Genomic DNA, 46,829 nt, shown 5'->3' on the forward strand with positions numbered 1-46,829 from the left:
AAGTAAGGAACAAGCCTTGCCAATTGCCGCGCAAGCCGATGGCAACCTGAGCAAAGCTTTAGAGCTTTTAGATCAAAATTCTGATAACCAAGTATTTGAAAAGCTTTTTATAGCTTGGGTAAGAACCGCTTTTAGGGCCAAAGGAAATAAAAGTGTTGTGCAAGATTTATCGCAGTGGGCGCAAACCTTAGCCAAAGAAAACCGAGAAACACAAACGCGATTTATTAACTTTAGCATCCAATTTTTTAGACAAGCCTTGCTACAAAACTACAAAGCAAAGCCCTTGGTATTCATGAAAACTTACGATGAACAATTCAAGTTTGATAAGTTTGCCAGTTTTATTCACGGAGGAAATATTGAGCCTATTTTTAACGCTCTACAAGAAGCTCACTTTCACATTCAAAGAAATGCTAACGCTAAGATTGTCTTTACCGATTTATCTATGCAACTTACACGCTATATCCATAAAAAATAAGCCTTTAGGAACAAGTAAACTAAGTCAAATTCTCCTATATTTGCGCCCATGAGTAAAGCACAAATACAAGCTAAGTTTGCTGATTCGCAACAACTTAGACAATTCTTAAAAAAAGCTTCTACTAATGCAGAAGCGACCAAGTTTCACCTCCACAATATCTGGGGAAGTGCATTGAGTTTTTTCTTTGCAGAAGCTTACAAAAAAAGCGACAACACATTTTTACTTATTTGCAACGACAAAGAAGAAGCGGCTTATCACCTCAATGATTTAGAAAGTTTTTTAGAAGAAAAAAACGTGCTTTTTTATCCTGGAAGCTACCGAAGAGCTTATCATCCTGAAGCGATCTCTGGAGAGGAAACCGATAACGCAAATGTACTGCTTCGCTCAGAAGTGCTTAACCGAATCAATTCAAGAAAAAAACCTTCAGTTATAGTTACTTATCCCGAAGCCCTTTTTGAAAAAGTGGTGACTAAAAAAGAGCTTAACCAAAGTATTTTAAAACTGAAAATTGAAGATGAATTGTCTATCGACTTTGTGAATGAAGTGCTTTTTGAATACCATTTTAAACGGGTTGATTTTGTTACCGAACCAGGCGAATTTTCTGTGCGCGGTGGAATTATTGATGTTTTTTCTTATGCCAATGATGAACCTTACCGAATAGAATTTTTTGGCGATGAGGTAGAAAGCATCCGTACTTTTGATGTAGAAACGCAGCTTTCTAAAGAACAAAAGAAAAAAATTTCCATTATGCCTAATATGGAAAACAAACAACACACCGAGTTAAGGCAGTCTTTTTTAGATTACATTCCATCAGAAACCCTCGTTTTTGTAAAAAGCCTAGACTTGCTTTGTGGTCAACTTACGCGCTTATTTACAAAAGCTAACGAAACTTTTCAAACACTTTCTAAGGAGGTAAATCACGCCAATCCTGAGGCTTTGTTTTTAAATGAAGAAGAAATTAAAAAACAACTGCAAGGCATGCAAGTTGTTGAATTTGGAACAGGACATTTTTTTAAAGCCGAAGAAGTAATTCGCTTTGCCACAGAACCTCAACCTTCTTTCAACAAGCAATTTAATTTACTTATTGACCACCTTAACCAATATCATCAAAAGGGGTTTACTAATTATATTGCCTGCGTAAGTCAGCAACAAGCCAAGCGATTTAAAGATATTTTTGAAGACATGGAAACCCAAGTGGCCTATCAGCCCATTGTGCTTCCTATTCATCAAGGATTTATAGACCAAGAACTTAAAATTCTTGTCTATACCGATCATCAAATTTTTGATCGCTACCACAAATTTCAGCTAAAAAGTGGCTATGCTAAAAAAGAAGCCATTACTCTGAAAGAACTCACTAGCCTTGAGGTAGGCGACTATGTAACCCATATTGACCACGGAATAGGAAAGTTTGGCGGACTTCAAAAAATAGACGTAGAAGGCAAAAAACAAGAAGCTATTAAATTAGTTTATGGTGAACGCGATATTTTATACTTAAGCATTCATTCGCTTCATAAAATTTCTAAATATAATGGCAAAGATGGTAAACCACCAAAAATTTACAAACTTGGAAGCAAAGCCTGGAAATCGCTTAAGCAAAAAACAAAAACAAAAGTCAAAAAAATTGCCTTTGATTTAATTCAACTATATGCTAAAAGACGATTGGAAGAAGGTTTCCAATTTGCGCCCGATTCTTATTTGCAACACGAATTAGAAGCTTCCTTTATTTACGAAGACACCCCCGACCAAAGTTCGGCAACGGAAGCCGTGAAAAAAGACATGGAAAGTCCACAGCCTATGGACAGATTAGTCTGCGGAGACGTAGGCTTTGGAAAAACAGAAGTAGCTATTCGCGCAGCCTTTAAAGCAGTTGATAATGGAAAACAAGTAGCTGTTTTAGTACCCACAACCATCTTGGCTTTTCAACATCATCAATCCTTTACTGAACGCTTAAAAGATTTGCCGGTAAGTGTAGATTATTTAAATCGGTTTAGAACAGCAAAAGAACGCAGACAAGTTCTAGAAGAATTAGAAAATGGACGAATAGATATTGTTATTGGAACGCATCAATTGGTTAATAAAAACATTAAGTTTAAAGACTTGGGCTTACTCATTATAGACGAAGAACAAAAGTTTGGCGTAGCTGTAAAAGACAAGCTTAAAACCATCAAAGCCAATGTAGATACGTTAACCTTAACCGCTACGCCAATTCCTAGAACACTACAGTTTAGCTTAATGGCTGCCCGAGATTTATCTACCATAACTACCCCACCTCCCAATCGTTATCCCATAGAAACTCATGTAGTAAGGTTTAATGAGGAATTAATTAGAGATGCCGTTACTTATGAAATTCAACGAGGCGGACAGGTGTTTTTTATCAACAACCGAATTGAAAATATTAATGAAGTTGCAGGAATGATTCAGCGGCTTGTACCAGATGCTAAAGTTGGTATTGGCCACGGGCAAATGGAAGGAAAAAAACTTGAAAAACTAATGTTGAGCTTCATTAATAACGAATTTGATGTTTTAGTGGCTACAACTATTATTGAAAGTGGTTTGGACGTCACCAATGCCAACACCATTTTTATTAATAACGCCAATAATTTTGGGGTTTCAGATTTACACCAAATGCGCGGTAGAGTTGGCCGAAGTAATAAAAAAGCATTTTGCTACTTAATTACTCCACACCCAACACTTATGACTGTAGATGCAAGAAAACGCATCAATGCGCTTGAACAATTTTCTGAACTAGGCAGTGGTTTTAAAATCGCTATGAAAGATCTAGAAATTAGAGGGGCAGGCGATTTACTAGGTGGTGAACAATCAGGGTTTATTAATGATATAGGTTTTGATACTTATCAAAAAATTCTCAATGAGGCAATTGATGAATTAAAAGAAAATGAATTTAAAGAACTTTATCAGGAAGAAAATCAAAATGAAGAAAAGGTCTTTGTAAAAGATGCACAAATTGACACCGACTTTGAAATTCTTTTCCCAGATGATTACATTAATAATATTACCGAGCGACTTAACCTTTACACCAAATTAAATCAATTAAAAAACGAAGAAGAATTACAGGCTTTTGAAAACGAATTGAAAGATCGTTTTGGCGATTTACCCATTCAGGTTATTGATTTACTTAATAGCTTGCGGATTAAATGGATAGCTGCATCAATTGGTTTGGAAAAAATTGTGATGAAGCAAGCTAAAATGATAGGTTATTTCATAGCTGATCAACATTCAGGTTTTTATCAAAGTAAGCGTTTTAGCGAAGTACTTCAAACGGTACAGCAACATCCTCATGTTTGTAGAATGAAAGAAAAACAAACGAGAAATGGACTTCGGTTACTCCTTGTCTTTGATCAAGTGAAAAACCTAGCCACTGGCTTAGAACGTTTACAAATTTTTGAAGCCACAGAGGAGGCTAGGTAGCGGGTCACACAAAATATGTCCGAACTCAATTCCCTTAGCCAATTAATACCCCCAATCCGTATGGGCTACTGGTAATTTATTGAGTTCATCTCGATGAAAACGCCATTTAGGCATGTACGTATCCATGTGCTTGATGAACACATCATTGTGGTATCGTTCTAGTAAATGAACCAGCTCGTGGACGATAATATACTCTAGGCAAATCACAGGCTTTTTAGCTAATTCTAGATTTAATACAATGCACTTGTCTTCAATATTGCAGGCTCCCCATTTGGTTCGCATTAACCTTACCTGCCAATCTTTGGTTTGTACACCGATAATCTTTTCCCATTTTTGAATCAGTTCAGGCAAAATACTTTTAAGATGTGCTCTATACCATTCACGGACAATTTTTTCTCGCTTTTCAATGGGCTGGTTATTTTTTAAAAAGAGAATTAACTTCTTTCCGTCCAGCTCTATTTTGTTGCTTTTTGCTTGCTCCTTAATTTCCAAAAGATAACGTTTGCCTTTAAAATAATGGCTTTCACCAGATTTAAATATACGTTTGGACTCCCTAGGTTGTGCTTTAAAATTCTTGATATGCTTTTTTATCCAGCCTAATTTTGAAATAGCGAACAGGCGTATAACTTCCGGGTCAGTTTGTTGCGGTGCTGAAAGTCTAACCCTGCCTTTAGGTGGATATACGCCTAAATGCATATTCTTGATATCTTTCCTAACCACATCTACTTCGATGTTTGCAACTGAAATCACCTCTGTACTAGTACTCATTTTGGGCTTTTATAATTTCCATTATCTCGCTTGTCTTCTCCTTATCTTTTAATAAACCAAAAACAGCTAAACGTAATTTTTTCTCCCGAATACCACCATCTCGCCAAGCATCCAGTTTGTTGGCGTTTATCACATTGTCTAATGCCAAAGCAAGTACTTCATTTTGTTCCAAGTTATCGTACAAGGCTCTTTTAGCCTGACTATCCAGTGAATTTGGGTAATTTTTGACGCCTGTTGGTTCAGATACTTGCTGCGCCAATTCCTTTATCTTTTTGAGATACGCTTCATAGTCCAACATTTCATCTTTTCGCTGCTGGATTAAATCATCCAAAAGCTGAGACATCTTTTCGTAGTACTTTGGATTTGTGGGCTGTTCTTCAATGATCACTTTCCTCACATTATTCTCAATAGTTTCTGCTACTGCTTCTTTGTGTTTTTTGCTTTGATATTCTTCTTTTGGTTCAGAAACATTAACTACCAAATCGACTAAACTTTGGTTATCAAAATCTAATATTTTTTTACTGCTCTTGGCATCGATATACATATCCATAAGCATTCGCATACCTGGCTCGTAAGTTTTCAAATCAATTTGCTCACCACTGGCTATTTTAATGGTATCTCTTAAATCTGAATAGTATTTCACTTCATTCTTTATCTCTAATGACTCTTTTTCGCTGTACCCTAACTTATACATTTCGTTGGCAACTTCTGCATAAGCTCTAATTAAAGCTACTACTGCTTTATACAATTCAACCCGCTTAGGCTCTCTGGTTTTTAAGTCATTTTTATTTTCTGTATTCCCACAAAAGAATCTAATAAACTGATGTTCTTCTTTAGGAAAAACGGGTTCACACAAAGCCCTAAGCGTTTCTAGTGCGGTTTCCAGTCTTTCTTTTGATTTTTCAACCCTGTCCACCAATAACCCTTTGACGTCTTCAGAATCGTATTGGTCAAAGGCTTCAGAGGTATAATCACTAATTGACTTCTCCAAACTTTTAAATAAATCCTTGTAATCAATGATATAACCGTATTTTTTACTTTCGTCTGCTACACGATTCACACGACATACAGCTTGAAAAAGTCCATGATCTTGCATTTTTTTATCAATGTATAAATAGGTGGCTGATGGCGCATCAAAACCAGTCAAGAGCTTATCGACAACAATCAATAATTGCATTTTTTGTGGTTCATGAATAAACTTGTGCTTTGCGACTGCCTCAAATTCTTCAGTAGATTTTCCATTCAACATTTTAGTGTAAATGTCGTATTTCAATGCCTTTTCTGTAGGAGTTTCTACTCCAGTTGATTCACCTTTGATATCAGCATGATGGGGTTGGTATGAGGTGATTATTGCACATTTCTTTAATCCAGCATTTTGAAATAATTCATAATAACGGCAAGCCTGATAGACTGAACCTGAGACGAGCATAGCGTTTCCTTCTCCACTGGCTAATCTTGGTTTGAGTTTAAAATCCTTAACAATGTCAAATACAATATGTTCCAGTCTTGATTTTGAACCCAAAACCTTCTGCATGGTTCCCCATTTCTTTTTCAGTTCTATTTTGGCTACGTCCATCAAGCCTTTTGTTTCTGCTTCAAACCAGTCGTCTATAGATTGTTGATCGGTGACAAACTGTTCTACATCTCTTGCTTCGTATAGTAAATCTAGCACTACGCCATCTTCTACGGCCTCATCAAATTTGTAAGGATTGCCAATAAAAGGACCAAATACTTCAATACTTTTCTGCTTGTCTTTTTTGAACAAAGGCGTGCCTGTAAAACCAATAAATAAGGCATCAGGCAATATGGTTTTCATGGCGTCGTGCAACTTTCCAGATTGTGTTCTGTGACATTCATCTACAAAAACGGTGATATTTCCTTTGGCTACAAAATCACTGGGCAGTTCTTTTTTGAGTTCCTTGATGTAGCTTTCAAAGTCACCTTCTTCGCTATTGCGCCCAAATTTGTGAACCAAGCTGGCGATAAGCATTTCTTTTTTTTCATTTAAAACGCTTAATAAATCTCTGCCGCTTTTTGTTCTGTAAATAGATTCACCTACGCCATCGTATAATTTTTCAATCTGATCGTCCAGCTCTTCCCGGTCGGTGATGATGAGGACTCGACTATCTTCTATATGTTCTCTAATCCATTTGGTCAGCCAGACCATAGTCAAACTTTTGCCTGAACCCTGCGTATGCCAGATGATTCCACCTTTGTTATCCCGAACATTATCATGAGCAGCTTTTACACCAAAATACTGATTGGGGCGACAAAGTTTTTTTGTGCCTTTATCAAATACCACAAAATCATGTATAAGTTCCAGAAAACGCTCTTTTTTACAAAGCTGACAAATGTGTTTGTCTAATACATAATCATAATTTTCTGAGGTTTCTTCTTTCCAGGTCAGGTAATATTTCTCTGGAGTTTCTATGGTTCCATAAACCAAACCTTGCGTATCATTCCCAGCCATAACCAACTGTTGAGTCGTGAAAAAACTCTGAATAAATTTAGCGTTTTGATTATCTAGATTTTGGCGAATGCCTTCAGACACATCAACACGGCTATTTTTTAATTCAATAACCCCGAGTGCAATACCATTGATATATAAAACAACATCGGGACGTTTATCGTGATTTCCTCCTAAAACGCTGACTTCTTCTGCAATAGCGAAATTATTGTTGGTAGGATTTTCCCAATCTATAAGCTGAATGTTCTCTTTGGCTTCCCCTTGTTCTTTACGAATGTTGACGCCGTAACGCAACAAGGAATATACCTTTTTATTGGCATCATACAGACCATCTGCCAGTTTAACTACAGCCTTCATAAATTTACTGACTGCTTTCTTGGCTTCAGTTTCTGAATAGCCTTGCGCAGTTAAATAGTTTTTAAGTAAACCTTCTTCTACAGGTTGGTTTCTTACTTCTTGTTCCCAATTCCCTAGATAGGTATAACCCAGCTTATCCTGAAATAGCTGAACTATCCGGTTTTGGGTGCTGCGTTCTGATTTGCCGATTGTGTTCATTTAGTCAATTTTAAAAAGGTTTATGTATTCGTTGAAAACATAGAGTTTATTTCGCTGTGCTCCGGAAACTTCCTTTAGTATTTCTTTTTCTTCTAAGGTATTTAGCAATTTGTATGCGGTTACATTTGACTTTTGAATAATTTTCTCCACACGTGCTACTTCTATAACCGGTTGGGTATATAAATAATCGATTACCTTTTTGGCATCGCCACTCCTACTTCCCATACTTTCAATTTTAAGTTCCAGTGTTTTTTGAAGCTGCATTATTCCGTCAAATGTAGTTACTCCTTTTTTGGCTGTTTCAATAATCCCTGTAAGGAAAAACTTAAGCCATTGATTGATGTCGTTGTTGGTTCTTACACGCATCAAGTTATCATAATACAATAATCTGTTTCGCTCGAAAAAATCCGAGAGGTAAAGTATAGGTTGTTTAAGAATCCCCTTATCCACCAGATAAAGTGTGATTAAAAGTCGTCCTACTCTTCCGTTACCATCCAGAAAAGGATGAATGGTTTCAAATTGATAATGAATGACTGCTATTTTAATCAAGTCGGGTAAATGATTCAGTTCATTGTTCGCAAAATGTTCAAGATCTGACATTAACTCACCAATAGAAGTATGTACCGGAGGAATAAACGATGCATCATTAATCGACGCTCCGCCTATCCAGTTTTGAGATTTTCGAAACTCTCCAGGAAGTTTGTTTGTACCACGAACGCCTTGTAATAAGGTCTGATGTGTTTTTTTAATTAAACGTGAAGAAAACGGCAAGGTATGTAATGATTTCACCGCTTCGTTCATGGCTTGAATATAATTTTGTACCTCCTCCCAATCGTCTCGTTTTTCCAGCGCCACTTCATCCTTAGTGAGAAAAGCCTCTTCCATGTTGGTTTGAGTGCCTTCTATTTTTGAAGACTGCGTGGCTTCTTTGGCGATGTGCATGCGGATAAATAAATCAATATTTACATATTCAGAATACATATCCAACCGACCTAACTGCCGATCTGCCTTACTCAATAAGCCAATGATTTCCATATCAGACAGCTCCCAATCTCTGTTGATGCGATGAGGCTGAAAGCTTTTATAGTAGCCTTGATTAATATATTGCCCTGCTGTAAATTTATCCATGTTGTATATTTACTTAAACAAATATAGTCTTATTTAAGGAAATCACCTAAAAACTTAAATAATGAATTAGTTAATTAAGTGATTCTTTGTTTTGGTTAATTAGTTTTACATTTTGCTTTCTCATACCAACCTAATTTTCCCCGTTAATAACTCCTGAATCATGCCTTGTTTGATTTGCTGGTATTTGGCTTTTTTAATCGCTAAAAATTTAATATCATTTTCCATATCTGATAAAACTTCTGCAATTGCATTTTGCTCTTTTATAGGAGGAAGTGTAAATACTCCATTTTTAATATCTGTCGTACCAATATTAGCTTGCACTCCGAGTGAGGCAATAGCTTTTGAATACATCCTCCATTCTCTCATGTTTGACAATTGCTTCAAAATAATTGGATTGACTAAATCTTTATTTATACGAAGATGACCTACTCGTTGATTAAGAAAAAAAGGTCCATTTCTTTCAATTATAGTCATTCTTCCAATTAAATTTTTATCGGGTGTTACGTCCGTCATGGACATTATTAAATCTCCTTTTTCTAAGACGAAATCTTTTAAGTTTTTCAATTCATTTTTGTCCCAATAATTAATTTTATTCTCATTAAATTGAAATTGACCTTGCAAACCAATCTGAGCCATAGTTAATATTGGCACACCATTATCTTGGTAGCCTTGAGCAGAAAAACCATATCCATTTTGAAAATCATGAATCAGTTCCCCCAATCTCTTCTCCTCCCACTCCCCATCAAACCCTGGCAAACGCTTACCGCCTTCAACAGGCGGCGTCAACAACTCCTGCATGGCGCCTTGTTTGTTGGCTTTCTTTTTGGTGATGAGCTGGTCTAAACTACTAATCAACGCATCAACATCACTTAAGGCCGTGGCTATGGCTTTTTGTTCTTCTTTAGATGATGGTAATTGAATGAATATATTTTTAACTTTTCTAGGACTTATTTCCAAAAATGTACTACCACTAGCGTTTTCAATTAACTCTTTATGTTTAGTCTGCATTAAATAGTACAAGTAATTTTTTTCAATACTTATTGGAACTAAAGACTGGAAACCTTGATTTGTTGTTGCTGGTAATGTAGTAATTGCAAGGTCCCCAATTGTAGCTCTTGTTGTCATTAATATACTTCCAATTGGTAAAATTTGAGCGGAGGAGTTTTTGAGTCCTTCCTCTGATATTTTTCTTCTGCTCTTACTTACATATTTCAATCCTCCTATTTCAGTTGGCGTAAACCAATTTACTGCACCATTCCAATACTTCGGAATTGTCGTACTCGGTGTTCCTCCGCCAACCACTTTACAAACTGACTCAATTTTTTCGACGTTCCAATCTTCAGGAATCAAACCAGCTTCAGTTTGTTTATAGCCCTTTGGTAAGCTCTGGGCATCGCCTATGTTATTATTTGCTACCTTCATGCTATCTCTAATTTTTCTAGTAGTGCGGCACAAAGGCTATCCATACGTGAAAAGGCAAACCATTTCTTTCCCAAGTCTTTAATAGAAGCTCCCAAATGATAGAGTTCCTTTTGGTCGATAATCAGAAAACGGTCGTGGCTTGTTTTGTGTTCGTGCAGTTCAAAAGTGTTGTTGTATTGTTGGTTGGCTTTTTTAATGATGTTTGAGGTAAAGGTGTAGGCATCAAAAATTTGCCCATCGAAGAAAATGCCTTGTGTGGGTAGTTCTTGCGTTTTGAGTTGCAGGGAGATTTGCTTTACTTCTTTGCTCAGGTCTTCGTAATTGTTTTCTATTCTGTTCATTCGTTGGTTAAGTGCATAACCTTTCAGCAAATAATCCCTAAGTACATTTGTTGCCCAAATACGGAATTGGGTACCTTGTTTTGATTTTACGCGATAGCCAACTGAGATGATGACATCGAGGTTGTAAAATGCTACAGGCTTATCAGAATTTGGAATATGCATTTTTTGCATATTGCTTTTTTCATCCAGTTCACCTTCTTTAAAAACATTTCTAATGTGTCGCGAGATAACTGATTGGTCTCTATGAAAAAGTTGAGACAACTGTTCTTGGCTTAACCAGACCGTATCCTCTTTGAGTCTAACTTCAATATGCTCAGCGAGTTCATCTGGACGATATAATACTATTTCGTTATTCATCGCAGTGGATAGGTAAAGTGTGAATAATTATTTTTCAGTAAGGAAAAGGCTTTAAAAATTTGTTCTAGCTTTTCATCTGTTTTATGTTGTTTGAGTTCCATTTGGTCGAGGTGCTGAAATACAGAGGCGACGTTCAATAGAAAATTGCGCATGGCAACGAAAGCTCTAGCTATAGCCACACTAACTTCATCTGCTTTTTCGTTTTTAATCACCCCTGAAACTGCTGCCACAGCTTGCTCTGTCAATACAAACACAAAATCATCAGGAAAACGGTTGGGGTTTCTTTTTACTTGCTCACGAAGTCCAATTGGTTTAACACCATAGAATGACACTAAGGCCTTGTCTAGCATTACTTGAAAACTTCTTATGGTGAATATTTTTTCTTGTCTATGGTCTTGTTGTATTAACTCCATACCAATCCCATTTTTTTCAGGTGTTTAGAAACTTTGTCTTCTAGTGTTTTGTTTTCCTGGTCCAGTTCATCTAAGGTATGTGCATAACGCTCGGCTAGTTCTTTAATTCTGCCTGTTAGGCGTTGGGAAATAGCATCAATTTCAGACTGGATGTCAGTTTGTAATCTGCTCATCCATTTATCTTCAATCACTAATTGCCTAACCTCATCTTCGGTTAGCTTAGCATAGTGTTCAAAGGTTTTATGATCTAAGGTTTTTTCCTGTACCTTGATGTCTTTTTTGAGTTGAAGTTTTTTGGTGTAAAGTTTTATCCATTTTTCAGCAATAGCTAAAGGATTGGCGTTTTCTGTGTCGTACTCTTCGCTTGGCTCTGCCGCTAGGGGCATTTGCTTTTCTTCTTTTTTAAGTGTTTTGATGAGGTTATTAACTTCAGTTTTATTGATTTTATCCAATTCCCCAAAAGCGGCTTCTTCAGCAGAATGTTCTTCTTCCAAACTGGATAAGTCGGCTTCAACCTGTTCAAGTTCAGTTTCTAAACTGGTTAACTTATCTTTTTCGTCCTTTACATACCGATTAATTACTAATGCTTTCGGAATTAAATCACAGGTCCAGCCTTTGTCTTTTTCTTTTCCAGTTTTTCCTTTCTCTATAATACGTCTGGTTTTAGCTACCCAACCGTCTTCAATAAGAATATAAACATCATCTTTTAAGGTTTCTGCCCAGTAATTCATGATGTGCTGATAAACTTCATAGCGGTTAATCAAGGGCTTTTCAGCATATTTAAGCAATAAATCTTCAGACAACTCGTGTATAAATTGCTTAGGCTTGGTTTGCTTGTTAATGCTGTGAAGTCGTTTTAAATTATCAGATTTAAATTCATTAAAAATCAGATTGATTTTCTCGTTGTAGCTCACGAAATCGGAGTGGTTCAAAATATGTGCTTTTACCTCTTCTTTTGGCACGGATAGTTTCATGTAGCCTTCCCGAAGCGGCTGGAATAATTCCTTCCGCATAGTTGGGTAAACCGTCCAGTATTCAGATAATTCGTCAATATCTGCTTTGGGGATACCGCCGCTGAGGTGCGCATTCAGGTCCTGAATATCTTCCTTTTCCTGGGTGTCTATATATCTGGGGATATTGAGATTAAATTCATTTTTCTCTATTTCTTCAAAAGACACAAAGCGTGAAAATTTATCAATTTCCCACTGTCGGTTAAAGGCATCTACAATTTTATGGATATCCTGTTCACGCAGACGGTTTTTGTTGCCGTCCTTGATAAACCCTTTGCTAGCATCAATCATAAATACACCTTTGCGCTCTTCAGCGTTTTCCTTATCAATGACGATAATACAGGCGGGAATCCCGGTGCCATAAAACAAGTTTGCTGGCAAACCAATAATGCCTTTGATCCACTTACGCTCTAGTATATTTTGTCTGATTTCAGCTTCTGCATTTCCTCTAAACAAGACACCATGCGGTAGAATAACCGCCGCTTTTCCTGTGCTTTTTAGTGAAGCTATGATGTGCAGCAAGAAGGCATAATCTCCATTTTTATCCGGTGGCACACCAAAGCCCTGAAAACGGCGATACTGGTCGTCCATAGGAACAATACCATTAGACCAGCTCTTTACAGAAAACGGGGGATTGGCGACGACAAAATCAAAACGCTTAAGTTTGTCATTTTCTTTGAATTGCGGATCAGAAATACTGTTTTTACCGGCAATTTTCGCTTCAGCTGCATAACCATGCAGCCACATATTCATAATGGCTAAACCTTTGGTGGCGATGTCTTTTTCCTGTCCGTATAGCGAAAGTCCGTTTGGGGCTTCATCGGCCACTTTCAACAACAGGGAACCCGACCCACAAGTGGGATCATACGCTGTATAAGAAGGTTTGTCTGCTTTGTCAACATCTATCACTTTGGAAAGAATACGAGATACTTCTGAAGGCGTATAAAACTGTCCTTTGCTTTTTCCAGATTCGGTAGCAAAGTGACGCATTAAAAATTCGTAGGCATCGCCTAAAATATCATCATCTTCAGCACGATTATCTTTAAAGTTTAATGCAGGCGTTTCAAAAATGGCGATGAGTTTTGATAGTCGATCTACTTTTTCTTTGCCTTCACCCAGTTTATCATCATCATTGAAATCAGCAATCTCCATCGAGCCTTCCAGCTCATTGGCTGCAAATAAGGGCCTAAGAATTTCTTTGTTGATGCGGTCGCCAATATCAGTTTGTCCTTTCAGCTTGACCATGTCTTCAAAAGAAGCGCCTTCAGGTACTTCAATCAAACTATAAGGATCACCAGCGTACTTATCACTCACGTATTTCACAAATAGCATGGTGAGCACATAATCTTTGTATTGTGAGGCATCCATACCGCCTCTTAGTTCATTACAGCTTTCCCATAAGGAAGAATATAATTCTGATTTTTTTATGGCCATTTTATTTTTCTTCGTTATTATCGTCTTCTATTTCTAGTGTTTCTCCCAGCAAATCAACACTTTCAGCCGTTGGTAGTTCTTCAATTTTTTTCAATTTAGAGAACATCATTCGGGTCCGCGTACCTACCAATGCATCTAATTCTTTATTGGCTTCGTTTAGTTTCTTTTGTGCTTTTTCCAACACCCCACCAAACTTACCAAATTCTGTTTTAACCGCACCTAAAATTTGCCACACTTCACTGCTTCGTTTTTGAATAGCTAAAGTTTTAAAGCCCATTTGTAGGCTATTTAGCATAGCAGCCAAAGTAGTTGGCCCAGTTACTATGATTTTATACTCACGTTGAAGCATAGCCACAACTTCAGGTTGGCGAACGACTTCGGCAAACAAGCCCTCAATTGGCAAAAACATAATACCAAAATCGGTAGTATTTGGTGGGTCAATGTATTTATCTCGAATATCTTTTGCGAATTTTTTAATGCTTTGTACCAAGGCACGGTTGGCAGCATCAACACCCGCAACATCACCTTCATCGTAAGCCGTTTGTAATCGTACATAAGCTTCTTGTGGAAATTTGGCATCCACAGGCAGATAGACCTCTTTACCATGCTCGTCTTTGCCGGGAAGTTTTATTGCAAACTCCACATGGTCGTTAGAGCCTTTTTTGGTTTTTACGTTAGCCTCATATTGCTCAGGCGCCATAATTTGCTCCAAGATGTTACCCAATTGGATTTCACCCAATACGCCACGTGTTTTCACATTGCTCAATACCTTTTTAAGGTCGCCCACACCATTAGCTAGGTTTTGCATTTCACCCAGTCCTTTTTGCACCGCTTCTAAACGTTCACTTACTAGTTTAAAGGATTGTCCAAGGCGTTCCTCCAGTGTTTTATGCAGTTTTTCATCTACCGTTTCACGCATTTTCTCCAGCTTTAATTCGGTAGATGTTACCAACTCATCTTGTTTGATCGCCATAGCATCAAACTTCTGCTTTTGCAGGTCGTTGAAGTCCTTAACGTTTTTGGTGAAAATAGTACTAAAATCTTTGAGTGAATTGGTGAGTTCCTCACGGTTTGCTTTGGCGTTTGTATTGAGTCCTTCGCTAATTTGGGTGAGCTTTTCATCAAGCTTTAGCGTGAGTTTATCTAATCCGTCTGATAGTTCTTGACGATTTTCTTTTAAGGCAGCAGAAAGCTCGGTTCTGTTTTCTTTCAATTCGTTTTGTAACAGACTACGCATTGCTTCAATGATAGGGGAAGTATCGGTTTTACTACTTTTGAGGAGTAAAATGACTAAGAGAATAAGCGATAAAGCTGATAAAATGATAGCAATAATTTCCATTGTTGTTTATTTTTTTCCAAATGTCTGTAAACGATTTGTCAAATAATGTCAAGATTAGAAAATGTTAATTACACCTATTTTAATACAAGAGGTTAATTAGTAATAGATGAGTAATGAGTTATTTAATCATTAAAATCTTTCAAAATCTACTTCGCATATTCACTAATTTTACTTCCAATTCTCTGATCTAAATAAGCATTTCTGCCCTTTAATTCAGTAGCTATTAGTTTTGCTGCTTCTTTATACTTTTCTATCTTTTCTATATTCCATGTATGGGGTGGAGGCTGTAGGTTTGTTATACGGTCAGCTAATTTTACAATGCCTACTTCTTTATAGCTGCCCTTTATACGTTCTAAGCTATCCTTCATTTTAGCCAATTTATCGGAGATGCTTTTATCTTTGGTTAAAGCAGCAACGCCTTCAGCAATTTGAGGCGAAAAGTTTTCTTCAATTTCTTTAGGAGATGTTTCTGTATCTTCAATGGTATCGTGTAATAAGGCTAGTTGTATGGCTAGGTTGAGGTCGAAATCAGGTTCATGCATATAAGCTGTAATCACCTCCATGGCCACATTAGATAAGTGTAACAAGTAATTTGCTTGGCTGCCCGGTACTCTTTGCTGATGGTGCTTTTCTCCGGCAAACTTGATGGCTTTTTGATAAATAGATTGATCTAACATAAGTTTTATTGTTTATCTATGGTAGCCAAAGTTATGATTTTATTTTTAGTTAAGAAGTATTCCATCTTAGTTTTTAAATAGTAGAGTCATGATTTATTTATCAGTCAATTTAGTAAGAATAGATTTTAAACGCTATACTTTACTTCAATACACCAAGTGCTGTTTGGATTTAGTTTTCCAACCAACATAATTCTCAAGATGATTTTAATGTAGTCTTTTGCAGTCTCTACGATCCCATTCAACACGAACACTATCCAGTCGTTATAGCTTTTAAAGTCTATTACCGTTTAAATCTTTTTACAATAGTCACTTTTATTTGATATATAGGTGATTATGTATAAAAAAACAGATTTTCTTTACAAAAGAAAATGCTTATGATAAGGAAACAGGTGAATTCTTATCAAAAGCCTTTGACTCCAAACAAATTCTTGATGAGGTAAATTGAAACAGAATCAATACAGCAACTGAAGTAATTACATCATTTACTTATAGAATGTTTTTCATGTTTTGCTTTATCTTACAAATAAATAAGGCTTCACTTGAGTCATTACAATTACTCTCCTTATTTTAATTTATAAAATTTAGGCAAAAAAAATTTAAAACCTTAAATTTGAACTTCACAATTACCCGCCGAGATATGCAAAGCTTTATTGATTATTACATTGAAAAACACGCTCCAAAACTTGATGATTTACAGCACTATACTTTTGTTTTGCCAAGTAGAAGGGCTATTGGTTTTTTTAAACGTAGATTACTCACGCATTTTAACGCGCCTTTTTTAATGCCTAATATCTTCAGTATTGAAGATTTTATTGAAGAAATTGCCGAAGTACAAATTATCGATTCGCTGAAAACTAGTTTTGCTTTTTTTGAAGTTTACCAAGATTTAACCCCCCCTAATAAACAAGAAACTTTTGATGTAGTTTATAATTGGAGTCAATCACTTTTAGGCGATTTCAATGAGATAGACCGATTTAACATTGATGCTTCTCAGTTTTTTGGCAATCTAAAAGCCATTAAAGAAATTGAACGTTTTGGCGGAAACAATGCTACTGAATTAGTTAAAAACTACTACGAATTCTGGAATCAACTTCCCACATATTACCACAGTTTACGAAAGAACCTCAGCGAAAAAAATCAGGCTTATCAAGGTATGGCTTATCAGTTAGCGCTGCAAAAACTTCCTGATTATTTAAAACAACGTACAGAAAAAATTCATTTTATTGGTTTCAACGCGTTAAATCAGTGTGAGGAGGAAATTTTTAAAACGGCTATGCAAGACCAAAAAGCAGAAGTATTTTGGGATATTGATCAGTATTTTTGGGAAAATAAAAACTTTCCCGTGCATTATTTTATGCAGCAGCATCAAGAACGATGGCTCTCTAAGCTTGGTCGTAATATCCAGGCTTCAAGCAATTTGTTTGTTCAAAAAAAAGCAATTAGTATTGTTGGAACTCCACGTAAAGTTGGGCAAGTAAAATTTGTAGGGCAAATTTTAAACGAATTAAATCAAGAAGAACTTGGTAAAACAGCTATTGTATTGGCTGATGAAAACTTACTCCAACCGCTACTCAACGCTATACCAGATCACATCAAAGAGGTGAATATTACTATGGGGCAAGCTTTAGGTCAAACTCCGTTAGCTAGTTTTTTTGAAATTCTACTTAAGATTCATCAACAAGACCAAACACAACTTTTTTATAAAGATGTACTTCAATTATTGGCACATCCTATTTTAAAACAAGCATTCTCCAAAGATTTTCAAATTGTTGAGACTCATTTTAAAAATGAAAATGTGTTGGTCATTTCAAGCAAGGAACTACTTCAGCTTTCAGCAAAAACTTCAGCCGCTTATCAAAAGTTAATAAGATTACTCTTTAATCAATTAGCAACTTCGCCAGCTTCTTTTTTAAAAATGACTACCGATGTGTGTTTGTTTTTAAAAGCATTTCAGCAAGAAAACAAGCTTCAATTAGCGTATTTATTTTCCTTTTATAGTTTGTTTCAGAAGCTAATAAATGTTACCGAAGAGCATGATTATATTGATAATTTAGGAAGTTTAAAGCAAATTTATCAGGATGCACTTCAGTCAGAAACCCTAGATTTTAAAGGCTATCCTGATCGTGGTTTGCAAATTATGGGGGTTTTAGAAACACGGGTTTTAGATTTTGAAAACCTTATTTTTATAGGCGTAAATGAAGGCGTGCTGCCCGCAGGAAAATCGCAAAATTCCTTTATTCCATTCGATTTAAAAATCAGCTACAAGCTTCCTACTTACAAAGAAAAAGATGCTATTTATGCCTACCACTTTTTTAGGTTATTGCAGCGCGCTAAAAAAGTATATCTCACTTATAATAATGATAATGCTGGAATGGAAAAATCGGAAGCCAGTAGATTTATTAAGCAATTAGAAATTTACTCCCAAGAAATTCATGCTATTTCGCATCAAGTTGAGGGCATGAAAGCGCAGGTGTTTCCAAAAAAACTTCAGCAAGTAGAAAAAAGTCCAGCAATAATCAGTCAACTAAAAGATTTATTTGCTCACGGAATTTCGCCTTCAGCACTAACCACCTACATCAGAAATCCCATTGATTTTTATCAAAAATACGTACTTAAAATTCGCGAATCCGAAGAAATTGAAGAAGAAGTTTCTTATCGTGTTTACGGTAATGTGGTTCATCAAACTTTAGAAAATCTTTACAAGAACTACATCGGGAAGCATATTACTGCAGAAATGGTACAACGCATTCAGAAAAACCTGGACCAAGAATTATTGCTTCAGTTTCAAAAGCAATTTAATGAAGAGGCCATTTTTAGAGGGAAAAATTTACTGGTTTTTGAAATGGCTAAAAATCAATGTCAGCGGTTTTTAAAAAACGAACTAAAGTTGGTTGAAAAATCGGAAGTCAAGTTGGTGAGTTTAGAAGAAAAAGCGCAAATCAATTTCCAAATAAAAGGCTTGAATACGCAACTACAACTTCGAGGAACAGCCGATAGAATTGACCAAGTAGATGGCGTTTTTAGAATTATTGACTATAAAACGGGAAATGTACAAGCCGCCGATTTACGTATTTCGGATTTCGATTTATTAATTGAAGACTTCAGTAAAAGTAAAGTTTTTCAGGTGTTATTTTACAGTTTAATTATGGAAAATAAACTTCAAGGTGAAATTAAAAGCGGCATTATTTCGTTTAAAAACCTTAAGGAAGGTTTTATGAATTACCAACTGAAGTCAGGAAGAAAAACTCTTTCCGATAGTTTTGATGAACATACCAAAACAACGTTCACCACTCTTTTAAAGAGTTTAATTTGCGAAATCTTAAATCCTGAAATTCCATTCACTGAAAAAGAACTATAATTATGCGTTGGACTTCCCAAACTAAAGCTCATCCAGAAACAGTTCAGCACTTGCAAAAAGTGTTGAACGTAGATCAAAACATTGCTCAACTTTTAGCTCAACGAGGCATTTCAACTTTTGAAGAAGCCAAAAGTTTCTTTCGGCCTGACTTAGATGAATTGCATTCACCTTGGCTAATGAAAGACATGCAACTAGCGGTAAATCGTATTCTCAAAGCGATTCAAAATCACGAAAAAATCATGATTTATGGCGATTATGACGTGGATGGAACCACCAGTGTTGCCTTAATGGATCGCTTTTTTACGCAATTTTACCAAAATTTGGTACTTTATATTCCCGATCGTTATGCAGAAGGTTACGGGGTTTCTTTTCAAGGCATTGATTTTGCTTCAGAAAATGAAGTAAGCCTCATCATTGCCTTAGATTGTGGTATTAAAGCCATTGATAAAATAGCTTATGCCAAAGAAAAAAACATCGATTTCATTATTTGTGATCATCACCGTCCAGGCAACGAAATTCCAGATGCCGTGGCCGTTTTAGACCCTAAACAAAGTGATTGTGAATACCCTTACAAAGAACTTTGTGGTTGTGGTGTAGGCTTTAAATTAGCACAAGCCATTCAAGAAAAACGAGGAGAAAAATTTGAAGATTTACTTCCTTTATTAGACTTAGTAGCTACGGCTATTGGTTCGGATATTGTACCCATTACTGGAGAAAATAGAATTTTAGCTAGTTACGGACTTCAGCTTTTGAATACGCGACCCAGAGCGGGTTTCAAAGCCATTATTGCCCAATCTAAAAAGAAAGAATTTAGCATTACCGATGTGGTGTTTATTATTGGCCCAAGAATTAACGCCGCAGGGCGAATGAAACATGCCTTGCACGCAGTTGAATTACTCATTGAAAAAGACGAAGAAAAAGCGCTAAAAATGGCTAAAGACATTGAGCTTTTTAACAATGAACGAAGAACAGCCGATAAAAGCATCACGCAAGAAGCCTTGCTTCAAATTGAAGAAAACAACGAACAAAAACGCTTTACAAGCGTAGTTTATCAAGAAGATTGGCACAAAGGTGTAATTGGTATTGTGGCTAGTAGATTAACAGAAACTTACTATCGTCCAACTTTGGTTTTTACGAAGTCGGGTGAGAAGTTAGCCGCTTCGGCACGTTCGGTTAAAGGCTTTGATGTCTATAATGCCTTAGAAGAAAGTGCTGAATTTATTGAACAATTTGGAGGTCATAAATACGCTGCAGGATTAACCCTGAAAGAAGAAAATTACGTTGCTTTTAAAAATAAATTTGAAGAAGTTGTTAAAGACCAAATTGACCCGAAGCTTTTAGAACCTGAACTGAATTACGATTTATGCATTAATTTAGAAGACATTACGCCTAAATTCTTCCGAATCTTGAAGCAATTTGGCCCCTTTGGCCCAGGAAATTTAAGTCCTAATTTTTTGATTAAAGGCCTTAAAGATACGGGTTACGCTAAAGCTGTAGGAAAGGAAATGGAACATTTGAAATGCAACTTATTTCAAAGCCAAACAGGCCCCAGAATGGGTGGAATAGGATTTGGTTTAGGTGACCAGCTCAAGTATCTGAGTAATTACCAACCGGTTGATATCATCTGTTGTTTAGATGAAAATGAATGGAATGGGAATACTAGTATTCAGTTACGAATTAAAGATTTGAGGCCCAATTTAGATTAGTGTATGGGAAATTTTTTACTTATTGTATTGTGTTTGGTAGGCGGGATTTTATTGAGCAAAACCAAAAACTTTCCTGCCAAAGCACACCTAGGAATAAACGCTTTTATTTTTTATGTTTCACTACCTGCATTATCTTTACGCTACATTCCTAATATTGACTACAACTTTGAAATTCTTTATCCCGCTTTAATGCCGTGGATGGTTTTCTTATTAGCCGCTGTTTTGTTTATTAGTCTCGGTAAACTATTGGGTTGGCATAAACACTTGGTAGGTTGTTTGATTTTATGTTGTGGATTGGGAAACACTTCCTTTTTAGGCTTCCCACTTCTTACCTTTTTTTATGGCGAAGAATCACTTAAATACGGGATTTTAGCCGATCAAGCTGGCTCGTTTATGGTGATGTCCACCTTAGGAATTTTTACGGCCTTATATTTTCAATATGGAAAAGGAAATTCAAAAGAAATTGGTGCTAAAATACTTCGGTTTCCGCCATTTATTGCATTTATAATTGCATTGGGATTGACCTTTATAGAGGTTCCCGATGGCTTAAATATTGCTTTTGAAAAACTTGGCTCTACCTTGAGTCCACTGGCTCTGTTTTCCATTGGCACACAACTGACTTGGAAAACCAAAAACTTTGAATTTTTACCTTTTAGTATTGGTTTGACGTATAAACTATTAATCGCACCATTACTGATTTACTTACTGTATTTACAATTAATTGGTGAAATCAATTTGGTGCTACAAGTTTCTGTTGTAGAAGCCGCTATGGCACCCATGATTACAGGAGTTTTATTAGCCACTGAATACAAATTACGACCCAATTTAGCCAGTATGTTTGCTGCTATTGGCATACCGCTTTCTCTGCTTACCACCTACTTATGGTTTTTTTATTTAGGGGGGTAATACCATTTATCAATTAAAATTACCGTAATAAAACGCCCTTTTGTTTCCAGTAACTTCAAATAATAACTGGTATAATCCATTGTATTTGAGGAAATATAATTTTGATTATCATACGGTTAATAAGAACTACAAACCATTCATCAGGAGTTTATTTTGTAGAACTCAACAGCAGAGAAGGAGAGGTTTGACGAAAGAAGTTAATTAAGAAGTAAAAAAAATCTGTAAGCTGAAGTTTGCAATTATTTACTTAATACATTATAACTTCCCCTTAACGCAAGTTTATTTATTATCTATTAACTTTAAACAAAAAAGTTTCTATGAAAAATACAGCTATGTTTTTGGTAGTTTTAACTACACTTGTTTTGATTACAGTGACCATAATGGCAGTTATGAATTTACCTTTTAACTGGGTTTTTTACTTGAGCATTCTTGGTCAAGGACTGGTTTTATTGATGGTTTATAAAGTATTAACAGACGATTATAAAACTCAAAAAACATTTGATGATTGGTATGAAGATGCGCCTAATCAAGCTGAAATTAACTAAACACTACTAAAACTTTTATACACTTAATCGTTATTATCTTCAACTAAGTCGTTAGCCAAAAGATTAAAAATTCTAGCTTTGGATTTAAGCAGTCTTGCAGTAGCCTTAATTAGTTTAAGTTGGGCATCGATAAGTTTTTGTTCTCTCGCGTTTATCAAGAAAACTGAGCTTTCACCCAGTTGAAATTTTCGTTCTTCTGCGCTTAGTAAACCTGAAAAATTGTTGCTAATGTCTTCAATTTGATTTCTTTGTTTGCCAAACGAGATTATTTCTTGCTGTGCTGCTTCCAATTTATTTTTCAACTGCAAAGTTTGGAAGTCTAGCTCCATTTCTGCATCTTGTTTTCTAATTTTTGCTAGCTTAAGTTCTCCCCTTTCTTTTCTTAAAAAAATAGGAATACTAAAACTTATTCCTGCTTGGTAATTACTTGTAGTAAACGTATCATATTGATCGGGTTGTGCGCTTAAAAACTGGTACTGTACATCCAAAACAGGTTTTAAATTTTCTGCTGCTAACCGGCGTTCAATAGCTAAAGACTCTACATTGGTAGAAAGAAACTCTAACAAAGGGTGCCCATCTAAATTCACATCATCAATTTGAATCAGGTTAGTTCCTAAAATTTCATCAACTTCTACTTGTGTAAGTGGTTCAGGAAGAACGTCTTTATTAACTTCTAAAGGAGTGTTGTTCTCAAACCAAAGAAAATTTGAAAGTTCAAGACGCGACTGGTTTCGTTTCAGGTTAGCCTGTTCAAGACTTAACGCTCTATTTTGTACTATTATTTTAGCCTCTAAGGTATCTATGCTAGGCAAATCACCTTGTAAGGCGCGTTCTTTAATTCCGTTGAATCTAATTTTAGCATTAGCTACAAATTCAGAAAAAATTTCAACCTCCTGACTAGCCATGTACCAATCTACGTAAGCCTGTGTAGCTAGGTAAAGGATATCATTTATTTGTAAGTCGCGCTCTGCCTTATTTAACTTTTGAATCAATTTAGCTTGCTTCACAGCTGCCATTCTATCATTAATAAACAGGCCTTGCCCCAGAGGTAATGAAACACCTGCTTTATATAAACCATCTGCAGGAACGTTTCTTTCTGGGTTTAAAAAGACTCCTTCGTTTCTTTCAAAACCAGCATTAATGTCTAAACCAAACCACACAGGAATAGAGAGGCCTGCATTAAAGATACTGTAATATTCACTATCTTTAAATTCTTTTTCTTTGTAATCGGCTTTTAATTTTGGATCAAAAAAACCTTTTGCTTTTAAGCGTTCTGCTTGGGCTTCAGAAAGGCGTAATTCTGCTTGTCTAGCCACTGGGTGATAGAGTTTTACATAAGCTAGGTATTCATCTAATGACAAACTAAGGCCTACTTGTTCGTTTTGTGATAAACCTAGTTGACAACTCAATACTAAAAACAAAAAAACGTACTTTTTCATAAGGGTATTATTGCAGGTCTGGTTTCATATCTCTAGGTTGTTCTTTCATTCTTTGTTCAGGGCCATAATAATCTTGCGGGAAGCCGTTAATTTGACGCCATAACTCATACCAAACAGGAACATTATTTAATAAGGCAAAGGTTCTTGCTCCGGTTCCGGCACGAAGAGGTTCTGGCCATACTTCCCCCGTTTCAGGGGCAATCAATACTCGGTATTTTCCATTTTTAGAAATAAACTGTTCTACGGCAACAACTTCACCGCCAAAGGTACCGTAAGAAAGGTTAGGCCATCCAGAGAAAAAGATATAAGGCCAGCCATCAAATATAATTCTAACGCTTTCACCAACGTGAACTAAGGGTAAATCAATAGGATCTACAAACATCTCTACGGCTAAATCAACATTGGAGGGCATAATACTAACAATTTGTGCACCTTCTTTAAAGGTTTCTCCTACACCACGTTGAATAGCTCGGTTGATAAATCCACTTTGTGGAGCGGTAATCCAATTTAAGTTGCTCCTCACTTGAATATTGGATCTTTTATTTTCTAAATTAGCTAACTTAGATTCAGCAGAAAACTGATTTGATAAGGTAGAAAAACGTTCGCTTTGTGCTTTTGAAATTTTATCTTGATATTCTGCTTTTAATCTAGACAATTCAATTCTTGCGTTCAAAACTTGGTTTCTACTAGCTAATAATTGGTTTTCTTGAGAAATTAAATTAGCTAAATTTCGCTGGTAATTTACTTGTTTAGTTTCTAAATCAGACAATGCTTTTAATCCTTCGCTTTCTAGACTTTCAAAACGTCTAAGTTGACGTTTTGCTATTCGCACATCTGTTCTAGCAGCTTCCAGGTCTATGCTGTCGCTTTCTACAGCTAAAAAGGCTTGCAATAATTTGTTATTGGCTTGTTCTAATTTAAGGTCACGTTCTTCATTAAGTGCTTCAATTTGGAACTCTAATGCGGTTACTTTTTCTTGATAAGATTGATACGACATTTCATGAGCTTGCACTTGGATGTCTGTTCGTTCTAAAAGCAAGGGATCAAAAAATGCATCTTTAATTTCTGAAATATAGACAATCGTATCGCCTTTATTTACAAAATCTCCTTCTTGAATAAACCACTGTTCTACTCTACCTGCAATAGGCGATTGAATAGTTTGTGGGCGTTGATCGGGGCGCAAGGTGGTTATTGTACCATTTCCTCTCACAAACTGGGTCCAAGGCAGAAACATCATGACTAAAATGATGATGAGTAAGGCTACAATGAAGTGATTAAACTTAAAAAAACGTTTCTTAACATCGGTAAATTGGTAGGACTTAAACGAATTAAGGTCTTCTTTTATCTTTATTTTATCTTTAGAAATGTGTAACATAGCCCTTAATTTTTGTTGATGATTTCACCATTTTCTAAATAAATAATTCGCTTACACTTTTGTTTCCAGAGCTTATTTCTGCTTACCACAATGAGTGTCCAAGGGTGAGATTCTTCAAAAAGATAATCAATAATACCTTCTACTTCATCTTCTTGAAACTCAACCAAAGGGTCTTTTAATAATAAGAGTTTTGGTTTAGTAATAATCGCTCTTGCCAGCATTATTTTCTTAGCAACGGTGTAAGGAATATTTCTTCCAGCTGTAGCAATTGGCGTATCAACGCCAAGTTCTTGAGTATTCACAAAGGATTTAAGCTTTAGTTTTTCAATTATTACTGCTAGTTCTTTATCAGTAACATCAGGATTATTGAAACAGATATTTTCTCTAATGCTTGCTTCAAAAGGCAAGTTTCCTATTAAAGAGTGACCTATAAAGCTTCTATAGTGGTCAATTTGAATAGTTTTTAAAGAGTAATTATTAACGTATAAGTTACCTTCCGTATATTTTTCTAATCCTCCAATAACCTTTAGAAGCGTTGTTTTTCCAGAACCAGAGCTACCATCAATAAAGATCGATTCGTTAGATTTTACATTTAATTGAATGTTTCTAAGCGCTTTATGTTCTGCATTGGGATAAGTAATACCAATGTCTTTAAGTTCCCAAACAAAATCGTCTTCAATGTTAAGCGGAGAAGTACCTTCTGAATTTTCCAATTTTTTATCGGTTACATAACCTATCTTTTCTAGGCCAGCTAAAACATCATATACATTTTCAAGCCCTTTAATAAGTTTTTCAACAGAGCTAGTCATTAACAAAACCACCACCTCTGCTGCTACAAATTGGCCTATATTCATTTGTTGATTAATAACCAAAAAGCCCCCTATAATAAGTAAAGCACCAACTACAAGCACTTTAAATCCTATCATTTTAAAGTATTGAAGTCGCAATATTTTAAAATGATCTTCTCTGGCGTGCAGGTAATCATGTACAATTTTATCTTGCTTAGAAGAGGCTAATTTAGAGCTTCCTGAAACTTTAAAGCTGTCAGTGTTTCTAGCAACTTCTTGAATCCAATGGGCGGTATCATACTTGTATTTTGAAACCACTAGATTGGTGGATAAACCTACCGGTGCACTAAACTGAAAAACAATGTAAAACAAGACAATAAGCAGAATACCAAATAAAATAAAGAAAGGATGATAAAACGAAAGCAGCGTTAAACCAAATAGAATTTGGAGTGTACTGGTTGAAAAATCAATAATCATCTTAGGAATTCCTTTTTGAATGGTCATTGTATCAAAAAATCGGTTGGCTAATTCGGGGGGGTATTTTCTTCCAAATTGTGATGTAATAATTCTGGGGAAACGATAGATAAACTCAAAAGAAGATTTCGTAAATAAGCGCTGTTGAATATCTTCCGCTATTCGCATTTGCATGTAGTTTAACAATCCTGCAAAAACCACCCCTATCAAAACCAAAGTAATTAAAACAATCATTGTTACACGTAGCTGCCCTGCCTGAACAAAATTAATAATGGCTTGAATACCAAGTGGAAGTGATAGTGATACTATTCCAGCAAATGCAGCATAGCCTAAAATTAAATAGATAGCTTTGGTTTCTCCGCCAAGTACTTTCCAAAGCCTTTTTAGTGGGCTTATCTTGCTATTTAGTTCTTCCATTGGTGTCTATTTTTAATTGATTAATTACCATATCCTTAAAAAACAAAGAAGGAGTAGAATTGTCTCCATCGGTAATCTTTTTAAAATGTTCTTTTAAATAATGTTGATGTAAAGCTCCATCTATGATAGTGGAGGCTAAACTATTAGGATATGCGTAATTAGGGTTTACTTGCTTAATCATTTCTACAACTCGTAAAATTAAACGTTTGTAAATTTGAAAAAAACCTGATTTATTTTCATCATCTACCATTTTATTGTGGTAAGCTTTTGTAAACTCTGAAACAACAATATTTCTCAACAACAGCTGGTTTACTTTTGTTAAGGTGTTTATGTTTTCTGGTGGGCCTGTAATTAAATCTACGGCTTTTAGCAATCTTTTGGTATCAGATTCTATAGAATTTGTAGCTAAAACTAGCCTATATTCTAGCATTCCCCAATACAAGGCACATAAATATAAAAGCAACTTATGTTTGTTTTCGAAATAGCGATATATAGAACTCTCTGTCGATTTAATTTTTTGAGCAAGCTTTTTAAAGGTAAACTGCTCAAATCCAAGCTCATCTAATAGAACTACCGAGTTGAAGAGAATTTCAATACCTAGCTCTGAAGATTCAGGGTCTTTTAAAAAAAGACCTTCATTAATATTTATTTTAATCTCAGACAGAAGTGTATCTAACATTACTTTTATTTTAGCGTGTAAAACTATCGCTTTTGGGTTGAAAATAAACATCAATTAACTTAAAATTAATTAAGTTTTAGGTTTCATGAAATAAAATCAAAGATTTTCTAAGTATTTTAAATGATGTACAAAGTTAAAACCAAAATGTTTATATTTTAGTAATCGTCAAAAAACATGAAAAAGCAAAGCCAACTACACTTAAATTGAGCATCGATTTTCTTTAAGTAGCCGAGTTGTTTTTTTCTGGAATCCACTTAACTTCTTCGGCATTTAAATCTTTGCTTAGTTTTCGGGCTAACACAAATAAGTAGTCAGATAGCCGGTTAAGGTATTGTAGAACTTCTTGGTCAAACTTCTCTAAATTGTAAAGCGCCGTAGCTAAGCGCTCTGCTCTCCTGCAAACGCATCTTGCAATATGGCAATAAGAGACCGTAGGATGGCCGCCAGGTAGCACAAAATGGGTCATTGGTGGCAAATTCTCATTCATGGCGTCAATATTAACTTCTAAAGCGGAAATATTTTCTTGGCTAATTCGCGGTATATCTAGTCGGTCTTTTCCATTTTTCATCCTTGCTTTTTCTGGGTCAGTAGCTAAAATGGCTCCTACGGTAAAAAGTCGATCTTGAATATGGTTCATAAACTTAGTTACTTCTGCGTTTTGACAAGTATCTTTGACTAAACCTAAATGAGAATTAAGCTCATCTACTGTACCATAAGCATCAATTCTAATATGAGATTTAGGAACACGTGTACCACCAAATAAAGCGGTAGTGCCTTTATCTCCTGTTTTGGTATATATTTTCATAGCAAGTTTTGTGTTAAATTAGTGTTTTTATGCGTTTATAAAAGCTTTGTTATTTTTTCTTTTTTTCTAAATAATTTTTTCTGAAATTGCGTTTTTCTCTATTGTATTGCTTTTTTGTATTTCTTCTGTGATTAAAAACGACCAACAGAAACATAAGCGCTAAAAAGATAACAATAGCAATAATTTGATTTTCAGCTGAAATACTTTCTAACATAAGAATAAACAATTTTTTAAGTGGTCAAATTTCAGTAAAAAAATACGCATTCAAAAAGAAATTGGCTAAATTTGAAGAAAAAACATGAGTAATAGTTCGTCGCAGTTGCATTGGGAGAATGTTTATACCACTAAAGACTTAAGCAAGGTTAGTTGGGTACAAGAAAAACCGACAAGTTCATTGGAGTTAATTGACTATTTGAACTTAAGTAAGTCGGCACCAATTATTGATATTGCCGGAGGGAATGCTAATTTGGTGGACTATCTGTTAAGTGCCTCTTTCACTAATTTGAGTGTTTTAGATATTTCAGCCAAAGCTCTTGAGGTTTCTAAGGAAAGATTAGGCAATAAAGCAGAGCAAATAAATTGGATAGTGAGTAATGTTTTAAATTTTTCCTCTGAAAAAACATATGAAGTATGGCATGATCGAGCTGGTTTTCATTTTTTAACCCAAGAAAAAGAGATTAAACAATACCTAGAAGTTTTGGATAAAATTAAGCCAAGCTATCTTATTATTGGCACTTTCTCTGAAAATGGCCCTGAAAAATGCAGTGGTTTACCCATCAAAAAGTACAGTATTAAAGATTTAACAGAGACCTATGCTTCTAGCTATCAGCTTCTAAAAAGCAGTAATATAAATCATCGCACGCCAACAGGAGGGGAGCAGAATTTTAATTTTTGTTGCTTCAAGCGAAAAGATTAAATGTAGTTGAAGTAAATTATTAAATGTTTATTCGGTTATACGGCCTTAGCAACTAGAAACCTAAACAATAAAAGCACAAAAAGAACCTATTCTTTCAATGAAGAATGGTTCTTTTAAATGAATTAGTAAAGTAGAATTTAATCTTCTACTTCAATCTCTTCTTCAGATTTGTCAATTACAACTTCACCTCTGTAGAATAATTTACCTTCGCTCCAGTGAGCTCTGTGGTAAACGTGCGCTTCTCCAGTAGTAGGGTCTGTAGCAATTTGAGGAGCTTTTGCTTTGTAGTGCGTTCTCCTTTTATCTCTTCTTGTCTTAGATATTTTTCTCTTTGGATGTGCCATTGCTCAATTATTATTTATCTTTTAGTAAATCCTTTAATTTGTCCCATCGTGGGTCAATTTTTTCTTTTTCTTCCTCAGTTTGTTCTTTCTTATCACTAAGCGAAGTGGGCTGTAATTCGTCTAATTTATCTAAAATAGGCGAATTTAAAGAGCCATCTTCAACTCCTGGATGTACGCGTTTTGCAGGTAAAGAGAGAACAATTGCTTCATAAATGTACTGCTGCACTTCAATTTGATGTTCTCCATGAGGAAGTATAATTAATTCTTCATTAACTTCTTCGTAGTCTTGACCAAATTTAACAACTAATCTGATTTGATTTGCTATGGGCATATTAAACGACTCCATAGTTACATCACAATCAACATTTACTTCGCCTTTTACCTCAAAGTCTAATTCTAACAAGTTTGCTTTTTTGGTTAAAACCAAATTTACCTTAACTTGAACTTCATTAAACTCCGTATAATCAAAATGCGAAAAGAACGTATTATCTATAATAAACTCAAATTCGTGCTTTCCTAACTTTAACCCCACAAAAGGGATAGCGTATATTTTAAATTCCTTCTTCACAACATCAAATTCGAGCCTGCAAATATACAAATTAAAATCAAACTACAAACATTATCAACAAAATTAGAACATTAATCTAAAGTCTTAATATAGCAAGAATTGTAAAGGGTAAACTAAACGGTGTTTATTGTTAAATAAAATGCTTTATTAACTCTCGCCATGTTTATCTGCTTCTTAACAGCGCTGAGTTAATTTGGCTTCCATCAATTATTTAGTAACATTGCATCAACCTTTCAACGAATAAACCTAAAAACCCTTTCGGCCTGAGTTTGATTATAATCACAAAGTCAATCGATGTTTTTACGATGTTCTTATAGAACGAAATAGATGGTTCAGTTTTAACTTTCAATCTACTTACTTTTTTACTCCACACTATCCAACTATTAGTTCATAAAATAGCTTGTAGCCTACTATTTAAAACAGTTTTGACAAAGTGACAACAAGCGAACTCAGGTTAATTAATAACAAACGAAAAATTTTCGTTTAATATAATTCAATAGGTTTAATCCATAAATCAACGAAAATTTACTTAAGTTTGTACATTATTTAAAATTATTTTTATGAAATATCAACATTACTTAGCCTCATTTTTGATTTTGCTTGTCTTTAATACAGGCTTCAGTCAATTAAATGAAGACAGAAGATGGTCTATAACAGTAGGTACTAATGTGGTTGATTTTTTTCCTACGGGAAATGGCTCCAACCCAGCTTTTATATCTCCTCAACAATCTAGCGAAAACTTGTTTCAAGATTTTCTACAAACCGATAACTGGAACTTTTACTCGGCTATGAGTACATTAAAAGTTGGTTATTATGTGGGAGACAACCTAAGCTTTAGAGGAGGTTTTTCCATGAATAAAATTGAGCGTATTGGGCAAGATGTCCTTCCCGACGATTTATCTTTTTACGCGTTTGATGGAGAGTTAATTTACAGTTTAAATTCCTTAATGAAAGAAGAGACTTGGTTTGACCCTTATTTTGGTGCCGGACTTGGTCATCATTGGTTAGATTCTTCAAATACTACTACATGGAATGCTCTAGTAGGTTTTAATTTTTGGATTAAAGAAAATATTGCCCTTACTGTAGAGTCAGGTTACAGAAATACTTTTGAAGAAACAAATTTCGACTATTTTCAACATACCGCTGGAGTAACTTTTGGTTTTGGAGGAAATACTGACCGCGATGATGATGGCGTTCCTAATCGTGAAGATGATTGCCCAGATGAAGCAGGTTTACCTGAGTTTAATGGATGCCCCGATACCGACGGCGATGGCATTCCAGACCATTTAGATGAATGTCCTGAAGAAGAAGGACCTGAAGAAAATAAGGGCTGCCCTTGGCCAGACACTGATGGAGACGGAGTTCCAGACCACTTAGATGAATGCCCTGATGAGGCTGGTTTAGCTGAGTTTGATGGTTGTCCAGATGCAGATGCAGATGGCATTCCAGATTATTTAGACCAATGCCCTGAAGAAGAAGGACCAAAAGAAAACGATGGTTGTCCTTGGCCTGATTCTGATGCAGATGGCGTGCCTGATAAAGATGACTTATGTCCAGATGAACCGGGTACAGTTGAAAATCAAGGTTGTCCTGATATTACTGAGGAAGAGCAGAAGCAACTCAATGAGTTCGCAAAAACATTAAACTTTGAAAGTGGTAAGTCTAGAATTACAGACTACTCCAAAAATATTATAAACACAAAGGTATTACCAAAACTTAAGGAGTTCCCTAATGCTAAGTTTATTGTTGAAGGTCATACAGATAGCACAGGAAGTAATGCTATAAACCTGAGACTCTCTAAAGAACGAGCGGCCGCAGTAAAAGATTATTTAATTGAAAATGGTATAGCGAAGTCTAGACTTAGCTCTGAAGGTTATGGTTCTGCTAAACCAATAGCAAGCAATAAAACTAACGATGGAAGGAAAAAGAACAGAAGGGTTGAAATTAACCTTGTAAAGTAATTCCATTTCCCATTTTATTCAATAACCTAGTTAATGTGTCGGTTCAATTTTAAGCAATCGTCACATTAACTTTTTTTTTGCTTATACCTTTCATAAAAAAAAGACTTCACGTCCGTTTTATCCACCATAAACCTTGTCTAAAAATCGAGAATAATTAGGTCTGTTTCTCCTTCTGCTCACGATTTTCTTTTTAAGCTTGTGCTATTCTAAAAATTTCCCTTAAGATAATTTTAAAAATACAATTGCTTAGTATAACGAATGGACTGAATAGATGTCTAAATTTAGATTTTATGCCCTAATTTTGTAATCTAAATGAAACTAATGAGTACAAAAAAATGGTTGTCTTTTTTTACGCAAGTACAATGGCTAAAAGACAAGTACTTGACGCAGCAACAATTTGTTGTGGCCTTGAGTGTTGTTATTGGTTTTTTGGCTGGTTTGGTAGCCTTAGTTTTAAAAAACCTTAGCTATTTCATTCAGTGGTTAATTAATGAATCCTCTATTAGCTTTTACACTAACAAGTATTTTTTTGTTTTTCCTCTAATTGGTTTATTATTGGTGTATTTCATTGTAAAATACCTATTTAAAAAAGAAGTAGAACAAGGAATTGTAGGGACTCTCCAATCCATTTCTAAGAAAAAGAGTTTAGTAAATCAATTTCATCGGTATGCATCTTTAGTTACCGCTCCAATTACGGTAGGTTTTGGTGGTTCTGTAGGTTTGGAAGCACCTTCGGTAATTTCTGGAGCCTCTTATGCTTCATTTTTATCTAAAACTTTCAGGCTTAATCAGGCTACTCGAACTTTATTAGTGGGCTGTGCCGCTGCAGGAGCAATGGCAAGTATTTTTAAAGCTCCTATTGCTGGTATTATCTTCGCTATTGAAATTTTCAGCTTAGACTTAACGTTAGCTTCTATGATTCCTTTACTTACGGCTTCTGTAACCGCTATCTTAACCTCGTATTTCTTCTTAGGAAATGAAACTATATTACAAAGTGTTATTACAGAAGACTTTGATATAAAAGATGCTCCATTCTATATATTATTAGGAGTTTTCGCTGCATTTATTTCAATTTACTTTACCAAATTATATTTTTTTGCAGTAAAGCAATTTAAAAGAATAAACCATAAAATTAATCGAATCATTCTAGGAGGAATAAGCATTAGCCTCATGCTAGCACTATTGCCTGCCCTTTACGGAGAAGGTTATGAAGTAATTAATCAATTAATGAGAAACGATTTTTCAGAAGCCATTTCAGGACCTCTAAACAATTGGGCTAAAGAAAGTGTTTGGCTTGTAATAGCAACACTGTTGCTTCTTTTACTACTAAAAACATTAGCTACATCACTTACTGTTGCTGCCGGCGGTGTGGGGGGTATTTTTGCACCTGTATTGTTTATTGGAAGCTTGATGGGGCACACCTTCGGACTTTTCTTATCGCAATTAGGTTTAATCACAAAAGAAACGTCAATAACTAACTTTACCTTAGTTGGAATGGCCGGACTTATGGCTGGTGTAATGCACGCTCCATTAACCGCTATTTTTTTAATTGCAGAAATAACCAGTGGTTACGTGCTTTTTATACCACTAATGATAACTTCAGCTATTTCATTTTTTGTAACTTCACAATTTCAAAAACACTCTGTTTACACCTTAGAACTCGCAGAAAATGACGAGTTAGTTACTCATAATAAAGACCAAGCAATACTTACCCTAATGGATATTAATAAAGTTGTTGAGCGTAGTTTTATACCAATAAATGTACATAGCAAACTTAGAGATGTTGTTGAAAAAGGAGTAACCAAATCATCTAGAAATATTTTTCCCGTTGTAGATAACAATAGCAAGTTTCTAGGAATAATACTGCTAGACGATATTCGAGGAATTATGTTTGAGCAATCTATGTATGATCAAGTTTTAGTTAGCGATTTAATGCAGCAAGCTCCAGAAATAATAGATATTGAAAAAAGTAGAATGAAAGAGATTATGAATAAGTTTCAGCAAAGTGATGCATGGAATTTACCCGTTGTAAAAAACGGGGTGTACGAAGGCTTTATTTCAAAGTCGAAATTACTTACTGCATATCGCCAAAAGTTAATTGAAGTTACTGTATAATGAATTTAAATCAACTACTTAGTCCACCTCTAACAGCCAACGAAAAAATGGGAAAGTTGAATGCGGACTGGATTTTGCAATTGCAAGCCCATAAATATTTCAAGCTATTTGTTCCAAAAGCACTAGGCGGTTTAGAGCTTCAACTAAATGAAGCACAAAGTTTTTTAGTAGCTACTGCACGATTTAATGGAAGTTTAGGTTGGGTTCATAATTTAGCTGCTGGTGCAAACTTTTTTTGCTCCTACTTTGAAGAAGAGGTGGCTAAAGAGATTTTTGAAGATCAAAAGGTGATGTGTAGCGGTAGCGGAACTCCAAACGGACAAGTGAAGTTGAACGACCAACAAATGCTTGTTCAAGGTTGTTGGGATAAATGTACCGGCGCAGAATGGGCTACTCATTTCACTGGAGTTGGCAAAACACAAGATCAAAAACTCGTAACATTTATTTGCCCAGCTAAGTTTGTGCAACTAGAAAAAGCCTGGCATGGGTTTGGAATGAAAGCAACAAGTACAAATCAAATTCAAATTAATAAGGCCAGTTTACCTATAAACTATAAATTTCAAATAGGTCATCAAAAAAGTTTTCCTTATTACTCAATTGCACAAATAGATTTTGAAGTGTTTGCTAGAATATGCATGTCTTTTACCTGGCTTGGTTTGGCCCACGGTATTTTAGATCATTTTGAAGAAAGCACAGACAAAAATCAAGGTACACAGCTAAAAAAAATACATATAAAGCTAACTAATTTAAGTAAACTACAAAATTACTTTGCAGAGAAATTTGATAAAAAACCAAGCTTATCTCATCAAAAATCTTCTCAGCATCTTCTTAAAAAAGAGCTGAGCAAAACTCACAAAGCAATTAACCTTCACCTAGAAGAATTAATCTGGAGTGCTGGTCTAAAAGCTATAGACGAAAGAAATCATTTAAATTGGGCCTACCGCAACTTAAAAGTAGCAAATCAGCATTATTTTATTTAAAAATGTAGAATAATGGTTACAAAACACTGATTAACAAGCATTTCGTTATAAAACAACAAGAAAATCTTGTATTTTTTTCTAATTTTGTTAATGCATTTAGAAAACTTGTAACGATGAATGAAATAAGGGAACTGTATTATAAGAAAGAGCTTTCAACACGTTCGCTTAATGTTTGTCATATTAATCAACTAGATAGCTTAAAAAAAATAAAGAAGCATTACTCAATACACGGTAATTTTATTGAGTTAAAAAATTGTGGAAGTAAGACAAATCTTGAGCTCATTGTTTTATGTAAGAAGTATAAAGACATAAAAAGCCTAGCCAACTTACCCGAATTTAAAGAAGATAACTTAACTTTCTTCTTAACTGAGTTAAGTGAGGCAGAAAAACTCAAATTTTCAAATTATACAAAGCAAAAACTTGCACAATTAGACAATCGGACCAAAAATGCAATTAACCAGTATTTAAGTTATAATTTTAGCCTGGAGCACCTAATTGAAAAACAAGTTTTAAAGCAGCATTTTCCTACAGAAAACATCAAAGGTCTTGGTAAAAAAGGAGTTGTTGTTGCAAAAAAAGTATTTGCTGAGCTAAGAGATGATTTACAAAATCACAATTTCAAAGAGTTTCCAATTGAGAAAAATGCAAGCTTAAAAATACTTAAACATATCCCTAAAGATGCTTTTTCTACTGGAGTTTTAGATCCATTAAAATATTTTAAAACTGTTGCATATATGCTTACTAATAAGCAACTTTTTACCCCCAACGAAGGTTTAGTAATTCAGCATCACTTAATATTAACAAAAAATAGTTTCTTTTTAAATCCTTCGTTATTTTTAGAAAAACATCATTTAACAAATAAAGAAGTAAATTCAATTACAGCATCAGTATTAAAAAAATTTAAGTTGTATTTTTCCTTTTTAAAAGAATTCAAAACAGATTTTGAAGTAAAAAATAAAATTTCCAGTAAAGAAGACTATATCTCCTATGCTGATTATTTATATGATGAAATTAGAGATTTACACGAAGTCAATTTTACTAATGCATTTATCAGTTACCTTATCGGTGAAATGTTTAGCGAAACTCATAAAAACATAGGCTATCACAAAACTTGCCTCAGTAAACTTTTAAAAAAACAAATTAAACCAAATTCGAGTTATCACTTCAAAACCTACCATCAAGTAAGCAAAAAAATTGTTAAAAAATGTAACTTTAGCGCATTAATTTCATTTATCAACACAGAAAAAATCAACTTGTCTCAACTCAAGGATAATGAAAAAATTGAATTAGTAAGTATGTATTCTAACAGTTATCTTGATAAAAATAAATTACAACTTGCGAACTGTGTTGAGCAAATTATAGCTAAAGAGAAAAAAAGCTAAACATTTAGGTAAAATAGTTGTACTTCCAAATAGAAAAACAAGTCTGCTTCGTATATTTGTTCCATGTTTCAAATAGGAAAAACCTTAGTATCGGAAGAATTAATTCAAGAAGAATTTACCTGTAACTTATCAGCTTGTAAAGGAGAATGTTGTGTGAGCGGAGACGCCGGTGCTCCATTAAGTAAAGAAGAAGCTAAAAAACTTGAAGCGATTTACGAAAAAGTAAAACCTTTTATGCGAAAAGAAGGAATTGAAGCCATCCAACAACAAGGAAAATTTGTTCGTTCAGAATTTGATGAAGGCGAACTAGAAACCACACTTGTCAACGGAAAAGAATGTGCCTATGTTAGCTTTTCTGAAAACGGTACAGCTCTATGCAGTATAGAGTCTGCTTACAGAGCAGGAAAAATTGACTGGAAAAAACCAATTTCATGCGAGCTTTATCCTGTTAGAGTTCAGAAATATTCTTCATTTGAAGCGGTAAATTACGACCGTTGGAGTATTTGCAGCGATGCTTGTAGCCTTGGAAAGGAACTGCAACAACCAATTTATAAATTTACCAAAGCGGCTTTGATCAAAAAATTTGGCAACGAGTGGTACGAAGAGCTCTGCAGGATTGCGGCTAACTATACAACAGAAAAATAATCGAACTCAGGTTAGTTGGTTTTTCCCAAAATAAAAACATACCCTTGTACCCATAGCTGTACCTTCTTTTGTTTTCAAGTCTTTAATCAAAAACGAGTAACTTTTATTTTCTCGCTCATTAAAAAATTCTAAGCGCTCTTTAGTTATTTGAAGACCTAATGATTTCTTTTTAAATAGGCGTTCAGTTTTTAATTCTTCAGACATTTTCCTCCCTACTCCATTGCTTTATAAAATTCATTAAAGCAGATAGCCCACAAAAACGAGCTTAAAATAACTTAAATCTAAAACTGAAATTACATTGAAATCAATAATAAGAGGTTATTTTTGCAAAAAAATTGAAAGTCTAAAAAGATGAATTTTGATATTCTAGAAATATTTACTGCGGGCATGATCCTGTTTGCTGTTATTGACATCATTGGAAGTGTGCCTATTATTATTGATCTAAGGAAGAAAGTTGGTCATGTTCAAAGTGAAAAAGCAAGTATTGTTGCTGCAATTTTGATGATTGCTTTTTTGTATGTAGGTGAAAGTATTCTTACACTAATAGGAATTGATGTAAATTCATTTGCCGTTGCTGGAGCTTTTATTTTGTTTTTCCTGGCTATTGAAATGATTTTAGGAATTCAGCTTTACAAAGATGATGCACCAGAAACAGCCGCCATTGTCCCTATTGCTTTTCCACTAATTGCCGGAGCAGGAACCATGACCACTATCCTCTCTTTAAAATCTGAATTTGCTTCAGAAAATATAATTGTTGCTATTTTAGGAAATGTAGTTGTGGTTTATATGGTCTTAAAATCTACTAAATTTATTGAACGCGTGTTAGGAAATCAAGGAATAGCTGTGATACGTAAAATTTTTGGCGTAATTTTGTTGGCCATAGCAGTTAAGCTGTTTACCACTAATATTCAAAATTTATTATAACAGAAAGGCATGAAATATTTTCTTTATTTTTTAATGATAGCTACCCTAGGAATGATGATTTTTTCGGTTACATTAATAGACATAAACAATTTGTTTGGCGCAGATCAAAGCCAATATGGACTAATTTCTTTTATGATCTCGCTTTGTGTACTTCTTTTTTTAGTAATTATTCAGCGATCCAACAAAGTCAAATCTAAATATGATCAGCTTAAGGATGACTAACAACTAAAAATTTTAGTTACCAACCTTGGCAATTCTTTTTATTTCCTTAATTTGACTTTTTTTCATGCTTCCAAAATTCATGGCAAAATCTAAAATAAATACCTTAAATTTAAACTAATATTTCTTCCTGGGCTAGTAACTTGATTGGCCCTTAACAGCGACATGTGATCTACAAAGGTTTCATTTAATAAATTGTTTCCAATTAAACTGGCTTGCAGCTGATTTTTTCCTAGTTCAAAATGATGTGAAACACCTAAATTAAACAAAGTGTAAGCTTCAGTAAGCGTTTCGTTAAATCCTGGCCTATCTTGCTCAGCAACCAAACGAACACCACCAAAAATACGTGTAGTAGTGGTAAAAGGCATCCAGTCTATTCCAAAATTAAGGTTGTCTGGGGGAATAAAGGTAAGTGGCTCATTAAAATCGAGATTGTCTCCTCTAACCACTGCTCCAGAAAAATTAAGTTTAAACTCCTTATCTTCAAAAGGGCGGTATTGTAAATTAAATTCTCCCCCATATAAACGCGCATCCACCTGTCGATAATCCCAAATATTTAAACCTGATTCAGGCTCAACTTCATCAGCTGAAGAGAAGAAAATATAATTGTTAATTAAGCTACCAAATACCGATGCTGCCGCAGAAAATTTTCGGCTTTTAAATTCATAGTTTAAATCGGCTTGATAACTTTGTTCGCGCTCAAAATTAACATTACCAATTTCAAATCTTGTGGTTCCAGGGTGAGGCCCATTAGAAAACAACTCGGCTAAATCTGGCGCTCTATAGCCCGTTGAAACATTAGCTTTAATCTTGTGTTTCTTTATGGTCTTACTCACTCCAAAAGATCCTGTTAAACCTCCAAAATCTGTATTTAATTTACGATTTTCGGGGTTGCCTGGAAGTATAAAACCATCATCAATTAGCTGTTGTGAATTTGCTTCTCCAGTTATACTTCTGTAATCATACCGCAAAGCAGCCTGAAGAAAATAATTATTTACCTCGTACTCACCTAAATAATAAGCCCCAGTTTCAAAAAAGTTAGCATCAGGCACTAAAAACTCCTGTGCTCCTTGCATATTTTTATTATTCAAAAAGCTTCCTTGAATTCCAAAACTATGCTTAATAGCTGTATTGGTTAAACTAATCCTTCCATTATAAAAAGTATGTTGTTGCCTAAAACCTAAATCAACTTCATCAAAAGCTTCCTCAATTTCTTTACGCTCATTAATGTGGTGAGATAAATGCAAAAAAGTCTCGTATTTTTCGTGCTGTGAATTTTGTTTATAGCTGAATAAATAATCTACTACCTCTTGAAATGGCAGTTGCATAGAACGATCATTTCTGGAGGTAGCTAAAGTTTCCTCCATTTCATTATCGTCAATTATACCCAAGCTTTGATCATTATAAGTGAAAGAAAATTTATTCTGAAAGCTCTCCTGGTCAAGACCTGCATGAAAGCGAATCGTGTTGGTGTTAAACCTTGAATTACCAATAATTCTACCTTCGCCGTCTTTATAGTCAGCGTGATTTTCATAAGCAAGATCAGCAGCAACGTAAAAGTCGTTTTCAAATTTTTTGGCTACTGAACCAAAAGTTCTATACCCATTAGAAATAGAATTAAAGCTAGTGCCAAAATTCCCTGTTATGGTATTACTTTTTAAATAAGTTTCATCATCTTTCACCAATAAAACACCGCCAAGAGCTCCCGAACCATAAAGTACAGAAGCAGGCCCTTTAATTACATCCACTCGTTTAACCCCTAAATCGTTAACCCCTAAACCATGATCGCCGCCCCATTGTTGATTCTCAAGCTTATTACCCTGAAAAACAGTGACCACCCTCGAGAATCCAAGCCCTCTAATAAAAGGTTTTACAATACCTTGACCAAACTCAGCACCATAAACTCCAGGAATATCTCGTAACGTGCCCATTAATCCGTTTGGCGAGCTTTTATCTTTAATAGCTTCTAAAGATACACTAGTAAAACTGTACGGAGTCTTACTATTAATACCAGTTTGCTCATCAATAATCATAATTTCGTCAAGTTGGTCAGAGATAAGCAAAAGCTCTACAAGCATGTTTTTTTGTTCGTCTTTTGAAAGGTAAAACTCCTCAAAAAATACTTCATAACCAGGAGCTCTTAAACTGATAGAATATTCACCTGAAGAAAGCTTAGTAAAGCTAAACTGATTTCCGGATACGCTCGCTTTTTGATTTGCACCTATTAATCGTACCTCAAAATCGGTATCAAAATTATCTTCTGTTTTTACTACACCCTTAATACTTGCGTTTTGTGAAAATGCAAATTGAACAATAAACAGAAAGTACAAAAGTGCACTTAGTTTCATAGGATTATATTTTTTAGGCAAATCTAAATATTTATTTAAACTAGAATAAATATGTTTTGTTAAAATTTAAATTTGAAAAATTAGCCTTGCTTTAAAAACAAGAGAAATCAATTATTAAGCAATAGATTGCTTTATAATTAAAAAATTTATTTAAATTTGTGCTTAAAATGGGGAATTAGCTCAGTTGGCTAGAGCACTACGCTGGCAGCGTAGGGGTCATCGGTTCGAATCCGATATTCTCCACTTTTCTTAAAAACCTCTAATTTTAGAGGTTTTTTTATTTTTAAAATCCTCACTTTATTTTACAACAGTCAATTACAATCAACAGAATCTGTTAAATTATCAGGTCCGTTTTTTAAATCATACAACACCCCTTTAGTTTCAATTAGTCTATTTGTTTTATTTTGGCTTAGAAAACAATTCTTGATGGTGTAAAATTCAATTGAGCAATGAGTCAACGTTTACCCTTAGCTAATTAATATTGTTTCTTTGGTTTGAATACTTATAGTCAAAAAATATATTTAGACAATCCTAAATATATTTTTTAAGTGTACCTTTGTAAAAAATGTAGTTTATGTACAGTCTTTCAGAAGAAAACTATTTAAAAGCTATCTTTCAACTAGAAAGAAATGCTAATGAAGGTGTAAGCACCAACGCCATTGCTGAAAAAATGGAAACTAAAGCTTCATCGGTAACCGATATGATTAAGCGTTTATCTGAAAAAAAATTAGTTTCTTACCGAAAATACAAAGGCGTTAAATTAAGTGCATTAGGAAAAGACACCGCTGTTCAGATTATTAGGAAGCATAGGCTTTGGGAGGTTTTTTTGGTAGATCAACTAAATTTCTCTTGGGATGAAGTGCATGAAGTTGCCGAACAATTAGAGCACATTAAGTCTAAAAAACTAATTAAGGAGTTAGATAAGTTTTTAGATTATCCAACAATGGATCCTCACGGCGATCCAATTCCTGATGAAAACGGAAACATTATAGTAGCTAATAAATTATTATTAAACGAAATTAATCCTGGTAAAACTACGGTTTGTGTGGGTGTTAAAGATACATCAACTGATTTTCTAAAATACTTAGATAAAAATAATATTGCTTTAGGAAAAACTATACATATTCAAGAAAAAGAAGCCTTTGATGAGTCTATGCTTATAAGCATTGATCAACAAGAGCTGAGGATTTCAAAACTTGTTTCTTCAAATATTTATGTGAAAGAACAAAACCAATGAAACAGCTAATTGATTTTTTTTCTACTTTATCGCCTGTTTACGGGGCTTTGATAATCAGCTTGTTTACTTGGCTTACAACGGCTATTGGAGCGAGCTCGGTATTTTTCTTTAACAGTTTAAACCGTAAACTTTTAGATGCTACACTGGGTTTTGCTGGCGGAATAATGATGGCTGCTAGTGTATTTAGCCTCCTAATTCCATCTATTGAAATGAGTACTGGTGAAGGGTTTTATAAAGTTTTTCCTGCTACAATAGGCCTGATCATAGGTGCCTTTTTTATCTACCTACTGGATAAATTTTTGCCACACCTGCATATTAACTTTAAAGAATCTGAAAAAGAAGGTATTAAAACACCTTGGCATAAATCGGTCTTACTAACTTTAGCTATTACGATGCATAATATTCCTGAAGGCTTAGCTATTGGCGTTCTTTTTGGCTCTGCTGCTGCTGGATTAGAAGGGGCTAGTATAGGCGCTGCTGTTGTTTTAGGAATGGGCATTGCCATCCAAAATATTCCTGAAGGATTTGCTATTTCAATGCCGCTAAGGGCTTTAGGAATGAGTAAAACGCGAAGTTTTAATTACGGACAGCTCTCTGCTATTGTTGAACCAATTAGTGCCGTTGTTGGGGCTTGGGCTGTTTTTTATTTTATATCGCTCTTGCCTTACGCGCTTAGTTTTGCCGCAGGTGCTATGATATTTGTGGTAATTGAAGAAGTTATTCCTGAGTCACAGAAATCTAATCATACCGATTTAGCCACTATTGCTTTTATTGTAGGATTTTGCATTATGATGATGCTAGATGTCGGTTTAACTCAATAGTCCATGAAATTAAAGCACTTCTTTTTTAGCCTTCTCCTTATTTTTAGTCATTGCCAAAGAAATAATCAAGAGGCTAAACCGCCCGTTATTGTAAACGATTTAAAAATCAATCACAGTTTTGAAACTGAAGACTACTCCCTAAAATTTATTCAAGTAATCACGGATAGTCGTTGCCCTAAAGAAACAAGCTGTGTTTGGCCTGGAAGCATTGAAGTTGAGGTAGAAATAGAGAATTATTTAACTAAAAAGAAAGAACTAAAAATTATTCAACTTGACGCCCCAAATAGTCAAGACGAAGAAATCATTAAGATTGGTAAAAATAGAAGTATATTTTTGAAGAACCTCAAGCCCTATCCCCAGCAATCTACTCGTGAAATTAAAAACGAAGATTACCAACTTATTTTTTATGAAGTTTATACCAAAGCATAAGTTAATTTAGTTTTGTAAATTGCTTAAAAATTAAGGTAATGATCAATCTACCTATTTTAAATAAAGGAGATGCAGTAGCTATTGTGGCTACTGCTCGAAAAGTTAATCTAGTGGACTTAAATTATGCTATTCAATACTTGGATAAACAAGGCTATATTCCTGTTATTGGTTCAAGCATTGGCATGGAAAAAAATCAATTTGCGGGAACTGATCAAGAACGCGCCTTAGACTTAATGCAACAAATTATAGATCCTAAAGTTAAAGCCATTTGGTGTGCAAAAGGAGGGTATGGAAGTGTACGAATTCTTCCTTATTTGAATGCAAAAAAAATTAAAAGTCATCCTAAATTTTTAATTGGTTATTCAGATGTAACTGCTCTTCATGCCTACTGGCATAAGTTGGGTTTACCAAGCATTCATGGACAAATGGCTGTGGGCTGTCAAACTAAAACCAATGAAACACTAGCTTCGGTTTTTACTTTGTTAAAAGGTGGAGCAACATGTTATAAGTTCAAAGCTAAACCTTTTCTGAAAACGGGAAAAGTTACCGCACCAATTGTAGGAGGAAACTTATCTATGTTGTATTCAATTTGTGGATCTCGGTTTAATTTTGATGCAGCGGGAAAAATTCTATTTTTAGAAGATATAGACGAATATCTTTATCATATCGACCGAATGATGTTGAACCTAAAAAACAATGGTTTGCTAACTAAGCTAAAGGGTGTTTTGATAGGAGGACTTACGTCTATGAATGACAATGAAGTTCCTTTTGGCAAAACCGCAGAAGCAATTATATGGGAACACGTTAAAGATTTAAATTGCCCTATTGCTTTTGGTTTTCCTTCTGGACATATAAGCGATAATAGAGCCTTTATTCAAGGAAGGCTAGCTAGCTTAGAAGTTACTGATAAACAAGTTCAATTTAAACAATAAGCTTATGGCCGCTCACAATGAGTTAGGGAAAAAAGGAGAAGATTTAGCCGTTCAATTATTAAGGAAAAAAGGTTATCAAATTCTTGCGACCAATTATACCTTTAATAAGTTTGAAGTTGATATCATTGCTAGAAAAAACAATATTCTTGCTGCTGTAGAAGTAAAAACTAGAAGCACTCCTGAGTTTGGAAATCCACAGGATTTTGTGAAGCCTAAGCAAATCAAACGACTCGTTGCCACGATAGACCATTATGTCAACGAAAATGAATTGGATGTTGATGTTCGGTTTGATATTATTGCAATTATCAAAAACAAACAAGGAACAAAAATTGAACACCTGGAAGAAGCGTTTTTGCATTTTTAAAAGAAAACACCCTGCTAAAATAGCAAGGTGCAAACTTTTTCAATGTCAACAGCTTTTTGACGCTTAGTTCTGGCCTACCATAATAGGCGCGTTTCCGTCTGTAATGATAATCTTAGCATTATTAGATTTACTTAACTCTCTAAAAGCCTGAATAGATTGGTACTGAATCAAAATCGGCGAAAGACCCTCATTAATAATTGCTTGTGCATCACGAATACCTTCTGCTTCTGCACGCTTTCTGTCTGCCTCTCTTAGCTCGCGCTGTACAACAAATTCCATTTCTTGAAATTGTTGCTCAGCTCTCAGTTTATCTTCAATAGCCGAAGACAGTCGTTGAGGGAGGTTTATGCTTTTCATTAAAACTGCTTCAATTTCAAAGCCTTTTCCTCTTAATACCTTATTCATTTTATCCTTAATAGAAACCTCAATTTCATTTCGTTTTAAACTGTGCATGTCTTTTGCAAAATACTCAGCAGAAATATTAGCAGCGGCCGACCTTAGGGTATTGATTAGTACATTTCTTTCAAAATCTTTACCTATTTCTTCTATAATAACGGGGGCCATATCTCTTTCAATATGGTACAATACAGAAACTTCTGCGGTAATAGTTAATCCTTCTTTAGAGGGGAGTAACAAAACCTGCTCTACATTGGTAGTTCTAACAGGAACTCTTAAATAGGTAGTTGTAAATGGATTGAAAAATTTTATGCCTTCATTTACAGGCTCGCCTTTCAACTTACCTAATCTTTGCTTAACTCCTACTTCACCAGGACGGATGACCGCACAGCTTGTTAGAAATAAAGAGGCTAAAATAATCGGAATTAATCTTTGTATATACATGATTTTAAGTTTTTAAGTTCATGATTATCAATCAAAGAATGAGCCAAGCTATTAAATCTACTTATATTTTAATTTATTTTTAATAATCGATGATATGTTTTTATTTTGAAATGTGCTTAAACAAAAAAAGCCTCCTTTCGGAGGCTTTTATACTTATTTTGAACAATTAAATTATTCCTTAATAATCTGGAAAGTTTCTTGGTTTCCATTGATTTGTACTTTCATTAGGTAAACTCCCGTTTGAAGTGACTGCATGTTTACTACAGGCATCTCTGTTTTTGGTTGTACACTAATTACTCGTTGTCCTAGCGTATTAAATACTTCCACTTGCTCTACTGTACTAGTAGATTGGATATTTAAATTCGCTTTTACAGGAACTGGGTAGTAGCTAAAGTTACTTGAATCAAAATCAATAGTTGATACTGGCTCTTGACTGAAGTAAATGTTATCTACATAAGCTGTAACTGCTCCTACAGGTAATCCAGAGATAATTATTTGCTGGATAGAGTTACGCACCGTCAATAAATTATCAGGATTTGTTACTAAATCAGCATCTGCAAAATCTGCTAAATCAATCTCTAAACTTACCCATTCTTCTTGCGGAATTTCATAAGCAATTTCTCCTTCTACAACTCCATCCCCTAAATCTACTAACTTAATTCTAAATGTTGTAGCATTTGGAGACCACACATCTAAATGGAAGAAATCCATCTGAGTAGCATCTATTGGATTGGCTACTGTTTCAATGCCTGCAAAGTCTAAATTAGTGTATAATTTAGTATCTACGCCTTGAATTTGAATGTCTTCTAATTCTGCTGCAGACCATACGGTTAAGAAAGTATCTACAGGCTCATCGGTATAAGCATTACTGAATAAGCTAATTACATTTTCCTCTTCCTCTGTAGGGGTAGGTGCTGGCTCCATTGGAGCTGGCAACACTTCTACTAATGGTAAAGGAACTAAATCACCTCCAGTAGGTAAAGCCACCCAAAGTCCAAAGGCATCTACATCCTCAGCATCGGCAGCTAATAATCCACTAGCTACAACAGTAATGGCATTTCCTCCTAATGCTAAGGTTGCTAAAGGAGCTTCGTACGAAGCTACTACATCTCCATTGGTATCTGTAATATCTAGAATGTAATCACTTTCAGGTAAATCTAAGTAGCCTTGGAATTCTGTAAAAGCTATTCCAGTAACTAGGTCATCGCCTGTAGCTTGATTAGCCACGTTTACAACAGGAGCATCGGGTGAACCATGGTGTACTAAAACAGCGGTTTCTTCAGCTTCTGCACTGGTTTCTTGTGCGCCAGCATATACACTTAATTCAAAATCATCATTCACAAAACCATTAGCTACAATAATGTAACTCTCATCTTCAGCAAGAGTGAAGTTTTCTGTGTGAACACTATCAGCTATATCCTGTCCAGCTGGAACTACATCTACAGTAATTTCTTCAGTAGCTGGTGCTAATAAGAATTCTGAAGCCGTTCTAAAATC

General features: G+C 35.0%; 39 protein-coding genes and 1 tRNA gene (1 of these 40 only partly in view). 19 read left to right on the forward strand and 21 right to left on the reverse strand.

All coding sequences use genetic code 11. The annotated features are described in order from the left end of the window. Positions 1 to 475 carry the 3' end of a DNA polymerase III subunit gene (locus tag G7034_RS11110; protein ID WP_166401030.1) on the forward strand. Its footprint begins 665 nt before the window's first position, so only the last 475 of its 1,140 coding nucleotides appear in the window; its start codon lies beyond the left edge, outside the window; its stop codon occupies positions 473 to 475. A 48-nt stretch (positions 476 to 523) separates the two neighbouring features. After that, a complete protein-coding gene (gene mfd, locus G7034_RS11115) occupies positions 524 to 3,904 on the forward strand; it encodes a transcription-repair coupling factor (protein WP_166401031.1) in 3,381 nt (1,126 codons plus the stop codon). Positions 3,905 to 3,946: 42 nt separating this feature from the next. On the opposite strand, the gene G7034_RS11120 is transcribed toward mfd, so the two are convergent. The 9 genes from G7034_RS11120 to G7034_RS11160 all read right to left on the reverse strand — a co-directional run bounded on the left by G7034_RS11120 (position 3,947) and on the right by G7034_RS11160 (position 15,815). Next, complete coding sequence (locus G7034_RS11120; RefSeq protein WP_166401032.1) at positions 3,947 to 4,672, reverse strand: M48 family metallopeptidase; 726 nt, start codon at positions 4,670 to 4,672, stop codon at positions 3,947 to 3,949. Beyond that, positions 4,662 to 7,694, reverse strand: coding sequence for a type I restriction endonuclease subunit R (locus tag G7034_RS11125; RefSeq protein ID WP_166401033.1), 3,033 nt, complete (start codon positions 7,692 to 7,694; stop codon positions 4,662 to 4,664). The genes G7034_RS11120 and G7034_RS11125 overlap by 11 nt, the downstream gene beginning before the upstream one ends. Then, the gene (locus tag G7034_RS11130) at positions 7,695 to 8,822 is read right to left on the reverse strand and encodes a Fic family protein (RefSeq protein ID WP_166401034.1); all 1,128 of its coding nucleotides are present in this window, start codon (positions 8,820 to 8,822) and stop codon (positions 7,695 to 7,697) included. 120 nt (positions 8,823 to 8,942) lie between these two features. Next, on the reverse strand, positions 8,943 to 10,244 hold the full coding sequence (locus tag G7034_RS11135; RefSeq protein ID WP_166401035.1) for a restriction endonuclease subunit S: 1,302 nt from the start codon (positions 10,242 to 10,244) through the stop codon (positions 8,943 to 8,945). Then, the gene (locus G7034_RS11140) at positions 10,241 to 10,942 is read right to left on the reverse strand and encodes a virulence RhuM family protein (protein ID WP_166401036.1); all 702 of its coding nucleotides are present in this window, start codon (positions 10,940 to 10,942) and stop codon (positions 10,241 to 10,243) included. Before G7034_RS11140 ends, G7034_RS11135 begins: the two co-directional genes overlap by 4 nt. Then, the gene (locus G7034_RS11145; protein ID WP_223177626.1) at positions 10,939 to 11,355 is read right to left on the reverse strand and encodes an ORF6N domain-containing protein; all 417 of its coding nucleotides are present in this window, start codon (positions 11,353 to 11,355) and stop codon (positions 10,939 to 10,941) included. Before G7034_RS11145 ends, G7034_RS11140 begins: the two co-directional genes overlap by 4 nt. Further along, positions 11,346 to 13,799 carry a type I restriction-modification system subunit M gene (locus G7034_RS11150; RefSeq protein ID WP_166401037.1) on the reverse strand — a complete coding sequence of 818 codons (2,454 nt, stop codon included), beginning with the start codon at positions 13,797 to 13,799 and terminating at the stop codon, positions 11,346 to 11,348. The genes G7034_RS11145 and G7034_RS11150 overlap by 10 nt, the downstream gene beginning before the upstream one ends. 1 nt (position 13,800) lies before the next feature. Then, on the reverse strand, positions 13,801 to 15,138 hold the full coding sequence (locus G7034_RS11155; protein ID WP_166401038.1) for a DNA recombination protein RmuC: 1,338 nt from the start codon (positions 15,136 to 15,138) through the stop codon (positions 13,801 to 13,803). 146 nt (positions 15,139 to 15,284) lie between these two features. After that, positions 15,285 to 15,815, reverse strand: a complete 531-nt coding sequence (locus G7034_RS11160; protein ID WP_166401039.1) for an HD domain-containing protein — start codon at positions 15,813 to 15,815, stop codon at positions 15,285 to 15,287. A 610-nt stretch (positions 15,816 to 16,425) separates the two neighbouring features. Here G7034_RS11160 and G7034_RS11165 point away from each other — a divergent pair. The 4 genes from G7034_RS11165 (at position 16,426) to G7034_RS11180 (ending at position 22,330) form a co-directional block, all read left to right on the forward strand. Then, positions 16,426 to 19,173 (forward strand): PD-(D/E)XK nuclease family protein, encoded by a 2,748-nt coding sequence (locus G7034_RS11165; RefSeq protein WP_166401040.1) that lies wholly within the window; start codon positions 16,426 to 16,428, stop codon positions 19,171 to 19,173. Positions 19,174 to 19,175: 2 nt separating this feature from the next. Beyond that, positions 19,176 to 20,879 (forward strand): single-stranded-DNA-specific exonuclease RecJ, encoded by a 1,704-nt coding sequence (gene recJ / locus G7034_RS11170; protein WP_166401041.1) that lies wholly within the window; start codon positions 19,176 to 19,178, stop codon positions 20,877 to 20,879. Positions 20,880 to 20,882: 3 nt separating this feature from the next. After that, positions 20,883 to 21,785, forward strand: a complete 903-nt coding sequence (locus tag G7034_RS11175; protein ID WP_166401042.1) for an AEC family transporter — start codon at positions 20,883 to 20,885, stop codon at positions 21,783 to 21,785. Between the two features lie 317 nt (positions 21,786 to 22,102). Further along, the gene (locus tag G7034_RS11180; RefSeq protein WP_166401043.1) at positions 22,103 to 22,330 is read left to right on the forward strand and encodes a hypothetical protein; all 228 of its coding nucleotides are present in this window, start codon (positions 22,103 to 22,105) and stop codon (positions 22,328 to 22,330) included. 23 nt (positions 22,331 to 22,353) lie between these two features. On the opposite strand, the gene G7034_RS11185 is transcribed toward G7034_RS11180, so the two are convergent. The 6 genes from G7034_RS11185 to G7034_RS11210 all read right to left on the reverse strand — a co-directional run bounded on the left by G7034_RS11185 (position 22,354) and on the right by G7034_RS11210 (position 28,521). Beyond that, positions 22,354 to 23,769, reverse strand: a complete 1,416-nt coding sequence (locus tag G7034_RS11185; protein ID WP_166401044.1) for a TolC family protein — start codon at positions 23,767 to 23,769, stop codon at positions 22,354 to 22,356. A 7-nt stretch (positions 23,770 to 23,776) separates the two neighbouring features. Then, positions 23,777 to 25,144, reverse strand: coding sequence for an HlyD family secretion protein (locus tag G7034_RS11190; RefSeq protein ID WP_166401045.1), 1,368 nt, complete (start codon positions 25,142 to 25,144; stop codon positions 23,777 to 23,779). Positions 25,145 to 25,149: 5 nt separating this feature from the next. Further along, a complete protein-coding gene (locus tag G7034_RS11195; RefSeq protein WP_166401046.1) occupies positions 25,150 to 26,823 on the reverse strand; it encodes a peptidase domain-containing ABC transporter in 1,674 nt (557 codons plus the stop codon). Beyond that, positions 26,807 to 27,502, reverse strand: coding sequence for a TetR/AcrR family transcriptional regulator (locus G7034_RS11200; protein WP_166401047.1), 696 nt, complete (start codon positions 27,500 to 27,502; stop codon positions 26,807 to 26,809). Before G7034_RS11200 ends, G7034_RS11195 begins: the two co-directional genes overlap by 17 nt. A 220-nt stretch (positions 27,503 to 27,722) precedes the next feature. Further along, on the reverse strand, positions 27,723 to 28,307 hold the full coding sequence (locus G7034_RS11205; protein ID WP_166401048.1) for a cob(I)yrinic acid a,c-diamide adenosyltransferase: 585 nt from the start codon (positions 28,305 to 28,307) through the stop codon (positions 27,723 to 27,725). Between the two features lie 49 nt (positions 28,308 to 28,356). Beyond that, positions 28,357 to 28,521 carry a hypothetical protein gene (locus tag G7034_RS11210; RefSeq protein WP_166401049.1) on the reverse strand — a complete coding sequence of 55 codons (165 nt, stop codon included), beginning with the start codon at positions 28,519 to 28,521 and terminating at the stop codon, positions 28,357 to 28,359. Positions 28,522 to 28,605: 84 nt separating this feature from the next. Here G7034_RS11210 and G7034_RS11215 point away from each other — a divergent pair, with 84 nt between their 5' ends. Then, entirely contained in the window at positions 28,606 to 29,223 is a 618-nt protein-coding gene (locus G7034_RS11215; protein ID WP_166401050.1) for a class I SAM-dependent methyltransferase, read from the forward strand. A gap of 137 nt (positions 29,224 to 29,360) precedes the next feature. Here the strand turns inward: G7034_RS11215 and rpmF are convergent, their stop codons facing one another. Both rpmF and G7034_RS11225 read right to left on the reverse strand, forming a co-directional pair. Then, a complete protein-coding gene (gene rpmF / locus G7034_RS11220; RefSeq protein ID WP_166401051.1) occupies positions 29,361 to 29,567 on the reverse strand; it encodes a 50S ribosomal protein L32 in 207 nt (68 codons plus the stop codon). A gap of 10 nt (positions 29,568 to 29,577) precedes the next feature. Continuing rightward, the gene (locus tag G7034_RS11225) at positions 29,578 to 30,135 is read right to left on the reverse strand and encodes a YceD family protein (RefSeq protein ID WP_166401052.1); all 558 of its coding nucleotides are present in this window, start codon (positions 30,133 to 30,135) and stop codon (positions 29,578 to 29,580) included. A gap of 560 nt (positions 30,136 to 30,695) precedes the next feature. Between G7034_RS11225 and G7034_RS11230 the strand changes: the two genes are divergently transcribed. The 5 genes from G7034_RS11230 to G7034_RS11250 all read left to right on the forward strand — a co-directional run bounded on the left by G7034_RS11230 (position 30,696) and on the right by G7034_RS11250 (position 37,218). Further along, the gene (locus G7034_RS11230; protein WP_166401053.1) at positions 30,696 to 32,096 is read left to right on the forward strand and encodes an OmpA family protein; all 1,401 of its coding nucleotides are present in this window, start codon (positions 30,696 to 30,698) and stop codon (positions 32,094 to 32,096) included. 321 nt (positions 32,097 to 32,417) lie between these two features. Continuing rightward, positions 32,418 to 34,211, forward strand: coding sequence for a chloride channel protein (locus G7034_RS11235; protein ID WP_166401054.1), 1,794 nt, complete (start codon positions 32,418 to 32,420; stop codon positions 34,209 to 34,211). Next, the gene (locus G7034_RS11240) at positions 34,211 to 35,191 is read left to right on the forward strand and encodes an acyl-CoA dehydrogenase family protein (RefSeq protein WP_166401055.1); all 981 of its coding nucleotides are present in this window, start codon (positions 34,211 to 34,213) and stop codon (positions 35,189 to 35,191) included. The genes G7034_RS11235 and G7034_RS11240 overlap by 1 nt, the downstream gene beginning before the upstream one ends. A 113-nt stretch (positions 35,192 to 35,304) precedes the next feature. After that, entirely contained in the window at positions 35,305 to 36,573 is a 1,269-nt protein-coding gene (locus tag G7034_RS11245; protein WP_166401056.1) for a hypothetical protein, read from the forward strand. A 63-nt stretch (positions 36,574 to 36,636) separates the two neighbouring features. Next, complete coding sequence (locus G7034_RS11250) at positions 36,637 to 37,218, forward strand: DUF3109 family protein (RefSeq protein ID WP_166401057.1); 582 nt, start codon at positions 36,637 to 36,639, stop codon at positions 37,216 to 37,218. A gap of 6 nt (positions 37,219 to 37,224) precedes the next feature. Here the strand turns inward: G7034_RS11250 and G7034_RS11255 are convergent, their stop codons facing one another. Next, entirely contained in the window at positions 37,225 to 37,422 is a 198-nt protein-coding gene (locus tag G7034_RS11255) for a hypothetical protein (RefSeq protein ID WP_166401058.1), read from the reverse strand. 147 nt (positions 37,423 to 37,569) lie between these two features. Here G7034_RS11255 and G7034_RS11260 point away from each other — a divergent pair, with 147 nt between their 5' ends. Next, positions 37,570 to 38,142 (forward strand): MarC family protein, encoded by a 573-nt coding sequence (locus G7034_RS11260; RefSeq protein ID WP_166401059.1) that lies wholly within the window; start codon positions 37,570 to 37,572, stop codon positions 38,140 to 38,142. Between the two features lie 311 nt (positions 38,143 to 38,453). Here G7034_RS11260 and G7034_RS11265 read toward each other — a convergent pair whose 3' ends face one another. Continuing rightward, complete coding sequence (locus tag G7034_RS11265) at positions 38,454 to 40,709, reverse strand: TonB-dependent receptor plug domain-containing protein (protein ID WP_166401060.1); 2,256 nt, start codon at positions 40,707 to 40,709, stop codon at positions 38,454 to 38,456. 169 nt (positions 40,710 to 40,878) lie between these two features. On the opposite strand from G7034_RS11265, the gene G7034_RS11270 reads away from it, so the two are divergent. From G7034_RS11270 to G7034_RS11295, 6 genes are all read left to right on the forward strand, one after another. Next, positions 40,879 to 40,952 (forward strand) — tRNA-Ala (locus G7034_RS11270). 331 nt (positions 40,953 to 41,283) lie between these two features. Beyond that, complete coding sequence (locus tag G7034_RS11275; RefSeq protein ID WP_166401061.1) at positions 41,284 to 41,946, forward strand: metal-dependent transcriptional regulator; 663 nt, start codon at positions 41,284 to 41,286, stop codon at positions 41,944 to 41,946. After that, on the forward strand, positions 41,943 to 42,767 hold the full coding sequence (locus tag G7034_RS11280) for a ZIP family metal transporter (protein WP_166401062.1): 825 nt from the start codon (positions 41,943 to 41,945) through the stop codon (positions 42,765 to 42,767). The genes G7034_RS11275 and G7034_RS11280 overlap by 4 nt, the downstream gene beginning before the upstream one ends. 3 nt (positions 42,768 to 42,770) lie before the next feature. Further along, on the forward strand, positions 42,771 to 43,196 hold the full coding sequence (locus G7034_RS11285; RefSeq protein ID WP_166401063.1) for a hypothetical protein: 426 nt from the start codon (positions 42,771 to 42,773) through the stop codon (positions 43,194 to 43,196). Positions 43,197 to 43,234: 38 nt separating this feature from the next. Beyond that, complete coding sequence (locus G7034_RS11290; RefSeq protein WP_166401064.1) at positions 43,235 to 44,128, forward strand: S66 peptidase family protein; 894 nt, start codon at positions 43,235 to 43,237, stop codon at positions 44,126 to 44,128. 4 nt (positions 44,129 to 44,132) lie between these two features. After that, the gene (locus tag G7034_RS11295; RefSeq protein ID WP_166401065.1) at positions 44,133 to 44,492 is read left to right on the forward strand and encodes a YraN family protein; all 360 of its coding nucleotides are present in this window, start codon (positions 44,133 to 44,135) and stop codon (positions 44,490 to 44,492) included. 63 nt (positions 44,493 to 44,555) lie between these two features. Here G7034_RS11295 and G7034_RS11300 read toward each other — a convergent pair whose 3' ends face one another. Both G7034_RS11300 and G7034_RS11305 read right to left on the reverse strand, forming a co-directional pair. Continuing rightward, complete coding sequence (locus G7034_RS11300) at positions 44,556 to 45,332, reverse strand: prohibitin family protein (protein WP_166401066.1); 777 nt, start codon at positions 45,330 to 45,332, stop codon at positions 44,556 to 44,558. Between the two features lie 171 nt (positions 45,333 to 45,503). Beyond that, positions 45,504 to 46,829 (reverse strand): DUF4397 domain-containing protein (locus G7034_RS11305; protein WP_166400481.1); only part of this gene is annotated, 1,326 nt, incomplete at its 5' end.

Origin of the sequence: Psychroflexus maritimus, assembly GCF_011089875.1 — a bacterium.
Lineage (GTDB): Bacteria > Bacteroidota > Bacteroidia > Flavobacteriales > Flavobacteriaceae > Psychroflexus > Psychroflexus maritimus.

Excerpts from the sequence above, each read along its gene's own strand:
- G7034_RS11185 (WP_166401044.1), bottom strand. The coding sequence starts at position 23,769 with ATGAAAAAGTACGTTTTTTTGTTTTTAGTATTGAGTTGTCAACTAGGT.
- G7034_RS11230 (WP_166401053.1), top strand. The coding sequence starts at position 30,696 with ATGAAATATCAACATTACTTAGCCTCATTTTTGATTTTGCTTGTCTTT.
- G7034_RS11140 (WP_166401036.1), bottom strand. The coding sequence starts at position 10,942 with ATGAATAACGAAATAGTATTATATCGTCCAGATGAACTCGCTGAGCAT.
- G7034_RS11135 (WP_166401035.1), bottom strand. The coding sequence starts at position 10,244 with ATGAAGGTAGCAAATAATAACATAGGCGATGCCCAGAGCTTACCAAAG.
- G7034_RS11300 (WP_166401066.1), bottom strand. The coding sequence starts at position 45,332 with ATGTATATACAAAGATTAATTCCGATTATTTTAGCCTCTTTATTTCTA.
- G7034_RS11215 (WP_166401050.1), top strand. The coding sequence starts at position 28,606 with ATGAGTAATAGTTCGTCGCAGTTGCATTGGGAGAATGTTTATACCACT.
- G7034_RS11195 (WP_166401046.1), bottom strand. The coding sequence starts at position 26,823 with ATGGAAGAACTAAATAGCAAGATAAGCCCACTAAAAAGGCTTTGGAAA.
- G7034_RS11235 (WP_166401054.1), top strand. The coding sequence starts at position 32,418 with ATGAGTACAAAAAAATGGTTGTCTTTTTTTACGCAAGTACAATGGCTA.
- G7034_RS11150 (WP_166401037.1), bottom strand. The coding sequence starts at position 13,799 with ATGGCCATAAAAAAATCAGAATTATATTCTTCCTTATGGGAAAGCTGT.
- G7034_RS11255 (WP_166401058.1), bottom strand. The coding sequence starts at position 37,422 with ATGTCTGAAGAATTAAAAACTGAACGCCTATTTAAAAAGAAATCATTA.
- G7034_RS11180 (WP_166401043.1), top strand. The coding sequence starts at position 22,103 with ATGAAAAATACAGCTATGTTTTTGGTAGTTTTAACTACACTTGTTTTG.
- G7034_RS11240 (WP_166401055.1), top strand. The coding sequence starts at position 34,211 with ATGAATTTAAATCAACTACTTAGTCCACCTCTAACAGCCAACGAAAAA.
- G7034_RS11280 (WP_166401062.1), top strand. The coding sequence starts at position 41,943 with ATGAAACAGCTAATTGATTTTTTTTCTACTTTATCGCCTGTTTACGGG.
- G7034_RS11190 (WP_166401045.1), bottom strand. The coding sequence starts at position 25,144 with ATGTTACACATTTCTAAAGATAAAATAAAGATAAAAGAAGACCTTAAT.
- mfd (WP_166401031.1), top strand. The coding sequence starts at position 524 with ATGAGTAAAGCACAAATACAAGCTAAGTTTGCTGATTCGCAACAACTT.
- G7034_RS11145 (WP_223177626.1), bottom strand. The coding sequence starts at position 11,355 with ATGGAGTTAATACAACAAGACCATAGACAAGAAAAAATATTCACCATA.
- G7034_RS11210 (WP_166401049.1), bottom strand. The coding sequence starts at position 28,521 with ATGTTAGAAAGTATTTCAGCTGAAAATCAAATTATTGCTATTGTTATC.
- G7034_RS11200 (WP_166401047.1), bottom strand. The coding sequence starts at position 27,502 with ATGTTAGATACACTTCTGTCTGAGATTAAAATAAATATTAATGAAGGT.
- rpmF (WP_166401051.1), bottom strand. The coding sequence starts at position 29,567 with ATGGCACATCCAAAGAGAAAAATATCTAAGACAAGAAGAGATAAAAGG.
- G7034_RS11290 (WP_166401064.1), top strand. The coding sequence starts at position 43,235 with ATGATCAATCTACCTATTTTAAATAAAGGAGATGCAGTAGCTATTGTG.
- G7034_RS11175 (WP_166401042.1), top strand. The coding sequence starts at position 20,883 with ATGGGAAATTTTTTACTTATTGTATTGTGTTTGGTAGGCGGGATTTTA.
- G7034_RS11130 (WP_166401034.1), bottom strand. The coding sequence starts at position 8,822 with ATGGATAAATTTACAGCAGGGCAATATATTAATCAAGGCTACTATAAA.
- recJ (WP_166401041.1), top strand. The coding sequence starts at position 19,176 with ATGCGTTGGACTTCCCAAACTAAAGCTCATCCAGAAACAGTTCAGCAC.
- G7034_RS11155 (WP_166401038.1), bottom strand. The coding sequence starts at position 15,138 with ATGGAAATTATTGCTATCATTTTATCAGCTTTATCGCTTATTCTCTTA.
- G7034_RS11205 (WP_166401048.1), bottom strand. The coding sequence starts at position 28,307 with ATGAAAATATATACCAAAACAGGAGATAAAGGCACTACCGCTTTATTT.
- G7034_RS11245 (WP_166401056.1), top strand. The coding sequence starts at position 35,305 with ATGAATGAAATAAGGGAACTGTATTATAAGAAAGAGCTTTCAACACGT.
- G7034_RS11275 (WP_166401061.1), top strand. The coding sequence starts at position 41,284 with ATGTACAGTCTTTCAGAAGAAAACTATTTAAAAGCTATCTTTCAACTA.
- G7034_RS11265 (WP_166401060.1), bottom strand. The coding sequence starts at position 40,709 with ATGAAACTAAGTGCACTTTTGTACTTTCTGTTTATTGTTCAATTTGCA.
- G7034_RS11250 (WP_166401057.1), top strand. The coding sequence starts at position 36,637 with ATGTTTCAAATAGGAAAAACCTTAGTATCGGAAGAATTAATTCAAGAA.
- G7034_RS11260 (WP_166401059.1), top strand. The coding sequence starts at position 37,570 with ATGAATTTTGATATTCTAGAAATATTTACTGCGGGCATGATCCTGTTT.
- G7034_RS11120 (WP_166401032.1), bottom strand. The coding sequence starts at position 4,672 with ATGAGTACTAGTACAGAGGTGATTTCAGTTGCAAACATCGAAGTAGAT.
- G7034_RS11285 (WP_166401063.1), top strand. The coding sequence starts at position 42,771 with ATGAAATTAAAGCACTTCTTTTTTAGCCTTCTCCTTATTTTTAGTCAT.
- G7034_RS11160 (WP_166401039.1), bottom strand. The coding sequence starts at position 15,815 with ATGTTAGATCAATCTATTTATCAAAAAGCCATCAAGTTTGCCGGAGAA.
- G7034_RS11125 (WP_166401033.1), bottom strand. The coding sequence starts at position 7,694 with ATGAACACAATCGGCAAATCAGAACGCAGCACCCAAAACCGGATAGTT.
- G7034_RS11295 (WP_166401065.1), top strand. The coding sequence starts at position 44,133 with ATGGCCGCTCACAATGAGTTAGGGAAAAAAGGAGAAGATTTAGCCGTT.